This is a genomic window from Dactylosporangium cerinum (assembly GCF_042653625.1).
In the GTDB taxonomy this organism is placed as follows: domain Bacteria; phylum Actinomycetota; class Actinomycetes; order Mycobacteriales; family Micromonosporaceae; genus Dactylosporangium; species Dactylosporangium cerinum.
The window spans coordinates 278,994-319,619 of the sequence record NZ_JBHSIU010000105.1 but is presented as its reverse complement, the minus strand read 5'-3'; the positions used below and the strand labels follow the sequence as shown (position 1 = coordinate 319,619).

Here is a 40,626-nt window from a genome sequence, read left to right as displayed (position 1 = left end):
GCTGCACACCGCCGTCGAACTCCAGCACCACCGGGATGACCGGTTGCCACCTGTCTCTTGCCGGGTCCCAGCCGACCCAGCCGGCCCGCAGCCGTTGACCCACCAGCGCGAGCAGGCGAGACCGCTGGCGACGCAACTGCTCCGGCGCGGGCGCGTAGTCGGCGTTCCATCCGACATCGACTCGTTCCAGCGAGTCGTCCCAGGCCTGTTCTCCACAGCGCGGATCATACGGATTTCGCAGCTGCCGTACCGGCTCGCCGAAATCGGCATCGACCACTGCCCGGTGCACGCTCATGCCGCTGTCATCGCGTGTCCACAGATGCGGCAGTCACTGTCCGTCGCGGCTGGGCCAGCGGCGGCGTGCACGACTTTGCCGATGAGCGGACACTGCCTGGCGCGAGTCGACTCCTCGGATAGCACCCCTTGCGCCGATCTGCCTCCGGCGCAACTTCAGGACTGCTGGGCTGACCGCTCCTTGCTGACGTACAGGTCAATGACCCATGAGCGCAGGTCAACTCGACGGGCGTCGACGCGAATCGGCATCTGGTGGCGATCTTGACTTGCCTGACACACCCGGTTCTGGCGGCCAATCGAAACACCCATTCGTCGGGTAGAATCGATCTTGACTTTTCTGTATGGTCCGACCGTGGGCAGTATATCCTCGTTGATCGCGGTGGCGGCTGGGGCGCCAGTCATTGCCAGTATTGCTCTGACCGCGTGGAAGGCATGGCTGAGTCGCCGTGAAACTGTATCCATCATCGTTTCAGTCGGCGATACGCGAATCGAAGTGAGCTCCAATAGTCGCCTCAAAGTTGGCGAACTGCTGTCAGTGATAGAAAAAATTCAGAAGATCGATCAAACATCTAATGTTATCGCTAGCGACGCTGAATCGGTCCAAGTGTCCTCATCGCGTACGAGCGAGGTCGCTGATGAGTAGGGCTGGCGGACGCACGGCGGGTGAGACTGTTTCGCAGATCGCCGGGATCAGCGGGGGAACCGGGTTAATCTACCTCGGCCAACAATTAGGTGGACATTGGGGAACGACACTCACGTACTTGTCGCCCGTCCTATCCTGGGCTCTCGGATATGGGCTATTCCGATGGAATTCATGGTCGGATCAACGCACCAAGCAGAGGGCGCTACGCGATCTAGAAAAAGAGATTGAGGGCTACCTCAATACCCCCGACATTACTGAGCAGGAAAAGCAGGATCTAAGGAAAGGCTTAGCAGATCTCAAGCTACACGCAGGACGACTAGGAATTGAACGAGTCCGCCTTCTACTCAATGCACCCAGTCCGGCAGCTGCACCACGACTCGACTTTCAGACTGCCCTTTCTGGCATGTCGGAACGACGTTCAGAAAGTGCCGCTGAGGCCTCAACGAATCGTGCGGACGTCAATTAGTGAACCCACGCTGAGGGCCTGTCGGCGGCCATTCGCGTCCTTGATCAGCTGCGCGCTCATGCCGCCGATCGTGCGCGGCGGCCAGCTGTGACCGGTTGCAGTGCGTCATCGTCCGGACGGGCGCCGGAGGCTTCCTGAAATGCCGAGATTAGTGCGTTGGCCCAGCCCTGAATAAGCGCATGACGAAACCGTCTAAGAACCTATAGCCAACCGGTCACGTGCCCTTTTGACACGGTCCCTGCGGAGCAGACGGGCATGTCATTCACCATTCTGGTCCAAGGTCCGACGAAAGCCACCGCTCGGGACGCATGTAGATGATGAGTTGTGCGCCGATGTGCTTCCGCTCGAACTCCAAATACTCTTCCACCCTGGCGGCCGGGATATAGCGCTGTGCCAGTTCCCGCGACAGTTCAGGCGAACCCGGCTCGATACGCACCACTGGTCCGCGCACCGACACGTACCTGGTCGTCGGTGCGCTGCGTTCCACCATGAGGCCGAAGTGGCCCGCCCTCCGGATCGCCTGCGTCTTTCGCGCATCCGGCGCGGTGGCAATCCATACCTCACCACCCGGCTCGTACTGATACCAGATAGGAACAGTCAGTGGCGCCTGATCAGGCCGCTCGACCACCGACAGGGCGCCGACGTGCGGTTCAGCAAGAAACTCTTCGCGTTCCTCTCTCGACAATGTCATGGCCTGGATGCTACGCCCGGGGTCTGACACAAAACCTCGATCAGGCGTCGCCTGGTGAGCGGCGATGCCAGCACGGTGCACTGATCTGCCGCGAGGTGGGCCGAGGCAGTGCAATAGTCTTCAGATGGAGCTTGACCCGCGTGCCGTGTGGAACAGGGTGTGCGCAGTGGCGCCGCCAGCGGATGGGCTGGTTGGCGACCGGCATTTGTGGGCGGTGGTGATCTCTTCACCGCGATCTCTGCTGACGGCACCCGGAGTACGGTCGAGCAGCGCACAACGATGGACATCGAGCATGCCGCCATGGCATATGACTACTTCGGCTTGCCGCACCTTGGCGCCTGGGTCCGGCGGCTGCCGGAGCGGGCGTTCGTGACCGAGTACTCGGTCCTGCTACGCGAGTACATGAGCATGATCGTGGTGAACGAGCGCGAAGTTCTGTGGGAAGCGATGGAACGCAAGCTCGCAGAGCGGCCCGACGACTTCAAGCCGACCGGGTGAAACGCTACTGGTCCGACAGAACGATCTTGACATCCGCTCATGCCGCAGACATCGCGCACGGGACGAGTGAGCCAGCCGATTCGACTACCAACCGTGACCGCGAGCGTGTGTCGCTCGGGTCAGACGGAGCCAGACTTGGCCGTCTTGCAGGGGTCGGCCACGTCCGTCGTAGCCACGTTGGGGTCCGTGCGGCTGCGAAGGAGTTTCGGTAGCTGGTCGAGGGTGACGAAGTCGTGTGTACGGTCGTCGGTGAACGCTGCCGGGGTCGGCTCCCGGGTCACGAACAGCCCTCTCACGGCGAATGTCCGCGCCTGGTCGGCGGTGCCGAGCCGAGCCGCGACCTGGGCGGGATCCGCTGCGATGTCCTCGACCTTGGCCCGCAGCTTGTCCACGTGTCCGCCAGTGCGCCGATACTTGTACAGTTCGCTGCGGATACGGCGCGGCGCGAATGGAACTGCCAGGTCTTTGGCCTCCAATACCCAGATGGTCCGGGAGTGAACGGCGATGACAACTGCATCGATCTCGGCATGTACAGGAACGCCAATGGCGTCCGATGGCGTACCAGCGACGCTTTGAAGAACCCCGACGACGAACGGCAGGCCCGTTGACGCGAGAGTGCTTCGCAGGTCGGCCTCGAACCCCGCGATGGGGCGGACCCGTTGCCGACGCAGCTCAAGCGCTCCGGAAAGCGTGGCGTCGTGGACCGGGACCCGCTCGGGCCAGGTGCCCTCGAAGACGCGTTGCAGCAGCACGACCCGCGCCAGCCCGGGCGCGTTCCGAGGCACGAAGAGGGACCCGTCGGAGAGTTCGAGAATTGGACGGCTGTAGAGACGGCCGACTGACTCCCGGTACTCCAACATCTGCAGCGGCGAGGCCTGCAGGAGGTCTTGCGTCCAGATCAGATGCCGGCACGCTTCGACCACACCGTCGGGACGAGCGGCGGGCATGAGCTGGTCCATGTTGGCTCGGACGGCGTTCTCCAGACTTTCGCGGCTGGAGAACCGATATCCAGCGACGCTGCCATCCTCGGCGCCGCTGACCTCAATCAGGAATTCCTGCGCCGCTATCAGATCGACAAGTCCGTGCGCACGGTCTGCCTTCAACGCTGCATCGATGGCAGCCAGCTCGGCAGGGATCTCCGAGCCGCTTTTCAAGGACCGTACAAGCGCTTGAAGGACGGCGATGTCGCCAGCGCCCCGAAGCGGACCGTCGTCGACCATCCGCCTGACGTACGCATCCTCAAACTGAGACATCCGGAACGGACGTCGATCACTGACCTGGACATCGAAGGTGCCCCGTTTGGTCAGTCGGGCGCCAGTCACGGTGACCAGTTGGGCCGCGACCCGGTCTGCCACGGTCCGCCATCGCCAAAGTTCATGCGCCAGAATCGCGAGAGCTTCGAAATCACGCCAGCTCGGATCGAGCCGACGGCCGTCAGCTGGCTGCCTTGCGGCAAGCTCGAGGATGAGGCCGCTGGCTGCTGCATTTTCAGAATGGGCTTGCGCCTCTCGAGCTCTGGCGAGCGACTTGGGGACCGCAGTACGCGCCCTGAATTGGAGGTCTGTCCAATGCGCCATTCCCCCCGCGGCCCAGCCGACAACTTCACGGACGTCCAAGTCGTCGAGCCGATTCCGGATGTCCAGTTCCACGGCGTCCGCGATCCGACCGATCGCGGCGTCGGCGGTGTCCGCATCCCAGGGGCCGCGGCCGACACCGACGTTTCGCAGGGACACCTTCAACGAGTCGAAGACCAGATCTCGCGCGGTAGGAGGATACGACGGGCTCGGCACAAGGCAATCGTGCCGGACGATCTGCCGTCGGAAAAGGCAGTTACGGAGCTTCTGGCGACGTCGCTGCCGCCTGGAGGCTCCGCCAGGATGAGTCTCGTGACTCACGGTCGCCGGCGACGGTCCGGGCTCGTCGAATGGGGTGGCGCTGACGATCGACTGCCCAGAGTCGAACGTCATGGCGGACTTCTACGCCGCTCTGCTTGGAGGGACGGTCACCGACCGGACCGCCGGCCAGGCGAAGCTGGACACCGCCGACGGGCCCATCCCCTTCCGGGCCGCGCCGGGCTACAAGCCCTCTACCTGGCCCTCAGCCGAGGTCCCGCTCCACCAACACTTTGACTACGTGGTCGAGGACCCGCACGCCGCGGCCCAGCAACTCATCCCCCTGGGAGCCAGCCTGGCGGCGCACCAGAACACGGACGACCCCGACCTGCTGGTCATGCTCGACCCGGCCGGGCACCCGTTCTGCCTGATCCGAAGCAGCGCAGCCGGACAGTACTGACATCCTGTCTTGCCGTACGGATTGGGCTGAGCCGCCGGACTGTAGGATGCCGCGCTGTGAAGTTCTATGCCACCGTCTTCCTGCCGCCGACGCCCCAGGCCGGCATCGAGGCAGCGGAGCGTGGTGACGGCTGGCGTACCGGTTCGTAATGCGACTACTGTCTGCAGCCCGCCGGACCGCGCGGTGGCCATGGCCTACGAGGTGGCGACGTCGCCGAGGAGCGGCCGGTGTGCGTCCTGCTTGCCGCTGGCGCCCGAGAACTCGATCCCTGGTGCTATCGGTCGACTAAATCTCGGTGGTCGAGGCATCCGGACCTTGCCGCTGCCGACGCGCTCGCGGGCTGGATCAGGTTCCCGGACATGCCGCGATCAGCGCCCGCTCTACTTCTGACAACGTGATGGGATCTGGCGGGAATCCAGCGCCTCCAGCGCGTGGAGCACCAGGCGCCGCCCAGCCTCCTGGTTGCGCGGCCCATTGGAGTCGACCGGGTGCTGCAGGACCCGCCGGAGCATCACCCGGACGGGAGGCAGCACTGCGCCGAAGTGCTCAGCCAGCTCCGCTCGGACGCCCAACTCGACGTGCTCACAGCACCATGCGGCCAGTTCGTTATTGTGGAACGCGCCGGGCCGCTCCTCAAGAGCGACCACGAAGGCGAAGCCGTCCGACGGATCTGGCTGCGGTTCGAAGTCTGCCACCGCGCGGGCGAAGCCGGCGCAATTGGTTTGCGAGCCGGCGGTGGCCTGAACTCCGCGGACCGGGATACCCCAGACGAGGGTGCGGATCGTGGCCATGCGCAGGACGCTAGCAGCCAGACATCTCCTCGTCGGCTGTTGACGCTCTTGCTGCACGACGCAGTGTCATACCGACCGTGACCCAATCGAGCCTGCCGGTCGTGCAGTCGCCTGAACTCGATCAGACATCCGGATCTGCCGCCGACAACGCGCGTTCGCCCGATTGGTGTCAGAGGGGCGACTACTCATAGTTATGTCGATGGCGGCGGTGTTAGACGTGGGCGGGGCCAGTTTCGCCCGGCACAGCCAGACGTTATAGGGCCGGGTCCACACGGTGAGCAATGTTCTTTGCCATCGAGGCATGTCCCTCGCGCCAGCGAACTTTGTCCCCGTGAGGGTTTCTGCCATCGAAGTCTGTCCGCTGCGCGGTCCAGCTGTAGGTCGAGTGCGTCGCGGTCGATGTTGCGGACGGCTCGCTGGCGGCCCGTTTCGCAGGCAGTCTGGGAGACGCCTGACATCGCCGCAGCATCGAGGTTACAGCTGTCACCGGTGGTAGCGGCTGCCGGTGAGACCGGTTGACGGGCGGCGCCGGGATGCAGTGGCGTTCAGCTCAGGCCGGGGTTCGGTCGCATGTCAACGGTGTCTTCCTGCTGTTGTTGGCGGTTGTCGCGGAGGTACTGGTCGACGTCGAGGACTCGTTCGACACGGGCCAGGGTTTCATTGTCGGCGGTCGCGAGGCGGCGGACGATGCGGGCGAATCTGGTGTCGTCGCCGGGTTTCGGTGCGGCTGACTGCTCGCTGGCGCTAGGGCCGGTGATGTTCTCGTCGGCGGTGGAAAGCGCGGCGAACATCTGCGGGATCATGTCGGTGATAGTGGTGGCGAGCCGGGACGCGCTAGCGAGGGCTCCGGTTTCGGGATCGGCCAGTTGTTTGGAGGCTTCGGGACCCAGGTCACGCATGGTGCTGGCGAGGCGGTAGGCGGCCGCGACCGGGCCGGCGTCGGGCCGGTGGTTCTGGCCTTTTACCTTCGCGGTGAACGTGAACGCAACGGTGTGTTCAGTGCCGGGTTCGCGGATGATCAGGTCGGCAGGGCCCGAGGTGGGCCATTGGATCCGGTCTTGATCAAAGCAGTCGAGCAGGGTACGGGCTGTCCGCATGGAAGGTGCTTGCACGCCTCGTTCGATACCGCGGACGAAGGATGGGTTGACGCCGGCTTGACCGGCGAGTTGCGTCGGGGTTAGTTCGGCGCGTTGCCGCAGCGCGGTCAGGAGTTGCCCAAATCGCTGGTTGCCCGGGGTGCGGGCAGCGATATGCAGGGGACTGTCGCGACTGCCGGCCTCACTCATACACTTGATGCTACACGACCGTTCTCCTCCTCCTGTTGCGAAATTGAGGTAGGGCGTGCCATCCTTTCGGCACCACGACCCAGCACACCCGGCACCGCTGCCTCCACCCATCGCGCTATGCGCACACCGGCCGTAAACATCGGTGCGGCACCGTCTGGACGCCCACAGCACCCTCGCATCCGAAGGACTCCACCATGCCCGTCAAGGGACTGCTCTACCTTGCCGCCGCCGGCGCCGCAGGCCTCGGCGGCATCTGGGGCGCCACCCTGTTGAAGCGGACCGCCGACGCCAAGATCGCCGAGCGGCCCTCGGACACCCCAGCAGGAGCTACAACGAACCCGCCACCGACGGTGATGCTGTACCTGGCCGTTGCCGGCGCACTCCGGGTAGGTGGACCCTTCGCCGCCATCTTCTTCCTTCTGCGAGCCGGCCAGGAACTCGCCACCGACCTGCGGCTGCACGACCTCGAGAACGAAACACGGATTCTGCAGGCCCGCATCAGCATGGAGCACCTCCGCCAGCAGGCCAGCGACCTCGGCATCAACCCCGACCTGGCCGCACGCGGCTATCAGGACCTACGCGACGGCTTGTTCTCCCTCGACAAAATCACCCCGTTCCTGAAACTGGCTGGCATCGCCTGACCCGGATTTCAGCACCACAACCTGCCGATCTTCACCCGCGAGATGACCGCACCCCGGCTGACGCGGCTGTCTCGCACGGTGAGGGCACATGCCCTGCTCGACGATGAGCCAGCCCAAGCCGCCGGGTGCTGCACTGAAGCCGGCCGGGCGGAGCGGCTGCAGGTATCTGCGCAGGGTCTGCACGCTGCCGCGGTAGCCGCGCCCGCGGAGTTCGCCGTGCAGTGTCGCGGTGTCGGTGCAGCCGTCATTCCACCGCTGGTGGAGATAGGTTTTGTAACCGTCGAGGAGGGTCTCCCGGCGGGTGTTCGCCAGGAGGTCGTCGATGCTGGCGGCGTCGGCGAACCGGCGGACGGTCTGCGGGTCCAGGCCGAGCCGGCGGCCTACCTCGCGGCGGGAGGCGCCGTCGGCGAGGAGTTGCTGGATCTGGGTGTAGCGTTCCCGGGTGCGAGTGACAAGCCGGATCTCTTTGCCTGGCAACACTTTGAACTGTAGAGGCTCGGCCGCATGCTCAGGTTTCGGTGGCGTGACGGCCTTGGCGGGCGGCTCGTGCAGGCTGGCGCGGTGGGCGACGACGATGGCCTCGACGGCTTCGCCGAGGTTGCGCCAGACATGCCACCGATCAGCGACCTGGATCGCGTTCGGCGCCCCGGTGCGGGCGCCGTCGGCGTAGGCGCCAGCCCGGTCTCGGCAGATGATCTCGGTGCCGGGGTGCGCTTGCAGCCAGGCGGCGAGCGTGTCCGCTTCCCGGTCGGGAAGCACGTCGACCGGCCGGTGTGTCTCCATATCGAGCAAAATCGTTGCGTACACCTGGCCTCGTCGTAGGGCGAAGTCGTCGACGCCGAGGACGCGAGGCGCCACGGTGAGCGCCTGTTCCGGTTCGTTGCGCAGTAGCCGCGGCAGGGTGCTGCGAGACACGTCCATGGTGGGCCTGGCCGCGAGGCGGACGCCGGCGCGGCCCGCCAGGGCGGCGCCGATGCCGTGCAGCAGGTGCTGCAGTGGCTGGCTGCGCCGCTGGCGGCGGATAGTCGGGCCGGGGTCTGCTCGACGAACGTCCGGGTTGGACAGGTGGTGGCGCGGCAGTTGAACCGGCGCACGTGCAGCAGTAGCCACACCGGCCGCCCTCCGACTGGTGTGTCCGTCAGCCGCCGCTGGTAGCGGCTGCGCACCGAGGTGGACACTGTCGCGCAGCCCGGGCACACCGCGTCTGCCGCGCGGGCCCGGGCGGACAGGACGGTGCCCTCAGTGCTGCAATCGACCCGCTCCACGACGACGCCGACCAGGTGCGGCAGGACGAACCCGGCAACTGTTGGATCATGCACCGCGACATGATCGCGGCTGACGGATCCTCCGCAAAGCGTTGCTGGTCAACCGCTATAGCCGGCGGAACCGGCTGCTGTCCGGCACCCGGTCCCTCGAAAGTCCTGGTCCACGACAAGTCGCTGCGACATTTCACCGCCGCGCCACGGTTCCTGCGACAGAACCGAATTACGTGAGCGCCGACACCCCGGACGGCGAACGATCACCCGCGGCCCATAGCGAGCGGCAACCAGAGAAGATTGCGGTGAGCGAATTGTGGCCTGCCAGGTCGGGGGCTATACAGCGGCGTACTCGATCTGGCAGATCGGGATGCGGGTACCTCCGAGGCGGGTGCGGACGAGTCAGCCGCAGGACCGCGCCCGCGCTCCGAGGCCGTCGGCCCGCACTCCCGCGAACCGCTGCGCCGCCGACCCGTATCGGCACACCGGTCTCCGGTGCAGGGCCGGCCCTGCACCGGTACCAACCGCCGCGGCGAGTGGCATGTACGGATCTGAGGGTGCCCGATGTGGCAACGTATCGGGGCTACCGACGGCGCGGCCCGGTGCCCGTTCATCGGGTTAAACGCGAGGATGCCCAGGCAGTGCAGCCGGGACATCCTCGATCGTCTATTTAAACGCGAAAGTGGCCTCCACGATCAGCGATCGGCCGGTCGCGCTGCGCGTTTGCAGTTCTGTCACGTGCCCCCGGCTAGAGACAAACCTGCATGACTTGACCGTGACGCTGTCAGGTTTAAGCTGCGCCAATGCGCCGCTTGGCCTCGTGTTCGAGCTGCCAACGCGGTTGCAGCTTGGGGGTTCCGAACGGGGCTTCGTGCGCCGGCCTGCTCACGCGTCCGTCCGCTGATCGATCGCTGCCTCGCAGGAAAGCGTCCACGAGCGCCATGATGACAGCGCTGATGCCCAGGGCCGTTGCTGAAGAAGTAATCGGCCATGGACTCAGGCCAACTTGCCGGAGACTGGCTGAAGGCCACGCTCGGGCAAGCCCCAGACTGAAACGCAGAAGCGCTCCACAAGGTTTGCGGCGTCGATAACCTGCTGATCTGCGCCCGCCCATCGCGTGCCAGCTTTGCCGCCGTTTCGAGTACTGCCGAGGCGGCCGGCAGCGCGAAGATCGAGCAATTGCAGTATGTGCATCGCCAAGTCAGCCCGTTCCTGCATTCGGGAAGATAGGTCCATGAACGCTTCTGCCCATTCGGGTACCCGCAGCAGTTCGTGCTGTAGCTGGGGAATGCGGCGGCTGATACGGGCGGCGCCTGTCGCGGCGGTGTACTCATCGTGGAGACCTTCCACGAAGTCATGGGTCATAGCATCAACCTGCGCCAACAGGCGACGCAAACCATCGGGCTGACCGAGGCCACTGGAGAACTGCCCGGTTGCAAACTCTTGGAATTCTGCTGGCTCGTACTGTCCACGCCAGTTGGTGACCTCCAGCGTCGACAGTGCCGTCAATGTCACGACCTCGCTGCATGCGAGAACGAGCGCAGTGGGATCGACGTCGGAGTGATTTTCGTGGAGTAGGTCGGCGAGGGTTCGGAGCTGCTTGATGCGAGTGAACTCGTCAGTAAACCAGAAGGTGCCAAACAAAAACCTGCCGGCGCGGCGCAACGGGTCACTAGAGGTCAGGTGCTCCCGCGCTGGCTTGACGACACGTTCACCAAGATCGGGATCTGCGAAACCAATCCATTCCATGTCGCCGATTCCGAGCGCCTTTTCCGCAGCGGCCACCGCGGCCTCGTCCAGGATATTGACACGGACGCGTCGAGCGACCGGGCGGACTCGGGGGTCAACCCGGACTTTTGCGAACGTCGCTTCGTCGACCCCGGTGTAGGCCGCCATGCCACGCATCCACATCACGCGTTCGACTTCCTTGGCGCCTGTGCCGCTCTTGGCCTCGATGATCTCGGTACGGCGTCGCAACCTCGCGTCGAAGCTGGTGGATAGCACATCGAGCTCCGCAAGATTGTTGCTCTGGAGACCTAGACCGTCTGGCCAAACGTAGATAGATCGTCGGACGAAAAAGCCCTGCATAAATCGGAGTCTGGCCAGCCGATATTCCCAGAGGGCGCCGGCATCGTTGGCCTCACGGCCGCCGCGGGCGCGTCGGGGTTGGCTCATCACAACCACGATCCATTCTGAACCGACTCTCGAATTGCCGCCAGGTGCTTGCGTTCCAAAACCGCGCTTGCCCCAGCAGAGTCCGCCAGGCGGAGCCGCATTGCCTCGGGTGAAGTGTAGTCGCGCTGGTCTACCAACGTCCGATCTCCGGAGCCAATTCCGTTGCCCAATCGACCTTGCGCTAGCGCATCCCGCGCAGCGGTGACGATGTCTTGCTTGACGACCTCAAATCGAGCACGACTGCCGGTCGTGGGTACGGTTCGCAGGATGCCATACTTCTCGACCAAGATGTAGTCCCGACCAATCGGTGTTGCGTTCCCCGCCGTGCCAGTATTGACAAGCTTGTTCATGAACGCCAAAGGGGCATCGAGACGGAAGTCTTCCGAGTAGCGGACCCCATACTGAATGGACGCCACCAGTAGCTTGACCTGGTCGGAGATACCAGCTAGTTCAGGGTTCACACGCCCGGCGCCCAGGCCGTCAAATTGGGCAGAAAAGGTGAATGTCTTTTCGCGTCCAGACATGGTCTCGATCTTAATTCCGTCCACAAGTCCGACGCGTGTTGCCATCTCGACCAGGTGCTGCGGCGCTGCCGTAAGCGCCTCGGCGGGAGTGCCCTGGGCCTGTCCGATTTCTTCCATCAAAGCAAGCAGATCGTTGGTGTCGCGGTCGCGAAGACCAGCAAGAACCGCCTGCACTCGATCGATCTTGTGCGCCCACAGATACTCGTTGTAAAGCAACGGCTTATTGAAATCCGGAACGTCCCGCTGTTGTGCAAGCCCGAAACTACTGGCGAGGGCAATGGCTTCGCGTGCATCTTCTTCAATGAAGCCGTCACGAATGATTCGCTCGACTGTTTGATCAACATCCAGCGGCAGGCGGCTGAGTAGATCCATCAACGGAATCAGCGCACGTTCGGCCTGCTCGGGGAGGCGTTGCTCAAATCGAGTTGCCGCGTAGCGAAAGACAGCATCCTCGGAGAAGATCTGCTCCGTCACGGACACTACCCGACCGCTTCCATCGACCTCTACCCCGAGTAGGCCCGCATCAGCCTGGGCGCGGAGGATGTCGGGGAGCTCCTGCACTGGGATGCCGCATTCGCGCGCGAATGCCTTCACCTTGGCCCCCGAGATGCGACCCTGCCGTCGCAGGCGCATCAGCAGGTCGGCCTCTTGTGATGTGCGTAGCGTTGCATAGACATACGTGGACCTATCGTCCTGCTGGAACCGGATGACGTGCTTGCCGATCGCGCACAGCCACCGCCCCCGCGCCTCTTCATCCATCGCTTCCTACCAGTAGTCGCATCCGGCCGGATCGTCTGCTGCGAGCCATGACTCGCCAAGACGCTTCGTCTTACCGCCCCGTCAATGCCGTTGGTCCTGGCAACATGCCGAACCGAGTATCGCAAGTTACCTCATCCGGCAATAGCGGGTTTCCGTCCCGAGCGGGGCATAGCTGGGAGGCAAACGGAGGTTTGCGCCTGGCCTCGCTGGTGGGCCGGATCAGCTAGGCCGGTTCAGAGGTCCTGTGAGTGGCGGGCGGCTGAGCGCCGCGATCCCTACCAGCCGACGTAGCGCAGTTGTGCTTCGGCCTGCGGGGCTCTATCCCGGCAGCTGGCCGCGAACCTCAGCGATCCGAGCCCCGCAGGTTTTCCGCGAAGCTGTTGAAGCCATCAAGAAGCCTGTGCCGTGGATCGTCCGCTTGCACGCCGGCGACGGCAACGGCTACCTCGTCGCGTCTGGCCTCGGCCGCGACCAGGGCGAGCCCGAGTTCCTTCAGTTGCTCGGCGAGCGGCGATGCTGCGAACGCCCGCCCGAGATCCTCGGCGCATGCGCTGGCTACGGGGCTGTCGAGCCAGCCCTCGACCATCTCAAGGTCATTGATGTCGAACGCCGCAGGGTCACCGTCCGGATCGTATTTAGCCATTCGGACATCTTGTCACGAGGCTGTCGGCCTCGTCGGAGGGAGCGCGGTGCTAGGTCCTCCGTGGATTGCGGGGCGGCACGGCACCGAGGTGGGCCGGCTGACGGCCTCCAGCCGATCCGCCTGACCGTCGAGACGAATCTCAGGAGTTGCTGATGACGGGGCCATCCGGGGCGGTTGCCGCGTCACGCCACGACTCGCAACAGGGCTCCGGTCATGGCGATCAATGTCTCGACCTCCGCCCGACTGTACTTGTAGTCCTTGGTGCCTGGGTCCACATGCATGGCCCCGCTGGCCTGGTCCTCCATCGCCGCCCGGATCAGGGCCCACCGCTCGTCGGCGGTGATGTCGCCCTTGTCCTTCTTGCCTGGCCAGTTCCAGCCGCTCGTCTTCTTGATGGTCTCTAGTGCCTTACGCACCTGGAGCATTGCAGAGTCGATCTCGCTGCCGCCAAGCAGCCGTTGCGCCTCGCGGAGGAAGTCGGCGACAACTCTGCGCGGCTCGTCGTCGGCGGGAAAGGGGATCAGCATCTCCGCCCCGAGCGTGCGGCCGAGCCCAGCAAGTTGCTGACGCCACCTGCTCTCGGCGATGCCCAGGTGCTCGGTGATCTCAGGTGCCCCAGGAAAGCCGGACGACTGCGGTAGGACGCCTCGCACTTGAAGTTCCAGGCGAAGGTCACCGGTGCGGTGCTGCTCCAATGCCAGCAGTTGGGCGTTGGTGATGAGGTACTGAAGCGTCGGCCGGCGGACCTCACCGGTCGTGTTGAACGGGACGGATACGTTCGCCGAATCGAGCGGTGCACGCGGTCCGGTTTCCTGCGGGGCGTAGAGGGTCGTCTCCAGGCACAGCAGCCGTCCAGCCTCCGCACCGACCTGCGGGATGCCGACCTCCAGTTGGAGTTGGAAGTAGTGGGTGCCCATCCCCTTGAAGATCCAAATGCTATCCGGGGCGACACTAACGGTGTACGTCCCGAGGGCTGCCTCAAACCTGAGCTGATCCATGCGATGCCTCCCTAGTTGCCAGCATCCACTGTGGACCATTAGGCGACCTATAGCGACCAGGTTTGGCCACAGTGCACGGCCACGCCATGTGAGACGTCAGCACTTGCCTTCTATCGTGTACGGCGGTGACTGCGAGTACGGCTTGACTAACTGCGCCGGCGCCGCGAGGCGGTGCGTCGCGAGAACTGAGGGCCGGAGCGGGCGCGGCCCCGACATCCCGAAGCCACGGCCGGCCGGAACCAGGCACTGACTAAGGAACGGGGGACGCCTCCACGCCGAGTCGAGGCGTCCTCGTGTTCGCGTAGGGCGGCGCAGTTCCTTTAGTGCTCCTGCTAGCCGAGCGCCGGAACCGTCTCAACACAGGCTATGAACTAGACCAAACGTAGCGAAGGGCGGGGGTCTGGTTGACCGAGTAGCTGGCGGACGCGTCGGTGTGGCCAAGCCAGCTCAGCAGCAAGCGTCTTTAGTTCGAGCCCGTGCTGTTCGGCGAGTTCGAAGGCGCTCAGCAAAAGGACAGGAGTCTCCCCCTGAAACTTTGTAATTGGCTCCGGGCGCAACAAGCCAGAATCCGTTGCTTGCTGCAACCGTACGTACGACCGCCGGGCAGACGCGTCGGAAATTATTCCCAGTTCCCTGCAGCGCCGAACCAATGACTTTACCGACACGCCCCAGCGCCGACTGACCTCGTCGAGCGCCTGTAGACGAAACCGGACCGGGAGTTCGTCTGCGATCTCGGCCGCTGGTGCGAGCAGCTCGGCGGCGAACCGGTCTGCCTCTTTTTCCTGTTCAAGATCGCCTGGAATGACGTTGCGGTGTAGGAGGAGATGTCCAAGTTCGTGACACGCTGTAAACCGGTGCCGATAAACATCATTTGCGCGATCTGGCGTCAGAATGACAAGGGGGCGTGGGAAAATGGAGGTCGAGAACGCGTCGACTCGGGCTACGTCCTCGTCCATTGACACGAGCGAAACGACCACGCCATGAATCTCAAGCGTGCGCACGGCATGACGAAATGGCCCGGCTCCGATCCCCCAAAACTTGCGGACCTCTCTCGCTGCGGACTCCGGTCCAATAGGCCGTGAGCTGTTCTCGGATCCAATAACCGGTAGGTTCACAGGCGGGAGTTCGATGTGCCGTTCGAGCGCATTCGTTAGTTCCCAGACCTGTTCCGCGACCTCCATCGCTTTGGCGCGCTGGCCGACCCGCGTACTGCGGAGGCTTCGAAAATGAGCCATGGACGCGTCGATCCTGACGTATGGCCTGCCCTTGGCGAAGAAGGCCAAGGGATAGCCCAAGACCTCTGCCAGACGCTTCAGGTGATCGGGGCGTGGAGCAGTAATCCCCGCCTCGTACTGTCCAACGGCTGCCGCCGAAACCCCGAGATCTTCGGCCAGTTCATGTTTTGTCTTGCCAGCAAGCACGCGCGCCTGCGTCAGCCGGACCGGATCGAACAGGTCGGCGACAGTCGCGGCGGCCGGCGACTCGAACAGCGAGGGCTGACGGAACCGCCTATTCATGAGTGCCGGTGGGGCCGGGCGGCGTCGAGTCGTCTCCGGGCGAGCCGCTTTCAAGCGGGGAACGGGGGCGCAGCTTCGGACGCTCCAGCGGGCCCGAGTCGAACGTAGGTCCGTCGTCGCGGGTCGTCGTGTCACGGACGAAGGCCGTGTCGACGGACGACAACTCGATCGGCTCGCAGTACGCCCAATCCAACAGGTCGCCCGGTCCGAGCCGCGCATAGCCGAAGTGCGCGTTGAGGAGCGCATCCGGATTGCTCGCGAAGGCGAGGACGGCCACCAGGCCACCGGTTGTCGCCAGCGCCCGAATGTCGGCACCGTACTCATTGAACTGTTGCTGCTGCTCCTCGGGCAGCTCCGCGATGACCGCGTCGCCAAGACCGATTTCACCGAGGGGCAGCTCCGCGGGAAGGCTCGGAGGCTCGAACAGGGACCGGCGAGTGTCAGAAACGGGCTTGCCGAAGGGCACGGTCTTGAGGTCGGTCTTCCCGTCCCGCGCGTAGCGCCACGGGATAATCGGCACCCCGCTGACCACGGGCAGGAAGTACCGGCCCCTCTTCGGCCGATGGCGCTGCACCCCAGCAACCCCGCTCAGGCCGTCGACGACCGCCTTCGGCATACCGAGCCAGATGAGGCCGTACGGGCTAGCGTCCGCCAGCCCGCTCTGCTGCTGATACGCGACGTACCGTCCATGCGTCGCCACCAGGAGATTAGGAAGGGTCTCGCGGACGTACGGGCCGGGCTCACCCAGCACCTCCCGCGACCATGCGAGCGCTTCAGCGTCGACCATCTAGAACAGCCCCCTGCTTCAGGTGATGCCAACAAGGTAGCACGCCGACTTCAGAAAATCTCGCGATTCGCGCACTTTTGCGGCCCGGGGCCCTCGGTCGAGCCGGAGATGTTGAGTCACGTCGAGGCTGGAGGGCCCCGAACAGGGGTAATGCCGGGCGTTGGACTGAACGCGAGGATGCCCCGGGCGAATCGCCCGGGGCATCCTCGATAACCTACAGCGCGAGCTGGCATCCACGGTCAGTGACTGAATGAACGCGCCACGCATTTGCAGTTCTGTGACGCAGCCCGGGCAGGGTTCGAACCTGCGCCAGCGGTTTTGCGCGGCTGCACCGTTACGTAACTGACGCAACTGGGCGTCCGGTGTCGCCTGATGTCGCCTAGTAGCGGCACGTTCCGCCGGTTGCGGATCACACGCGGATCACACGAGTGTCTATTGTGGACAGCCAACAGGCCACGATCCTAGGGCGTTGTCCCTGGTCGTGGCCTGTTTCGTGCTGTACGCCGCGTAGGACTTGAACCTACAACCCGCAGTTAAGAGTCTGCTGCTTCTTCCCCAGGACGCCGGCGAGTGCGACTCCTTGCCGCGTCGGTGGGCCGGGCCGGACGTTCCGCCCTTCGATGGGGACGTCGCGGCACCGGCTCGCTGGTACCAAGCGCCGCTGCGTGACCTGCCAGTTCAGCGTGACTACTGCGTCGCATGGGCGGTGCGGTGCCACCGCAAGTTTGAACGATCTTCTCCGGCGTTGATCGGAGTATCGGATCTGCCCAAGGCCGGGATGCACAAGCATCCCGGCCTTCGTCATGTCTTCAACAAGGAGCCCTCGTGCCATACCAACCCTCAACATCAACTTCGACGCGACGCGGCACCCTGCGTCCACGCCGCATGTGCTCATCACGACCGGCTCGTCGGGCGTCTGCCCGCTGTTGCGCGCTGGCCCGTTCACGGGAGCGCGATTGAGTGATCCCCGACGACTTGACGCCCGTCGCCAAGGCACGCGTTCATCGGATGGTGCTCTGCCCGCGTCCCCGGCAGCCGTTGCCGTTCCCCGGGTAGTGGTGCCCGAGGAAGGACCGCAACTGACGCCGGAAGCCGCTCGAGCGCTGCTCCGACTGCTTCTCGCCGCCCGCCACGACCAGGTAGTCAACACAGAAAGCGCAGAGACACCGTGACGCAGGAACTCCCACAACTCCCCGCAGGTACCGATGCGATCACCTTCGCGTTCTACGGTCGGGTCTCCACAGAGGACAACCAGGATCCCGAGTCGTCGCACGGCTGGCAACTCAGCCGAGCGCAAGCGCTCATCCACCCGCGTGGCGGCCGGATCGTTGCAGAGTTCTTCGACGTCGGCGAAAGCCGCTCCATGCCCTGGCAACGCCGCCGCCACGCGAACCGCCTCCTCGCTGCGCTCCGCAACCCCAACCGCGGCTTCGACGCCGTCGTCATCGGCGAGCCGCACCGCGCGTTCTACGGCAACCAGTTCGGTCTCACCCTGCCCCTGTTCGTCCATTACGGCGTGCAGCTCTGGGTCCCGGAGATCGGCGGGCCGATCGACCCGGACAACGAAGCCCACGAACTGGTCATGTCGGTGTTCGGTGGCATGAGCAAAGGCGAACGGAACCGGATCAAGCTGCGGGTGCGGACCGCGATGGCGAGCCAGACCAAACTGGAAGGAAGGTTCCTCGGCGGCCGCCCGCCGTATGGCTACACCCTGGAAACGCTGGGACCACATCCCAACCCGGCCAAAGCAGCCGACGGCCGCCACCTGCACGGACTGATCCCGCATGAACACACCGCGCCGATCGTGCAACGCATCTTCCAGGAGTTCCTCGACGGATACGGCCTGTTCGCCATCGCCGAACGACTCACCACCGACGACATCCCCAGCCCGTCAGCACAGGACCCGGCCCGTAACCGGCACCGCACCGGCATCGCCTGGTCCAAGAGTGCCGTCCGGGCCATCCTCACCAATCCGCGTTACACCGGCCAGCAGGTCTGGAACCGGCAACGATCCCATGAAGTCCTGCTCGACGTCGACGACGTCGCCCTCGGTCACACCAGGGTCATGCGCTGGAACACCGAGGCCCAGTGGGTCCGGTCCGACCGGCCCGCCCACATCCCGATCATCGACGACGAGACGTTCGAACTCGCCCAGGAACTGCTCACCCGCCGCCGTACCGTCAAAGGCACCGCCCACCGCCAACACCGCACCCGCCATCCGTACGTGTTCCGCGGCGTCGTGCACTGCGGCGTCTGCCAACGCCGCATGCAGGGCCAGTACTCCAACGGCGTCGCCTACTACCGATGCCGCTACCCACAGGAATACGCCCTGGCCAACCAGATCGAGCACCCCCGCAACGTCTACCTCCGCGAAGACGCCCTCGTCGACCCCGTCGACGCCTGGCTGGCCCACCTCTTCGACCCAACCCAACGCGACCACACCATCGAAATGCTCACCCAGACCGCCACCGGGCCCGCCGGACCGGACCCGACCCGCGAGGCCGCCAATTTCACCATCGCCGAATGCGACATCAAACTCCAGCGGTACCGCGCCGCCCTCGAGGCTGGCGCCGATCCGGCCGTGGTCACCACCTGGATCGCCCAGGTCGAACAGGAACGCGCGGCCGCGGAAGCATTGCTGGCCGCAGGCCCGGGCACCGCGACGCGTCAGCGTCGGATGAGCCGCGACGAGATCTCCGACCTCGTCGCCGGGCTCGCGGACGCGATTGCCATCCTGCGCCGCGCCGATCCGGCCGACAAAGCCGAGGTGTACCGACAGCTCGGAATGCGGCTAACCTATGACCCAGAAACGCAAACGGTGGACGTCCAGACCAATGTCGGACGCCCACCGTGGGGCAATGGTACGTGTCGAAGGGGGGACTTGAACCCCCACGCCCTTGCGGGCACTAGCACCTCAAGCTAGCGCGTCTGCCATTCCGCCACTTCGACCTGCTGTGAACATCCTACCCGGTGACTTCCGCACCGCCCGGATGGCCGTCGGAGACATTACACGGTCCTGGAAGATCTTGGCGAATCGGGGGGTGTGACACGCGAAGGGCCCCGGCGGAGGGGTGGGTCGCCGGGGCCCTGTTTCGCTGGGGTGGCCGGTGGGGGAGCCGGTCACCCATGCTGGTCATACGTTGAAGATGCTCACGCCGCCGGGGCCGACGAGCAGGGCGACGACGATGAGGATGATGCCCCACAGGATCTGGCGGCGCAGGAGGGCGGCGACGCCGGCGATGCCGATGAGCACGGCGATGATCCACAGAACGGTTGCCATGATGGTGTAGTACCTCCGGGGTGAGATCGATAAACCTGATCAGCTGGCGAGGTCCTCCGGCCAGGTGGTGCGGCGGGTGAGGACGTCGCGGACCTTGTCGACGACGGCTACGGCCGGGTCGACGAGCTTGTTGAGCGGCGGTGCCGACGGGGTGTTCGGGTGGGGGCGGGTGGGTGCCGCGCCGCGGGCGATCAGGACCCGGTTGCCGAGCCGGACGAGCTCGGTGTCGGTGCACTGTTCGCGGAGACGGGGGAACACCTCCTCGCCGGTGCGGTGGGTGTGGTCGCGCACGTGTGTTGCGACCGCGTCCAGGACGGTGCGGTACGCCTCGTCCGCGGCGGACGTCACGTGCAGCTGCTGCAGCGCGATGAGCAGCTCGGCGTCGGCCGCGATCTCCTGGTCGGCGATCGGGGCGCCGTCGGGCAGGACGGCCTTGACCGTCGGATAGAGGTACTGCTCCTCCGCGGACAGGTGCCGGGCGAGCGTGGCGACGAGGACGTCCTCGATGTCCTGCGCCCTGGCCTTCTCCTGTGCACCGGGTGCCACGAGCCGCTCGCACAGCGACGTGAGCTGGCGGTGGTCCTCGTCGAGGAGGTCGAGCATGTTGTCGCCGCCGAAGTCGACATCGTCGTCTTCGATGCCCGGCACCGGTGGCAGCGGCGGCAGTGGTGCGGCGCTCACGAGGACCCTCCATCGATCGGTTTGCTGGTGTCGCATCGGTACCCGAGGCGCCAGTTCTTGAAACGGTGGGTTACTGGCCAGTACGCTGCCATGTATCACCTTCTATGGAAGGTCGGGGGGCCTGCCACGGAAAGGGGCCGCCATGTCCGTCACCAGGCGGGGACTGACCGTCCTCGCCGCCACCCTGGTTGTGCTGCTCGGGACCGCCATCCCGGCACACGCCGCCGCCGGGCCGCCACCCGGCTCGATCGCCAGCATGGGCGACTCCATCACTCGCGGGTTCAACGCGTGCGGATGGTTCGCCGATTGCCCGACCCGCTCGTTCAGTACGGGCAACAACTCCGCCGTCAACAGCCACTACCTGCGGATCCGGGCCCAGAACCCGGCCGTCGTCGCGTACAACGACGCCAGATCCGGGGCAAAGGTCGCCGACATGCCCGGCCAGGCGTCGACGGCCGTCTCGCAGCATGTCGCGTACGTCACGATCCTCATCGGCGCGAACGACGCCTGCACCTCCTCGGAGGCGTCGATGACCAGCGTGGCGGCGTTCCGGGCGTCGCTGGACAGCGCGCTGGGCACCCTCAAGGCCGGTCTGCCGGACGCGAAGGTGCTGCTCATCAGCGTGCCCGACCTGAAGCGGCTCTGGCAGGTGGGCAAGGACAGCTCCGGCGCGCGGACGGCCTGGGGGCTGTTCGGCATCTGCCAGTCGATGCTGGCCAACCCGACGTCCACCGCCGCGGCCGACACCGCCCGGCGGGATCGCGTCCGCCAGCGGGTGGTCGACTTCAACGGTCAGCTGGCCTCCGCGTGCACGGCGTACGGCGCGAACTGCAAGTACGACGGTGGTGTCGTGTTCGGCTACGGGTTCCAGCTGTCCCAGATCTCGACGTGGGACTACTTCCACCCCAACGCGTCGGGGCAGGCGGTGCTCGCCTCGGTGAGCTACGCGGCCGGCTTCGGCTGGTGAGTGTGTGACGGTCCGGTGACGTCTCGGGGTACGTCACCGGACCACCCGCCGAAATTGTCACAGCCGCCTGGTATGACTTCTCCATGGACGCCACCGACGAGGTCATCGAGCTCTGCCGCGACCTGCTGCGCATCGACACCACCAACACCGGCGACCTGGAGACCAGCGCCGGGGAGCGGCTCGCCGCGGAATACGTCGCCGAGAAGCTCGCCGAGGTCGGCCTGGAGCCGCAGATCCACGAGAGCGCGCCGGGCCGGGCCAGCGTCGTCGCCCGGTTCGAGGGCAGCGACCCCAGCCGCGATGCGCTGCTGATCCACGGGCACCTCGACGTGGTCCCCGCCGACGCGTCCGAGTGGTCCGTCGACCCCTTCGGCGGCGAGATCAAGGACGGCTACCTGTGGGGCCGCGGCGCCGTCGACATGAAGGACTTCGACGCGATGGTCCTCGCCCTCGTCCGGCAGATGCGCCGGGAGGGCCGCAAGCCCCCGCGTGACGTGGTGCTCGCGTTCGTCGCCGACGAGGAGGCGGGCAGCACCTATGGCGCGCAGTATCTCGTCGAGAAGCACGCACACCACTTCGACGGGGTGACCGAGGCGATCGGCGAGGTCGGCGGCTTCTCCGTGAGCGTCGGCGGCGACCAGCGGCTCTACCTCATCGAGACCGCGCAGAAGGGCATCGACTGGCTGCGCCTGCACGCCAAGGGCCGGCCCGGGCACGGCTCGATGATCAACGACGACAACGCGGTGACCGCGGTCGCCGAGGCCGTCGCCCGGGTCGGCCGGCACCGGTTCCCGGTGATCATGACGCCGACCGTGCGCACGTTCCTCGAGCAGGTCTCGGAGATCCTCGGCATCGAGCTCGACCTCGACGACCCCGAGCGGGCCGTGGAGAAGATCGGGCCGATCGCGATGATCATCGGTGCGACGCTGCGCAACACGGCCAACCCGACCCGCCTCGCCGCCGGATACAAGGACAACGTGATCCCGGGGCGGGCGTCCGCCACGATCGACTGCCGCACCCTGCCGGGCCAGTCGGAGCTGTTCGAGCAGCAGCTGCGCGACCTGGTCGGCCCGGACATCGAGCTGGAATACATCCACCGCCAGGCCGCCCTGGAGACCAGCTTCGACGGTGCCCTGGTCGAGGCGATGACGGCCGCGCTCAAGGCCGAGGATCCGGGTGCGCTGCCGGTGCCGTACATGCTCAGCGGCGGCACCGACGCCAAGCAGTTCGACAAGCTCGGCATCCGCTGCTTCGGCTTCTCGCCGGTGCGCCTGCCCGCCGACCTGAACTTCGGCGCGTTGTTCCACGGCATTGACGAGCGCGTTCCCGTGGAGGGACTACAGTTCGGCGTGCGAGTCCTCGACAGGTTCCTCCAGCAGTCCTGATCAACCCGATCAGTCCCGATCCGACAGCCGACACCGACAGCCACCAATCAGGGGGAGTCCCATCATGACCGACCGGCACGCGGAGCTTGACGCCGCGCTCGAGCGCGTGATCACGGCGGCCCGCGACCACCTTGCCGCGGTCAAGGCCGCCGACGGGCGGGCCGACGACGACGAGGTCTGGCGTGCCTACGTCGAGCTCAACAACGCCTCCAACGGCTATGACGAGCTTCTGCTCGACGCCTTCGGCGAGGTCACCCCGTGGGACGTCGAGGCCATCGACCCGGATGAGGCCGACCGCCAGTTCGGCGTCGGTATCGGCGGCGTCGACGGCACCGAGGCCGAAGACCCGCACCCGCAGATCATCTCCGTCCGCCAGCGCCGCGACTACCGCGTCCCCAGCGTGGCCGCGCTGCTGCGTCTCGCCGACGCCGCCCGCCGCACCAACCCGGGCGACGGCGACACCGCCGCCGTCGAGACCGTCGGCGAAGCCGTCCTCGAGCTGATGCAGGCCGGCGACGGCTCCCTCGGCGCCCTCGACATCCCCGAGCTCGAGTCCCTCGACGGCGTGGTCGTCGTCGCCGAGGTCGCCACCCCGCTCGACCCCGAGGCCTACGAGGACAACGACGGCACCGGCCCCTTCGCCGTCGGCGCCGAGGACCGGGTTGTCGACCGGCTCGACGAGCACGCGTTCGTCGACCTGGACGACGACCTGGACGAGGACGAGGACGAGGAGGGCGTCGGCATCGACGCCGGGCTGGGCGAGGCCCCGGGCCAGAGCTCTGAGCCCGCCGACCGCCGCTGACCCACCGCCCACCCGGCCGGCCACTGCTTACGTGGCCGGCCGGTTGGCGTTGGCGGGCGCCGGTTGGCGCCAGCTGGTCCGCGGTGGTTGGTTGGCGCCGGCTGGTCTGTGGCGTCCGCCCCGCGGTGGTTGGGTCACGACGGACGGGTAGCCGGCGCGCGGTTCGCGGTGGCTGGCTGACTGTTCTCCGGGGTGGTGCTGGGCGGTCTGTGGTGGCGGGTTCGCGGTGTGTGGCCTGCGGTGGTTGGGTCGTGGTGCGGCCCGGGAGCGGGTGCTGCGACCGTGCGCACGCCCGTCGCCGTGATCACGGAGCCTTGGTGGCGCACCGAATACCGCGACCCACGGGCCGCGCGTGCCGGAGCAGGGGCGGTGGGCCCTTCGGGGGACAAGGCACCGAAGAGTTCACCGGATGTGTGCGTGCCCGTGGCTGGTCCCCGTGCGGCGGAGGCGCGCACGATGGGGCGAAGCGGACGGGGGGCGGACCCTACGTGCTGAGGCCGGGCATGGTGTCGTTGGTGACTCTGCGGCGGAGCATGACCTGGCGGGTGCCGTCCGCGTAGAGGCGGACCCTGGCCAGCTCCCAGCCGCCGTACTCGGCCTGGATCGTCAGCTGTGCGTTGGCGGTGAACCGGTCCACGTTCGACGGCAGCCGCAACGGCACGTATTCGTAGTCCATGAACCGATATTGCTACGGCGAAATCCGCTGCACCAGCCCCTCGGCCGACCCGGCGACCACGACCGTGCCGGTCGACGGGTCCACTGCGACCGCGATCGGCAGGCGCGGTGTGGGGTGGCGGGTGACTTCGCGGGGCGTGCCGCCGGTCAGGTCGTAGCCCACGACCTCGTTACGTTCGGTGACCGTTACCCAGAGGGTGTTGTGGGTCGGGTCGTAGGCGGCGGCGTACGGAGTGCCGGGCACCGGAAAGCGTTGCCGCAGGATCAGCGGGCCGGTCTCGAAGGCGAGCAGCTCGCCGTCGCGGGCGTCGATCACCAGGAAGCGGCCGGTGCCGTCGCTGGTCACGGTCACGGCACCGTCGCCGGCGCGGAGGCCTTCCTTGCGGGCGCCGGTCGTCGTGTCGTACACGGTGAGTGACGTCTCGGCGGGGTCGAGCACGGCGAGGAGTTCGGCGACGACGGCGACGCCGCCGGGCCGGCCGCCCACGTGCAGGGTGCGGGTCACGGCACCGGTCGAGGAGAGGATGATCACGTCGCCGAGGGACGGGACGGCGACCGCGGTCCACCCCGACGGGTGCACGGCCAGCGCGGCACCGGCCCCGGCAATCGTCCACCGCGCCACCGCCACCGCCGACGGCGAAGACGGCGAAGACGGCGAAGAAGAAGCCGGCAAAGAAGCCGAAGGAGACGGCGAAGGAGAGGACGGCGACACGGTCAGCACGGTGCTACCGGACACGGCCCGGAACCGGCCGTCCGGCAGCGCCACCACCGCCCGCACCGGATCCGGGACAGGCACGGACGCGACCCGCGCCCCAGACGCATCCAGCACGACGAGCGAGGACGCCAGACCGACCGCGGTCAGCGACGAGCCGACCGCCACCGCGAGTGGCGGACCACCCACCGGGACAACGGTCCCAGCAGGGGAGACCGACGGCACCGGCGCCCAGGTCGGGGTCGGGACCGTCGCGTCGGGGCGGTCGACCGGAGCGCCGGCGTCGCACCCGGTCAGGAGCGCTACCAGTACCAACGACAACAACGAGACACGGCGCATGATGCGGCAATTATGTCTGGCGCTCCGGATAGCCCGACGTCGGCGCCGACACGTCGTCAAGGGCGGCCCGGATCTCCCGGGGCAGCTCGATCTCCTCGGTCTGCAGCGCGCCGAGGAGCTGGCCGACGGTGCGGGCGCCGAGGACCGGCGCGACCACGCCGGGGCGGTCGCGGACCCACGCGAGCGCGACCTCGAGGGGTGACACGCCGAGGCCGCCGGCGGCGGTGGCGACCGCCTCGACGATGCCGGCGCAGCGGTCGTCGAGGTACGGGGCGACGAACCGCTCGAAGTGCGGCGACGCGGCGCGGGAGTCGGCGGGGACGCCGCCGCGGTACTTGCCGGTGAGCACGCCGCGGCCGAGGGGGGACCAGGGCAGCAGGCCGATGCCGAGCGCGGAGCAGGCGGGCACGACCTCGCGTTCGATGCCGCGTTCGAGGAGCGAGTACTCGACCTGGGTGGAGACCAGCGGGGCGCGGCCCGGCCAGGCGGCCTGCCAGGTGGCGGCGCGGGCGGTCTGCCAGCCGGAGAAGTTCGACACCCCGGCGTAGCGGGCCCGGCCGGTCGAGACGGCCGTGTCGAGGGCGCTGAGCGTCTCCTCGAGGGGGGTGTCGGGGTCGTACCCGTGGACCTGCCAGAGGTCGACGTGGTCGGTGCCGAGCCGCTCGAGGGACGTGTCGAGGGCGCGCAGCAGGTGACTGCGGGAGCCGTCGCGGCGGCGGGCCATGCCTGGCCGCAGGCCCGCCTTGGTGGCGATGACCAGCTCGTCACGGGGCACGAGCCGGCCGACGAGGGCACCGATCACCGACTCCGCCTCGCCGTCGGCGTAGACGTCGGCCGTGTCCAGCAGCGTGCCGCCCGCGTCGCGGAACGTTTTGAGCTGGGCGGCCGCATCGTCGGCGTCGGTGTCACGGCCCCAGGTCATGGTGCCGAGGGCCAGCCGGGATACCGCCAGCCCGCTACGGCCGAGCGGTCGCTGTTGCATAGGTGGAACGATACGGCCGGATCCCACCGGAGGCGGGTAGGTGGGCCCCCCGCTACCCTTGGTGCCGCCCCGTGCAGGGTCGCACGGGGGACCCTGGGAGGCAGTTGTGCGACTCGCGTTGAACCTCGGCTATCTGGCCGCGTGGAATGATCCGGCCGGCCACCTGGCCCTCGCGCAGGAAGCCGACCGGCTGGGTTTCTCCTGCGTGTGGGTGGCGGAGGCGTACGGGTCGGACGCCCCGTCGATGCTCGCCTGGTTCGCGGGCCAGACCGAGCGCATCGAGCTGGGCTCCGCGGTGTTCCAGATTCCGGCCCGCACGCCGGCGATGGCGGCCATGACCGCGGCCACGATCGACAAGCTGTCCGGCGGCCGGTTCCGGCTGGGTCTCGGCGTGTCGGGGCCGCAGGTGTCCGAAGGATGGCACGGTGTCCGGTTCGGCAAGCCGCTGCAGCGCACGCGCGAGTACATCGACATCGTCAACCTGGCGCTGACCCGCAAGACCGTCGCCTACGACGGCCAGCACTACCAGCTGCCGCTGCCCGACGGCCCCGGCAAGGCCCTGAAGCTGACGCTGCACCCGACGCGCGACCACGTGCCGGTGTACCTCGCCGCGGTCGGCCCGAAGAACCTCGAGCTCGCCGGTGAGGTCGCCGACGGATGGCTGGCGATCTTCTTCTCGCCCGAGTTCGCGCCGGAGTCACTGAAGTCGATCGAGGCGGGCCGGGTGAAGGCCGGCAAGACGCTGGACGGCTTCCAGATCTCCGCAGGGGTACCGGTGGTGATCGGCGACGACCCGCAGATGTGTGCCGAGCTGGTCCGGCAGTACGCGGCGCTGTACGTCGGCGGGATGGGCAGCCGGGAGCAGAACTTCTACAACGCCCTCGCCACGCGGATGGGCTACGGCGACGCGGCCCGCGAGGTGCAGGACCTGTACCTGGCCAGGAAGCACCGTGAGGCGGCGGCCGCGATCCCGTTCGAGTTCATCGACCGGACCTCGCTGCTCGGGCCCGTCGAGCGGATCGCGGAGCGGCTCCAGGCGTATCAGGAGGCCGGCGTCACCGAGATCGCGACCCTCATCTTCGGCGACCATGAGCACGGCATCCAGACCATGCGGCAGCTGGCTCGGGCGTGGGAGATGGCAGGGTTGTCCCTGTGACGACAGTTCTCCTGCTCCGGCACGGCCGCACCACCACCAACGCCAGCGGGGTTCTCGCCGGTCACCAGCCGGTCGGGCTCGACGACGTGGGGCAGGCCCAGGCCCGCGCCGTCGGCGACCGGCTCGCCGCGGCGAAGCTGCCCCTGGCGGCGGTGGTGTCGTCACCGTTGCCGCGCTGCCGGGAGACGCTGTCGCTGGCACTTCCCGACTTCTCCGATATTTCGGTGGACGACGGCATCGTTGAATGCCGGTACGGCGACTGGACCGGACGGCCGCTGAAGGAACTGGCCAAGGAACCCCTCTGGGCCACCGTGCAGGCGCACCCCTCGGCCGCCGTGTTCCCGGGGGCCGACGGCGAGTCGATGGCCGTCATGTCGGCCCGGGCGATCGCGGCGATCCGTGGCTGGGACGCCCGGCTGTCGGAGTCGCACGGCGCGGACGCCGTGTGGCTGGCGTGCAGCCACGGCGACATCATCAAGGCGATCGTCGCCGACGCGCTCGGCATGCACCTGGACCTGTTCCAGCGCATCGCGGTCGAACCGGCGTCGGTGACGGTCATCCGTTACACCCCGTTGCGGTCGTTCGTCCTGAGATTGAACGACACCGGGGGAGATCTCGCCCCGTTCGTACCAAAAGTCGATGACGAGCCGACGTCGGATGCTGCCGTCGGGGGCGGTTCGGGCGGTTCTGTGTGATCTTGGCGCCCGCCCTCGGCGGTCACCCTCGGGTGCGGATAGAGTTTTCAGCATGAGCCACCAGGTGTACGCATTCGAGCCGCCGGAGCGGTTCGTCGCGGGAACCGTGGGTGCGCCGGGGGAGCGGACCTTCTTCCTGCAGGCGCGCGGTGGGGGGCGCCTGGTCAGCGTCGCCCTCGAGAAGGTGCAGGTGACGCTCCTCGCGGAGAAGCTCGAGGAGCTCCTGCTGGAGGCGCAGCGCCGCTTCGGCGTCGACCTGCCCGCGACCGCCACCGTCGACACCAGCGACAACGAGCCGCTCGACACGCCCCTCGACGAGGAGTTCCGGGTCGGCACGCTCGGCCTCGCCTTCGACGTCGACACCGCGACCGTGGTCATCGAGGCCATCGCCGTCGGTGACGACGAGACGGAGGAGGTCGAGGAGGAGGACGACGACGAGCTCAGCACCGCCGACCGCGACCGGCTCCGGGTCCGGCTGACCCCGCAGGCGACCCGCGCGTTCATCGACCGGGCCAAGCGGGTCGTCGCGTCCGGCCGGCCGCCGTGCCCGCTGTGTGGTCAGCCGCTCGACGCCCGCGGGCACCTCTGCCCGCGCCACAACGGCTACCGCCGGTAGTCGCCGTGCCGGCACTGCCCCAGGACGAGGCGCTGGAGTTGCTCCGCCACGGCACCATGGAGCTCGAGGGCCGGCTGATGGACGCGTCCAACGCGACGCTGCGCGCCGTGATCACGCACGGTTCGACCGTTGCCCGGTGCGTGTACAAGCCCGTGAGCGGCGAGCGCCCCCTGTGGGACTTCCCCGACGGCACCCTCGCCGGCCGTGAGTACGCGGCCTGGCTGCTGTCCGAGGCCACCGGCTGGTCGGTGGTCCCGCCGACCGTCCTGCGCGACGGGCCGCTCGGCGCCGGCATGGTGCAGCTGTGGATCGACGACGAGCTGCAGTGCGACGACGCGATCCTCGGGTTCGTCCCGGCGGGCAAGGTCCCCCGCGCCTGGAAGCGGGTCCTGACCGCGCGCGACGAGCGGGGCCGCCCGTTCGTCCTCGCCCACGACGACGACCCGCGGCTGGCCCGGATGGCGGTCTTCGACGCCGTCGCCAACAACGCCGACCGCAAGGGCGGGCACATCATCGACACCGTCGACGGCCGCGTCCACGGCGTCGACCACGGCATCTGCTTCCACGCCGAGGACAAGCTGCGCACCATCCTGTGGGGCTGGGCTGGCGACCCGCTGCCCGACGAGGCCGTCGAGGTCTTGGAGAAGCTGCGCGCCCAGTACACGGCCGGGCTCGCCGAGGCGCTGTCGGAACACCTGACCGCCGCCGAGGTCGGGACGGTCGCGCTGCGGATCAACCAGCTGCTGCAGGCCAGGCGCTTCCCGGCACCCGACGAGGACCGGCACGCCATCCCCTGGCCGCCGATGTGAAGGTCTGTCTACGCTAGGTTCGTCACACCTGTTTCCCCAGTGTTTCAGCACGTCCCCGCGGATAGTCTTGGCAGATGGATTCATGGTCGGCACCGGCGGTGCCCACGCTGCCCCGCACCGCTGCCGGTGCGACCACGCTCGCCCTGTTCGACTCGGCCCGCCGCGAGATCGCGCCGGTCCTGATCGAGGGCCGGCCGGCGACCATGTATGTCTGCGGCATCACCCCGTATGACGCCACCCACCTCGGGCACGCCGCCACCATGATCGCCTTTGATCTGGCCAACCGGGTCTGGCGCGACGCCGGTCTCGACGTCGACTACGTGCAGAACGTCACCGACGTCGACGACCCGCTGCTGGAGCGGGCGGCCCGCGACGGCGAGGACTGGGTCGTCCTGGCGATGCGCGAGACCGCCCTGTTCCGCGAGGACATGGAGGCGCTGCGGATCATCCCGCCGAAGCGGTATGTCGGTGCCGTCGAGTCGATCCCGCGGATCGCCCGCCAGGTGTCCGCCCTGCTGGCCAGTGGCCATGCGTACGTGCTGGAGGACGGCACCGGCGACGTCTACTTCAGCGTCGCCACGGCGCCCGGCTTCGGCGGCGAGTCCAACCTGTCCCGCACCGAGATGCTCCGCCTCGCCGCGGAGCGCGGCGGCGACCCGCAGCGCCCCGGCAAGCGCGACCCGCTCGACCCGCTGCTGTGGCGCGGCCTGCGCGAGGGTGAGCCCGCCTGGGACGGCGGCGACCTCGGCCCCGGCCGCCCCGGCTGGCACATCGAGTGCACCGTCATCGCCCAGAGCCTTCTCGGCGACACCATCGACGTGCAGGGCGGCGGCAACGACCTGCTGTTCCCGCACCACGAGTGTTCCGCCGCGCACGCCGAGGCGCTCAGCGGCAAGGCCCCGTTCGCCACGCACTACGTGCACGCCGGCATGATCGGCCTCGACGGCGACAAGATGTCCAAGAGCAAGGGCAACCTCGTCTTCGTGTCCCGCCTCCGCGGCGACGGCGTCGACCCGATGGCGGTGCGCCTGGCCCTGCTCGCCGACCACTACCGCAACGACCGGCAGTGGACCGACGACGTCCTCAAGACCGGCCAGCAGCGGCTGTCGCGCTGGCGGCAGGCGGTGAAGGCCGGCATCGGCCCGGCCGGGATCGAGCTGCTCGAGCAGCTGCGGGAGCGCCTGGCCGACGACCTTGACACCCCCGGCGCCCTCGCCCTGGTCGACACCTGGGTCGACGCCACCCTCGCCGACGCCGGTGAGGACCGCGACTCCCCGGCGGTGGTGCGCCTGGCCGTCGACGCGCTGCTGGGCATCAAGCTGTAGCCGGCGTCGTTGAAGGTTTGCGTGGGTGGGCCGGCCTGATCGCCGCGCCGGAGCTGTCGGACGCTCCAGGCCGCCACGGCGGAGGCCCGCCCGCCCACGCTGATGCTCGAACACCCGCGACGCCGCGCCACTGCTACACGCCGAGCTCGTCGCACAGGGTTTCGTACCGGTCGAGGCGGTCCGGGGTGTGCCGGTGGCGCCCGAGACCGACGGTGTCGAACTCGTCGGCGCCGCCGGCCGCCCGGACGCCGAGCGCACGCAGCGCGTCATTGATGTCCCGGACGCCGCCCCGCCACGAACACGCACGCCCACTGGCCGCCGGCGCCGCCGAAGTAGTCCGTCATCACCAGTGCGCACGGCGGGATCTGCGAGACGTCGGCGGCGCCGGTCAACGCCGCGGCGAGGCTCAGCACGACGCCCTCATCCGGGAACACGGCCGGCAGGCCCGGCGGCAGGTCGAGGCGGCCCGTCTCGCCGTGCCGCACCTGCCAGTACGCGGTGAAGTAATGCGTGACGTGCGCCAGGCGCAGCCCCGCCCCGAGCGGCACCTCGGTGACGTCCCAGTCCGCCACCGCGCGGGCATCGAGGGGCCCGGGCAGGATCAGGCCGGTGATGCAGTGACCCATGCGGGGACGGTACCAAGCGACCGATACTTAGCCCTTGCGCTAACTGTTTCAGGAGCGAATACTTAGCCGCATGGCTCAGTATTCGGCCCAGCTCGACGAGGTGTTCGTCGCCCTCGCCGATCAGACGCGGCGGGCCGTGATCCGCCGCCTCGGGCGTGGGCCCGCAAGCGTCGGCGACCTCGCCCGCGAGTTCCCGATGGCACTGCCCTCGTTCATGAAGCACGTGCGGACCCTCGAAGGCAGCGGCCTGATCCGCACCGCCAAGTCCGGCCGGGTGCGCACCTGCACGCTCAACCGGGAGCGCCTCGCCCTGCTCGACGACTGGCTCGCCGAGCAGCGCGGGATCTGGCAGGAGCGCACCGACCGGCTCGAACGGTTCGTCACCGACCCCACGACCGGCACGATGGAGGATCAGCCGTGAACCCCGACCTTGACCTCGCCCTGACCCGGATCATCCGGGCCCCCCGCTCGACGCTGTGGCGCGCGTGGACCGACCCGGAGCGCCTCGCGCGGTGGTGGGTGCCGGCACCCGCCCGGTCCCGCGTCGAGCGGCTCGACGTGCGCCCCGGCGGCGGGTTCGTGACCCGGCTCAGCGAGGACGGCGTCCATTACGGTCCGCACGTCGACGCCTGCTTCATCGTCGTGGAGGACCTCAGCCGGATCGTGTTCACCAACGCGGTCGACAGCGCGTGGCGCCCCACCAGTCCCGACCCGGTGGCCATGACCGCCGAGATCTCGTTCGGCGACCACCCGGACGGCACCGACTACCGCATCGTCGTCCGGCACGGCGACCCCGCGGCGAAGAAGCGCCACGAGACGCTGGGCTTCATCGACGGCTGGGGCACGGTCACCGAACAACTCGCGCAGCTGACGGAAGGTGGATCATGAAGATCACACTCATGCAGTTCGTCTCGCTGGACGGCGTCTGCCAGGGCCCCGGCTCGCCGGACGAGGACACCAGCGACGGCTTCACCGGCGGCGGCTGGCTCGTGCCGCACATCGACGCGCGGTTCATCGAGCAGGCCTCCGACTGGCTCGGCCACGCCGACGGGCTCCTGCTCGGCCGGCGCACCTACGAGGCCTTCGCCCGGGACTGGCCGAAGATCACCGATCCGGACGACCCGTTCACCGAGCGGATGAACTCGCTGCCCAAGTACGTCGTGTCGAACACGCTGCGCGACCCGGCCTGGGAGCCCGTGACGGTGCTGCGGGGCGGCCCCACAACAGCGATCACCGAGCTCGAGAAGCAGCTCAAGATGCGGCCCGGCCGCGAACTGCAGATCCACGGCAGCGCCCGGCTCGGCGGCGCGCTGCTGTCGGCGGGCCTCGTCGACACGCTGCGGCTGGTCGTCGCCCCGGTCGTGATCGGGTCCGGCCGTCGGCTGCTCACGCACCCGGCCGAGAGCACCGGGATGCGCCTCACCCACCACGAGGTCACGCCGACGGGGCTGCTCCTGCTGGAGTACGCGACCACCGGCGCCGCCCCGGTCGGCACCTACGGTCTAGACGGCGCGGAGGGCCTCCAGTAGCGCGGCCGGGCCCGGCGGATCGGGCGGGGCACCGTACAGCGCCGCGCTCACGTGCCGGGCACCGTCGGGGAGGGGCACGGTCCGTACACCTGCCGAACGATGCGCACGCAGCGCCAGGTCCGGCAGGATCGTGACCCCGAGGCCGGCCGCGACCAGGGCCTGCACGGCGACGTAGTCGTCGGTCGTGAACGCGATCTCCGGCGCGAAACCGGCCGCCGCACACCGGCGGACCAGGCTGGTGCGGCACCGTTCGCAGCCACCGATCCAGCGCTCCCCGGCCAGCCCCGCCAGGTCCCGGGTCTCGGCGGGCCCGGTGACCAGGTGCAACGGCTCGTCGAACAGCGGCGTCAGCCGCACCCCCTCGTCCGCGGCCGGCTCGTCGAACGAGAAGATCACGGCCAGGTCGACGTCGCCGGCCTTGAGCAGCCGCAGCGCCTCCGGCGGCTCGGCCTCCACCAGGCTCAGCGCGACGCCCGGATGGGTCGCGGCGAACCGGGCCGCGGCGAGCGGCACGAACGACCCCAGCGCCGACGGGAACGCGGCGAGGCGCACCCGCCCGGCCGTCAGGCCGCTCAGCGACGACAGCTCCGCCTCGGCCGCGTCGAGCCGCCCGAGGATCTCCTCCGCGCGCTCCGCGAGCAGCAGCCCGGCGGGGGTGAGGCGCACACCGCGGCCGACCCGCTGCACCAGCCGCGCGCCCGTCTCCGCCTCGAGCCGGGCGAGGTGGTGGCTGACCGACGGCTGTGCGTAGTGCAGCGCTTCGGCCGCCGCGGTGACCGACCCGTGCCGGGCGACGGCCAGCAGCACCCGCAGCCGCGTCAGGTCAAGCATCGACGCCACCTATGGTTTTCCAAGAAATCAGGCATTGGATTTATATATGGTACGGGGAGCAGGCTGATCACATGCTCACCCTCAACGATGTCCTGCGTGCGCGCCGCCTGCTCGACGCGCACCTGCCGGCCACGCCCTCCTGGTCCTACCCGCTGCTGGACGAGGCCGCGGGCCGCAGCGTCGTGGTCAAGCACGAGAACGCCCAGCCGACCGGGGCGTTCAAGGTCCGCGGTGCGCTGAACCTCCTGTCCGGCCTCGACCGGCAGCCCGTCGTCACCTACTCGACCGGCAATCACGCCCGGTCCGTCGCGTACGCGGCCCGGACCTTCGGGCTCCCCGCGCACATCGTGATGCCGGCCGGCGCCGCCGAGTTCAAGGTCCACGCGGTGCGGGCCCTCGGCGCCACCGTGACGTTGCACGGCAGGGACATGTCCGAGGCCGAAGCGTTCGCGGCGACCCTCGACGGCCGGCTGATCAGCCCCGGTGACGAGCCCGCCGTCATCGCCGGGGTCGGCACCGCATACCTGGAGCTGTTCGAGCGGCACCCGGACCTGGACACGGTCGTCGTGCCGGTCGGCAGCGGCACCGGCGCCGCCGCGGCCTGCCTGGTCGCCGCGGCCGTCGCGCCCGGCTGCCGGGTGATCGGCGTGCAGTCCACCGCCGCACCCGCCGCGCACGACTCGTGGCGGGCCGGCGCCTGCGTCCGCCGGGACAACCACACCCGGGTCGACGGCCTCGCCACCGGCCGCGGGTTCGACCTGCCGCAGTCGCTGCTGCGGGACCGGCTCGCCGACTTCGTCCTCGTCGACGACGACGCCATCGACGCCGCGCGGGGCGTCCTCGCCACGGCCGCGCACACCCAGGCGGAGGGCGCCGGCGCGGCGGCGCTCGCCGCGGTCCTGGCCCGGCCCGACCTGATGGGGTCGAAGGTCGCGGTGATCCTCACCGGCGGCAACGCCGAACTGGCGGGCCCTCGCGTATGACGCGGGACGCCGAGTTTGACGGCCCTCGCGGGTGACGCGGGACGCCGGGTTGGTGGCCCTCGGGTGTGACGTAGGACACCGTCCGGCGCGCGGAACCGACCGTTCGCCGATCCGTGCCCCCGCCGGTCAGCGGCCGGGACTTTGATCAGGTTACGTCGATCTGCCGGGCCGCCCGCCAGGCCCGCACACCCCCGTGAAGGAGGTCTGCCGTGACCGGTCCCGAAAGGCCCGACACCCCCCGGGCCGCGGACAAAAGCCCGTGGAACTGGCTGCTGTTCATACCGATCGTCCTGCCGCTGGTCACCGTCTGGTACAACGCCGACAGCCCCAGGCTGCTGGGGTTCCCACGGTTCTACTGGATGCAGCTGGCCATCATCGCCGTCGGCGTCGGCACCACGACGCTCGTCTACCAGATGACGAAGCGGCGGTGACCGGCGATGTGGCGTGACCATCAGCTCGAGATCGCGATCTTCGTCATCCTGTTCCTCGGCGTCAGCGCCGTCGGGTTCGTCGCCGCCCGGTGGCGCCGCCCCGACAACCTCAACCACCTCGACGAGTGGGGACTCGGCGGCCGCAACTTCGGCGGCTGGATCACCTGGTTCCTCATCGGCGGCGACCTGTACACCGCGTACACCTTCGTCGCCGTGCCCGCCCTGCTCTTCGCGGCCGGCGCGGCCGGCTTCTTCGCCGTGCCGTACACCGTCATCATCTACCCGCTCGTGTTCCTGGTCCTGGTGAGGATGTGGTCGGTCTCGCACCGGCACGGGTTCGTCACGCCGGCCGACTTCGTGCGGGCGCGGTTCCAGTCCCCGACGCTCGCGCTGCTCGTCGCGATCACCGGCATCGTGGCGACGATGCCGTACATCGCGCTGCAGCTCGTCGGCATCGAGTCGGTCCTCAAGACGATGGGCGTCACCGGCTCCGGCGCCATCGCCCGGCACCTGCCGATCATCATCGCGTTCGCGATCCTCGCCGCGTACACGTACTCCAGCGGGCTACGCGCACCGGCGCTCATCGCGTTCGTCAAGGACACCCTGATCTACGTCGTCATCCTCGTCGCGGTGTTCTACCTGCCCTACAAGCTCGGCGGCTGGGGCGCCATCTTCGACGCCGCCGACGCGAAGTTCGACAAGTCGCCGGCCGCGACGGACGGCATCCTGCTCAACGCCAACAACCAGCTGCAGTACATCACCCTCGCCCTGGGATCCGCCCTGGCGCTGTTCCTCTACCCGCACAGCCTCACCGGCGTCCTGGCGAGCAAGAACCGCGACGTGATCAAGCGCAACATGTCGGCGCTGCCGGCCTACTCGCTGCTGCTCGGCCTCATCGCCCTGCTGGGGTACGCCGCGATCGCCGCCAACGTCACCCCGCTGAAGAACCCGAACGGCACCAACGACAACAACACCGTCGTCCCGCTGCTGTTCGACAAGCTCTTCCCCGACTGGTTCGCCGGCGTCGCCTACGCCGCGATCGGCATCGGCGCCCTCGTGCCGGCCGCGATCATGTCGATCGCCGCGGCGAACCTCTTCACCCGCAACGTGTACCGCGAATACCTGCGCCGCGACGCCACCCCCTCCCAGGAGGCCACCGTCTCGAAGGTGACCTCGCTCCTGGTCAAGGTCGGCGCGCTGGTCTTCGTCGTCTTCGTCGACCCGCAGTTCTCCATCGACCTGCAGCTCATCGGCGGCGTCATCATCCTGCAGACCCTGCCGGCGGTCGCGCTGGGCCTGTTCACCCGCTGGTTCCACCGCGGTGCGCTCATCGGCGGCTGGGTCGCCGGCATGGGCCTCGGCATGTGGATGCTGTACCAGATCCCCAACGCCGCCACGAAACGCGCCCACTTCGGCGGCTCCGCGTTCCCGCTGAAGGAGTTCGGCTTCGACTCCACGAAGACGATCTACGTCGGCTTCGTCGCGGTCGCGGTCAACCTGCTCGTCGCGGCGCTGCTCACCCTGATCCTGCGGGCCACGTCGGTCGCCGACGGCGGGGATGACACCAGCCGCTCGGACTACTTCGCCGACGAGGGCGACCCGCGCGCCGACACCGCCCACCCTGCTTCGAAGGCGCCGGAGGTCGCCCCCGACCCGGTCGTGTGACTTCCGACGACGGCCACCCACCGGATCCGGTGGGTGGCCGTCATTTCGTCGACTGCCGTCGTTTCGTCGGCCGCCGTCAGGGGCCGGCCGCCGTCAGGGGGTTGCGGCGGTCACGTCCGTCCAGGTGCGGTCGTCCTTCACGTCGCCGAGCCGGACACCATCGAGGATCTTCTTCATCTCCGTGTCGGTCAGCCGGCCCCCGCTGCTGACCTGGATGTTCACGCCGTCGACCCACCGGTTGCAGAACCCGGTGCCGCAGCTCAGCCCGGGCGTCGCGGGCTGGTTGGAATTCGCCGCCGGCACCACGAAGATCTGGAAGCTGCCGGGCGGGTCATCGCCGTCGGCGCCGCCGTACGGCTCGCTCAGCCCGGTCGTCGGCAGCCCCGGGTTGCTGAACAGCAGCCCCGCGTAGTCCCCGTCACGGGCGGACGCGATCCCGTTCAGCCCGGGCATGGCGTGCATCGCGACCTCGCTCAACTGGTACCCGGCGGGCACATAGCTCAGCGTGACCGGCACCTTCGCCACCGACGGGGCGCTGCCGCGCAGCCCGGCAGCCAGGTCGCGCAGGTCCTTCGCCGACGGGAACGCCGCGTCGTCGGAACTGGCGTTGATCACCGCCCACGCGTCCGTGTTGTACTGCCAGGCCAGCGTCCGCCGGGCCGCCCAGCCGTGCTCCTGGTCGTTGACCTCGAGCCCCGGCCGCCCGTCGACGGTCACCTGCTGCGCCCCGGCGAGCTTCGACGGGTCGTACGCCCCGGCCCGGTACACGGTCAGGTACGCGTACAGGTCCGCCGCCTTCGGCGTCGCCGGCTGGTTCGGGTCGACCGCCCGGTCGTTGGTGGTGAGCCCGTCCGCGTACACCGAGGCCAGCTGATACGCCGTCGACACGTCGATCGGCTTCTCCACCCGCAGCTTCCCGACCCGGTACCCGCCGAACGTGAACGTGAACGGCTCCGCCGTCGCCGGCACCGGCCCGCTCGCCGCCGGCGGCAGCTGCACCGGGTCCTCCTGCCGCCCGAGCGCCGGCACCGCGACGGCCGCGGCGATCACCCCGAGCACTACCACGGCGGCCGCACCCGTCGCGGCCCGCCGCCGGCGCCGGAAGCGCCGTCCCGACGCCAGGATCTGGTCAGCGTCGTGCCGCAGCGGCGGTGGCTCTGACGTCGCCAGCTCCACCAGGTCCTGCATGCGCATGGGTCCACTCTCCGAGTTCAGACGGTTCACCGTCGGCCGGTTCGTTGTCGGCCGGTGCTTCGTGGGATGGTTCTTCCAAGATCACGCCTCCGGCGGCGAGGGCCGCCCGGAGATTTGCCAGACCCCTGGTCGTCTGGCTCCTGACCGACGGGGCCCGGATACCGAGCACCTCGCCGGCCTCCTCGGCCGTCATGCCCAGGTAGTAGCGCAGCACCAGCACCGCCCGCTGCCGCACCGGCACCGCCTGCAGCGCCTTCCGCACGGTCAGCCGCTCGTCCGCGACGCCGCTGTGGTCGCCCTGCTCGACGTCGGGCACCGTGTCCCCGGCCGCCCGCTCCCGCCGCCACCATGGCCGGCGGGTCTCGTCGATCGCCGCCCGGACCACCATGGTCTGCGCGTACAGGTCGGGCCGGTCCAGCTTCGCCCAGCGCGGATACAGCTTCGTCAGGGCGTTGGCAACCGCGTCCTCCGCGGCGTGCCAGTCCCCGCATGTGACGTACGCCAGGTTCCGCAGCGCCGCCATCCGCGACGCAACGAACTCCCGGAACCCGTCCGGATCCTCTGCCTTCACAAGGGCCGCTCCCTCCACCGCGGATAGAACGGTCCCCGCCCACCCGAACGCTGCACGCCCGGCGGACCTTTTTCCACCAGGCGTCCGGCAAGTGTGCCGCGCGTTCCTGACCTGGGCGAATACTCAGCACGCCAGCCCAACCGCCGGCGGCATGCCATGCCGGCACGGTTGGACACGGTCCACCGGCCGCTCGGAGCTCAGGCGGCGTCCGTACTCACCAGACCGGGCGCCCTGCCGCTACCCCTCCTGTCCCGACCGATCGCACGGCGGCCGGCCCGGTGGGCACGGTGTCACGTCGTCGAGCAGTAGTCGGTGGCGCGGCTGAAGCCCAGGTCGAACTGCTCCTCGGTCAGGTTGATCAGCTCCGGTCCCTGGTTGGCGGCCAGCTGGAACCGGCCACGCAGGGCCAGGGTCCAGGCCTGCCGGGCGGCGTCCAGGATCTGCTCCTGGTCGCCGCCGGTTCCTTGAAGCTCGATGTAGTACGCCGCCGTGCGGGACCGCATGCGCAGCTGGGCGTTGAAGATCTCGGCACCACCGGCCGCGCCGTGCAGCACGCCGGCGCAGCCGACGGTCGCACGCAGCCGCAACGGTCCGCCGGCCAGCGCGTCGGCGAGGATCTGCCCGGCCGCGACCTGGTCCGCGTCCAGCGGCAACCCGGTCACCAACGCCACCTTGACCAACGTCCAGCCCTCGGCCACTCGAGGTGCCTGGTCGGCGGGCTTGACCCGTGCCGCTCCCAGCAGTTCCTCCTGCCGGACCCACCGGAAGGCCGTCGTCAGCCCGGCCGGGTCGAGGTTCATCGCCTTCATGATCAACCGGTGCTGGAACTCGGCGAAGATCCGCTCGCTGGTGCCGAACTCGCCGCGCAGCGTGACACCGAGCCGGCCCAGGTCCACCGGGCCCACACCGAGCGGCGCGAAGACGTCGGGATCGGCACCGCCGGGACCGGTCGGATACTCCGCGTCGCCCGGATACTCGACGCCGTCGAGGCGGAACCCCGGCGCGCCGTCGTCGTTGATGAACCAGTCGACCAGCGCCGCCCGCTCGGAAACGTACTCATGGACGAGGTCCCCGTTGCGGTACACGTTGATGGACACCACGTCCGAGTCGAAGACGACATTGCTCAGCGCCGACGTGCGCAGCGTCGCGCTGAGCGACTGTGCCAGCCCATCGGCGTCGGCGTAGCTGTACTCGTCCTCGCGCGGCAGCACCGTGACCCGACCCGCCGCGGCGGGCACCACCCACGCGTCGGCGCCGAGGCCCTCCAGGGCCGACACGACGGCAGCGAGATCCCCGACCACCATCAGGTTCTGATAGCTGGTGCCCATGTCGCCCGTACCTCCGGTGATCTTGCTCGGCCAGTCAGCGGAGGATACGCGTGACGCGCCCGGACCCGACCCGGGCGCCTCTCTTCGGTCGGCCGTTGTCGACCGGGCCCGTTCTGGACGCGGGTCATCCGGGCCGCCCGATCGGGGTGCCCTCTTCGGTCGGCCGTTGTCGACCGGGCCTGCCCTGGACTGGGTCGTCCGCGACGCATCGTCCGATGCCGCGCCGCTGGGCGTGACGGACCAACCCGGTCAGAAGGCGCCGAGGCGCAGCGCGAGTTCGCGGGCGCTCACGGGTCGAAACCGCGGGTCGGCGTCCGCTAGCCGAGCGCCAGGTCAGGCTCGTCGGTGGGCAGGCCGGGCCGGACGGCCGGGATCTTGTACTCCTCCGTCAGCGACGTCATCGGCCCCGGCCACGCGGCCTGGGCGACCTCGATCGGCCGGTGCTCGGCGTCATACGCGATGTGCAGCAGCACCAGCACCGGCGTGTCGGGCCGGATCTGCAGCAGCTCGGCCTCCTCGCGGGTCGGTAACCGGGCGCTGACCTGGTCCTTGGCGCTCGTATACCGGCGCCCCAGCTCGGCCTCGACCTCCTGGTAGAGCGGGCGGTCGAACACGTCCGGTCGCTCGATCGAGGTGCCGCGGACGTCGGCGGGGCGGAACCACGAGGCGCCGACCTCGACCGGTGCGTCGCCGGTGCGCACCAGGTGCCGGCGGACCAGCAGCGGCACGCCGACGTCGATGCCGAACCCTTCGGCGACGTCGGCGGGGCAGGGCATGACACCG

40 protein-coding genes, 1 tRNA gene and 2 pseudogenes (1 of these 43 cut by a window edge) are annotated in these 40,626 nt (G+C 68.5%); 19 read left to right on the top strand and 24 right to left on the bottom strand.

Features of this window, described 5'->3' with window-relative positions; genetic code table 11:
- Positions 1-295 (bottom strand): annotated as a pseudogene (locus ACFPIJ_RS54090) (hypothetical protein); the annotation flags it as partial.
- A gap of 351 nt (positions 296-646) precedes the next feature.
- Here ACFPIJ_RS54090 and ACFPIJ_RS54085 point away from each other — a divergent pair.
- Complete coding sequence (locus ACFPIJ_RS54085) at positions 647-937, top strand: hypothetical protein (protein ID WP_380127367.1); 291 nt, start codon at positions 647-649, stop codon at positions 935-937.
- Positions 938-1,665: 728 nt separating this feature from the next.
- On the opposite strand, the gene ACFPIJ_RS54080 is transcribed toward ACFPIJ_RS54085, so the two are convergent.
- Positions 1,666-2,094 (bottom strand): pyridoxamine 5'-phosphate oxidase family protein, encoded by a 429-nt coding sequence (locus ACFPIJ_RS54080; protein WP_380127366.1) that lies wholly within the window; start codon positions 2,092-2,094, stop codon positions 1,666-1,668.
- Positions 2,095-2,241: 147 nt separating this feature from the next.
- Here ACFPIJ_RS54080 and ACFPIJ_RS54075 point away from each other — a divergent pair, with 147 nt between their 5' ends.
- On the top strand, positions 2,242-2,592 hold the full coding sequence (locus ACFPIJ_RS54075) for a hypothetical protein (RefSeq protein ID WP_380127365.1): 351 nt from the start codon (positions 2,242-2,244) through the stop codon (positions 2,590-2,592).
- A gap of 119 nt (positions 2,593-2,711) precedes the next feature.
- On the opposite strand, the gene ACFPIJ_RS54070 is transcribed toward ACFPIJ_RS54075, so the two are convergent.
- Complete coding sequence (locus tag ACFPIJ_RS54070) at positions 2,712-4,559, bottom strand: hypothetical protein (protein ID WP_380127364.1); 1,848 nt, start codon at positions 4,557-4,559, stop codon at positions 2,712-2,714.
- Here ACFPIJ_RS54070 and ACFPIJ_RS54065 point away from each other — a divergent pair.
- The gene (locus tag ACFPIJ_RS54065) at positions 4,558-4,884 is read left to right on the top strand and encodes a VOC family protein (RefSeq protein ID WP_380127363.1); all 327 of its coding nucleotides are present in this window, start codon (positions 4,558-4,560) and stop codon (positions 4,882-4,884) included. The genes ACFPIJ_RS54070 and ACFPIJ_RS54065 overlap by 2 nt on opposite strands.
- A 380-nt stretch (positions 4,885-5,264) precedes the next feature.
- On the opposite strand, the gene ACFPIJ_RS54060 is transcribed toward ACFPIJ_RS54065, so the two are convergent.
- Complete coding sequence (locus ACFPIJ_RS54060; protein WP_380127362.1) at positions 5,265-5,675, bottom strand: hypothetical protein; 411 nt, start codon at positions 5,673-5,675, stop codon at positions 5,265-5,267.
- Between the two features lie 545 nt (positions 5,676-6,220).
- Positions 6,221-6,961, bottom strand: coding sequence for a helix-turn-helix domain-containing protein (locus ACFPIJ_RS54055; protein ID WP_380127361.1), 741 nt, complete (start codon positions 6,959-6,961; stop codon positions 6,221-6,223).
- Between the two features lie 194 nt (positions 6,962-7,155).
- Between ACFPIJ_RS54055 and ACFPIJ_RS54050 the strand changes: the two genes are divergently transcribed.
- Complete coding sequence (locus tag ACFPIJ_RS54050; protein ID WP_380127360.1) at positions 7,156-7,602, top strand: hypothetical protein; 447 nt, start codon at positions 7,156-7,158, stop codon at positions 7,600-7,602.
- Here ACFPIJ_RS54050 and ACFPIJ_RS54045 read toward each other — a convergent pair.
- The 7 genes from ACFPIJ_RS54045 to ACFPIJ_RS54015 form a co-directional block, all read right to left on the bottom strand.
- Complete coding sequence (locus tag ACFPIJ_RS54045; protein WP_380127359.1) at positions 7,537-8,712, bottom strand: transposase; 1,176 nt, start codon at positions 8,710-8,712, stop codon at positions 7,537-7,539. The two genes, ACFPIJ_RS54050 and ACFPIJ_RS54045, sit on opposite strands and share 66 nt — an antisense overlap.
- A 1,142-nt stretch (positions 8,713-9,854) precedes the next feature.
- Positions 9,855-11,033 carry a hypothetical protein gene (locus ACFPIJ_RS54040; protein ID WP_380127358.1) on the bottom strand — a complete coding sequence of 393 codons (1,179 nt, stop codon included), beginning with the start codon at positions 11,031-11,033 and terminating at the stop codon, positions 9,855-9,857.
- Positions 11,033-12,316 (bottom strand): hypothetical protein, encoded by a 1,284-nt coding sequence (locus ACFPIJ_RS54035; protein ID WP_380127357.1) that lies wholly within the window; start codon positions 12,314-12,316, stop codon positions 11,033-11,035. Before ACFPIJ_RS54035 ends, ACFPIJ_RS54040 begins: the two co-directional genes overlap by 1 nt.
- A 343-nt stretch (positions 12,317-12,659) precedes the next feature.
- Positions 12,660-12,959, bottom strand: coding sequence for a hypothetical protein (locus tag ACFPIJ_RS54030; RefSeq protein WP_380127356.1), 300 nt, complete (start codon positions 12,957-12,959; stop codon positions 12,660-12,662).
- Between the two features lie 182 nt (positions 12,960-13,141).
- Complete coding sequence (locus tag ACFPIJ_RS54025; protein WP_380127354.1) at positions 13,142-13,957, bottom strand: hypothetical protein; 816 nt, start codon at positions 13,955-13,957, stop codon at positions 13,142-13,144.
- Between the two features lie 371 nt (positions 13,958-14,328).
- Positions 14,329-15,474 (bottom strand): XRE family transcriptional regulator, encoded by a 1,146-nt coding sequence (locus ACFPIJ_RS54020; RefSeq protein ID WP_380127353.1) that lies wholly within the window; start codon positions 15,472-15,474, stop codon positions 14,329-14,331.
- The gene (locus tag ACFPIJ_RS54015) at positions 15,467-16,261 is read right to left on the bottom strand and encodes a hypothetical protein (RefSeq protein WP_380127351.1); all 795 of its coding nucleotides are present in this window, start codon (positions 16,259-16,261) and stop codon (positions 15,467-15,469) included. The genes ACFPIJ_RS54020 and ACFPIJ_RS54015 overlap by 8 nt, the downstream gene beginning before the upstream one ends.
- 1,168 nt (positions 16,262-17,429) lie before the next feature.
- Between ACFPIJ_RS54015 and ACFPIJ_RS54010 the strand changes: the two are divergent.
- Positions 17,430-18,587: pseudogene (locus ACFPIJ_RS54010) on the top strand (recombinase family protein); the annotation flags it as partial.
- Between the two features lie 540 nt (positions 18,588-19,127).
- On the opposite strand, the gene ACFPIJ_RS54005 reads toward ACFPIJ_RS54010, so the two are convergent.
- The 3 genes from ACFPIJ_RS54005 to ACFPIJ_RS53995 all read right to left on the bottom strand — a co-directional run bounded on the left by ACFPIJ_RS54005 (position 19,128) and on the right by ACFPIJ_RS53995 (position 20,222).
- Positions 19,128-19,210: transfer RNA gene (locus tag ACFPIJ_RS54005), tRNA-Leu, on the bottom strand.
- A 184-nt stretch (positions 19,211-19,394) separates the two neighbouring features.
- Positions 19,395-19,541 carry a GPGG-motif small membrane protein gene (locus ACFPIJ_RS54000; RefSeq protein WP_203846703.1) on the bottom strand — a complete coding sequence of 49 codons (147 nt, stop codon included), beginning with the start codon at positions 19,539-19,541 and terminating at the stop codon, positions 19,395-19,397.
- Positions 19,542-19,580: 39 nt separating this feature from the next.
- Entirely contained in the window at positions 19,581-20,222 is a 642-nt protein-coding gene (locus ACFPIJ_RS53995) for a hemerythrin domain-containing protein (RefSeq protein ID WP_380127350.1), read from the bottom strand.
- A gap of 142 nt (positions 20,223-20,364) precedes the next feature.
- Between ACFPIJ_RS53995 and ACFPIJ_RS53990 the strand changes: the two genes are divergently transcribed.
- The 3 genes from ACFPIJ_RS53990 (at position 20,365) to ACFPIJ_RS53980 (ending at position 23,376) form a co-directional block, all read left to right on the top strand.
- Positions 20,365-21,189 (top strand): SGNH/GDSL hydrolase family protein, encoded by an 825-nt coding sequence (locus ACFPIJ_RS53990; RefSeq protein ID WP_380127349.1) that lies wholly within the window; start codon positions 20,365-20,367, stop codon positions 21,187-21,189.
- A gap of 83 nt (positions 21,190-21,272) precedes the next feature.
- Positions 21,273-22,574 carry a M20/M25/M40 family metallo-hydrolase gene (locus ACFPIJ_RS53985; RefSeq protein ID WP_380127348.1) on the top strand — a complete coding sequence of 434 codons (1,302 nt, stop codon included), beginning with the start codon at positions 21,273-21,275 and terminating at the stop codon, positions 22,572-22,574.
- A gap of 64 nt (positions 22,575-22,638) precedes the next feature.
- The gene (locus ACFPIJ_RS53980; RefSeq protein ID WP_380127347.1) at positions 22,639-23,376 is read left to right on the top strand and encodes a hypothetical protein; all 738 of its coding nucleotides are present in this window, start codon (positions 22,639-22,641) and stop codon (positions 23,374-23,376) included.
- Between the two features lie 484 nt (positions 23,377-23,860).
- Here ACFPIJ_RS53980 and ACFPIJ_RS53975 read toward each other — a convergent pair whose 3' ends face one another.
- From ACFPIJ_RS53975 to ACFPIJ_RS53965, 3 genes are read right to left on the bottom strand one after another with little or no spacing between them, the layout of a single operon-like run.
- Positions 23,861-24,052, bottom strand: coding sequence for a DUF5703 family protein (locus ACFPIJ_RS53975; protein ID WP_380127346.1), 192 nt, complete (start codon positions 24,050-24,052; stop codon positions 23,861-23,863).
- 12 nt (positions 24,053-24,064) lie between these two features.
- Positions 24,065-25,102 (bottom strand): YncE family protein, encoded by a 1,038-nt coding sequence (locus ACFPIJ_RS53970; protein WP_380127345.1) that lies wholly within the window; start codon positions 25,100-25,102, stop codon positions 24,065-24,067.
- A 10-nt stretch (positions 25,103-25,112) separates the two neighbouring features.
- On the bottom strand, positions 25,113-26,084 hold the full coding sequence (locus tag ACFPIJ_RS53965; protein ID WP_380127343.1) for an aldo/keto reductase: 972 nt from the start codon (positions 26,082-26,084) through the stop codon (positions 25,113-25,115).
- Between the two features lie 106 nt (positions 26,085-26,190).
- On the opposite strand from ACFPIJ_RS53965, the gene ACFPIJ_RS53960 reads away from it, so the two are divergent.
- The 5 genes from ACFPIJ_RS53960 (at position 26,191) to mshC (ending at position 30,685) form a co-directional block, all read left to right on the top strand.
- Positions 26,191-27,240, top strand: a complete 1,050-nt coding sequence (locus ACFPIJ_RS53960; protein WP_380127342.1) for an LLM class F420-dependent oxidoreductase — start codon at positions 26,191-26,193, stop codon at positions 27,238-27,240.
- Positions 27,237-27,935 (top strand): MSMEG_4193 family putative phosphomutase, encoded by a 699-nt coding sequence (locus ACFPIJ_RS53955; RefSeq protein WP_380127340.1) that lies wholly within the window; start codon positions 27,237-27,239, stop codon positions 27,933-27,935. Before ACFPIJ_RS53960 ends, ACFPIJ_RS53955 begins: the two co-directional genes overlap by 4 nt.
- A 52-nt stretch (positions 27,936-27,987) precedes the next feature.
- Complete coding sequence (locus ACFPIJ_RS53950) at positions 27,988-28,551, top strand: DUF3090 domain-containing protein (protein ID WP_380127339.1); 564 nt, start codon at positions 27,988-27,990, stop codon at positions 28,549-28,551.
- 5 nt (positions 28,552-28,556) lie between these two features.
- Positions 28,557-29,360: an SCO1664 family protein gene (locus ACFPIJ_RS53945; protein WP_380127338.1), complete on the top strand. Its 804-nt coding sequence runs from the start codon at positions 28,557-28,559 to the stop codon at positions 29,358-29,360.
- 74 nt (positions 29,361-29,434) lie between these two features.
- Positions 29,435-30,685 (top strand): cysteine--1-D-myo-inosityl 2-amino-2-deoxy-alpha-D-glucopyranoside ligase, encoded by a 1,251-nt coding sequence (mshC, locus tag ACFPIJ_RS53940; protein ID WP_380127337.1) that lies wholly within the window; start codon positions 29,435-29,437, stop codon positions 30,683-30,685.
- A gap of 266 nt (positions 30,686-30,951) precedes the next feature.
- On the opposite strand, the gene ACFPIJ_RS53935 is transcribed toward mshC, so the two are convergent.
- Entirely contained in the window at positions 30,952-31,311 is a 360-nt protein-coding gene (locus ACFPIJ_RS53935) for a hypothetical protein (RefSeq protein ID WP_380127336.1), read from the bottom strand.
- A gap of 70 nt (positions 31,312-31,381) precedes the next feature.
- Between ACFPIJ_RS53935 and ACFPIJ_RS53930 the strand changes: the two genes are divergently transcribed.
- Genes ACFPIJ_RS53930 through ACFPIJ_RS53920 form a run of 3 tightly spaced genes read left to right on the top strand, consistent with a single transcriptional unit; the run spans position 31,382 to position 32,840 of the window.
- Complete coding sequence (locus tag ACFPIJ_RS53930) at positions 31,382-31,732, top strand: ArsR/SmtB family transcription factor (protein WP_380127334.1); 351 nt, start codon at positions 31,382-31,384, stop codon at positions 31,730-31,732.
- A complete protein-coding gene (locus ACFPIJ_RS53925; protein WP_380127332.1) occupies positions 31,729-32,199 on the top strand; it encodes an SRPBCC domain-containing protein in 471 nt (156 codons plus the stop codon). The genes ACFPIJ_RS53930 and ACFPIJ_RS53925 overlap by 4 nt, the downstream gene beginning before the upstream one ends.
- Positions 32,196-32,840, top strand: coding sequence for a dihydrofolate reductase family protein (locus tag ACFPIJ_RS53920; protein WP_380127331.1), 645 nt, complete (start codon positions 32,196-32,198; stop codon positions 32,838-32,840). Before ACFPIJ_RS53925 ends, ACFPIJ_RS53920 begins: the two co-directional genes overlap by 4 nt.
- Here the strand turns inward: ACFPIJ_RS53920 and ACFPIJ_RS53915 are convergent.
- Positions 32,814-33,671, bottom strand: coding sequence for a LysR family transcriptional regulator (locus tag ACFPIJ_RS53915; protein WP_380127329.1), 858 nt, complete (start codon positions 33,669-33,671; stop codon positions 32,814-32,816). The genes ACFPIJ_RS53920 and ACFPIJ_RS53915 overlap by 27 nt on opposite strands.
- A 71-nt stretch (positions 33,672-33,742) precedes the next feature.
- Here ACFPIJ_RS53915 and ACFPIJ_RS53910 point away from each other — a divergent pair, with 71 nt between their 5' ends.
- The 3 genes from ACFPIJ_RS53910 (at position 33,743) to mctP (ending at position 36,750) form a co-directional block, all read left to right on the top strand.
- Complete coding sequence (locus ACFPIJ_RS53910) at positions 33,743-34,654, top strand: threonine ammonia-lyase (RefSeq protein ID WP_380127328.1); 912 nt, start codon at positions 33,743-33,745, stop codon at positions 34,652-34,654.
- Positions 34,655-34,863: 209 nt separating this feature from the next.
- Positions 34,864-35,085, top strand: a complete 222-nt coding sequence (locus ACFPIJ_RS53905; protein ID WP_033357190.1) for a DUF3311 domain-containing protein — start codon at positions 34,864-34,866, stop codon at positions 35,083-35,085.
- Positions 35,086-35,091: 6 nt separating this feature from the next.
- On the top strand, positions 35,092-36,750 hold the full coding sequence (gene mctP, locus ACFPIJ_RS53900) for a monocarboxylate uptake permease MctP (RefSeq protein ID WP_380127327.1): 1,659 nt from the start codon (positions 35,092-35,094) through the stop codon (positions 36,748-36,750).
- A gap of 93 nt (positions 36,751-36,843) precedes the next feature.
- Here mctP and ACFPIJ_RS53895 read toward each other — a convergent pair whose 3' ends face one another.
- From ACFPIJ_RS53895 to ACFPIJ_RS53880, 4 genes are all read right to left on the bottom strand, one after another.
- Positions 36,844-37,944, bottom strand: coding sequence for a hypothetical protein (locus tag ACFPIJ_RS53895; protein WP_380127326.1), 1,101 nt, complete (start codon positions 37,942-37,944; stop codon positions 36,844-36,846).
- Positions 37,880-38,515 (bottom strand): sigma-70 family RNA polymerase sigma factor, encoded by a 636-nt coding sequence (locus ACFPIJ_RS53890; RefSeq protein ID WP_380127325.1) that lies wholly within the window; start codon positions 38,513-38,515, stop codon positions 37,880-37,882. The genes ACFPIJ_RS53895 and ACFPIJ_RS53890 overlap by 65 nt, the downstream gene beginning before the upstream one ends.
- Positions 38,516-38,805: 290 nt before the next feature.
- Entirely contained in the window at positions 38,806-39,843 is a 1,038-nt protein-coding gene (locus ACFPIJ_RS53885; RefSeq protein WP_380127323.1) for a hypothetical protein, read from the bottom strand.
- A 317-nt stretch (positions 39,844-40,160) separates the two neighbouring features.
- Positions 40,161-40,626, bottom strand: the 3' portion of a protein-coding gene (locus ACFPIJ_RS53880; RefSeq protein WP_203846685.1) for a GntR family transcriptional regulator. 329 nt of this gene lie beyond the right edge of the window; 466 of the gene's 795 nt are visible here — the last part of the coding sequence; its start codon lies beyond the right edge, outside the window — the gene reads right to left on this strand; the stop codon is at positions 40,161-40,163.

Bases quoted from the DNA above. Each gene is read 5' to 3' on its own strand.
- ACFPIJ_RS54080 (WP_380127366.1), bottom strand. From the start codon at position 2,094: ATGACATTGTCGAGAGAGGAACGCGAAGAGTTTCTTGCTGAACCGCAC.
- ACFPIJ_RS54065 (WP_380127363.1), top strand. From the start codon at position 4,558: ATGGCGGACTTCTACGCCGCTCTGCTTGGAGGGACGGTCACCGACCGG.
- ACFPIJ_RS54070 (WP_380127364.1), bottom strand. From the start codon at position 4,559: ATGACGTTCGACTCTGGGCAGTCGATCGTCAGCGCCACCCCATTCGAC.
- ACFPIJ_RS54060 (WP_380127362.1), bottom strand. From the start codon at position 5,675: ATGGCCACGATCCGCACCCTCGTCTGGGGTATCCCGGTCCGCGGAGTT.
- ACFPIJ_RS54055 (WP_380127361.1), bottom strand. From the start codon at position 6,961: ATGAGTGAGGCCGGCAGTCGCGACAGTCCCCTGCATATCGCTGCCCGC.
- ACFPIJ_RS54050 (WP_380127360.1), top strand. From the start codon at position 7,156: ATGCCCGTCAAGGGACTGCTCTACCTTGCCGCCGCCGGCGCCGCAGGC.
- ACFPIJ_RS54040 (WP_380127358.1), bottom strand. From the start codon at position 11,033: ATGAGCCAACCCCGACGCGCCCGCGGCGGCCGTGAGGCCAACGATGCC.
- ACFPIJ_RS54035 (WP_380127357.1), bottom strand. From the start codon at position 12,316: ATGGATGAAGAGGCGCGGGGGCGGTGGCTGTGCGCGATCGGCAAGCAC.
- ACFPIJ_RS54030 (WP_380127356.1), bottom strand. From the start codon at position 12,959: ATGGCTAAATACGATCCGGACGGTGACCCTGCGGCGTTCGACATCAAT.
- ACFPIJ_RS54025 (WP_380127354.1), bottom strand. From the start codon at position 13,957: ATGGATCAGCTCAGGTTTGAGGCAGCCCTCGGGACGTACACCGTTAGT.
- ACFPIJ_RS54020 (WP_380127353.1), bottom strand. From the start codon at position 15,474: ATGAATAGGCGGTTCCGTCAGCCCTCGCTGTTCGAGTCGCCGGCCGCC.
- ACFPIJ_RS54015 (WP_380127351.1), bottom strand. From the start codon at position 16,261: ATGGTCGACGCTGAAGCGCTCGCATGGTCGCGGGAGGTGCTGGGTGAG.
- ACFPIJ_RS54000 (WP_203846703.1), bottom strand. From the start codon at position 19,541: ATGGCAACCGTTCTGTGGATCATCGCCGTGCTCATCGGCATCGCCGGC.
- ACFPIJ_RS53990 (WP_380127349.1), top strand. From the start codon at position 20,365: ATGTCCGTCACCAGGCGGGGACTGACCGTCCTCGCCGCCACCCTGGTT.
- ACFPIJ_RS53985 (WP_380127348.1), top strand. From the start codon at position 21,273: ATGGACGCCACCGACGAGGTCATCGAGCTCTGCCGCGACCTGCTGCGC.
- ACFPIJ_RS53980 (WP_380127347.1), top strand. From the start codon at position 22,639: ATGACCGACCGGCACGCGGAGCTTGACGCCGCGCTCGAGCGCGTGATC.
- ACFPIJ_RS53975 (WP_380127346.1), bottom strand. From the start codon at position 24,052: ATGGACTACGAATACGTGCCGTTGCGGCTGCCGTCGAACGTGGACCGG.
- ACFPIJ_RS53970 (WP_380127345.1), bottom strand. From the start codon at position 25,102: ATGCGCCGTGTCTCGTTGTTGTCGTTGGTACTGGTAGCGCTCCTGACC.
- ACFPIJ_RS53965 (WP_380127343.1), bottom strand. From the start codon at position 26,084: ATGCAACAGCGACCGCTCGGCCGTAGCGGGCTGGCGGTATCCCGGCTG.
- ACFPIJ_RS53950 (WP_380127339.1), top strand. From the start codon at position 27,988: ATGAGCCACCAGGTGTACGCATTCGAGCCGCCGGAGCGGTTCGTCGCG.
- mshC (WP_380127337.1), top strand. From the start codon at position 29,435: ATGGATTCATGGTCGGCACCGGCGGTGCCCACGCTGCCCCGCACCGCT.
- ACFPIJ_RS53935 (WP_380127336.1), bottom strand. From the start codon at position 31,311: ATGGGTCACTGCATCACCGGCCTGATCCTGCCCGGGCCCCTCGATGCC.
- ACFPIJ_RS53930 (WP_380127334.1), top strand. From the start codon at position 31,382: ATGGCTCAGTATTCGGCCCAGCTCGACGAGGTGTTCGTCGCCCTCGCC.
- ACFPIJ_RS53920 (WP_380127331.1), top strand. From the start codon at position 32,196: ATGAAGATCACACTCATGCAGTTCGTCTCGCTGGACGGCGTCTGCCAG.
- ACFPIJ_RS53915 (WP_380127329.1), bottom strand. From the start codon at position 33,671: ATGCTTGACCTGACGCGGCTGCGGGTGCTGCTGGCCGTCGCCCGGCAC.
- ACFPIJ_RS53910 (WP_380127328.1), top strand. From the start codon at position 33,743: ATGCTCACCCTCAACGATGTCCTGCGTGCGCGCCGCCTGCTCGACGCG.
- mctP (WP_380127327.1), top strand. From the start codon at position 35,092: ATGTGGCGTGACCATCAGCTCGAGATCGCGATCTTCGTCATCCTGTTC.
- ACFPIJ_RS53895 (WP_380127326.1), bottom strand. From the start codon at position 37,944: ATGCGCATGCAGGACCTGGTGGAGCTGGCGACGTCAGAGCCACCGCCG.
- ACFPIJ_RS53885 (WP_380127323.1), bottom strand. From the start codon at position 39,843: ATGGGCACCAGCTATCAGAACCTGATGGTGGTCGGGGATCTCGCTGCC.